A 57,671-nucleotide genomic window follows, 5' to 3' on the forward strand; every position below is an offset into this window, starting at 1 on the left:
CTTCGGTGTTCCGCTCGGCTTCGGCGGCCCGCACGCGGCGTTCATGGCGGTGAAGGACGCGCTGAAGCGACGCCTGCCGGGAAGATTGATCGGCGTGTCGAAGGATGCGTCCGGTAAACCCGCCTACCGTCTTTCACTGCAAACACGCGAGCAGCACATCCGCCGCGAAAAAGCCACCAGCAACATCTGCACCGCGCAGGTGCTGCTCGCGGTCATGGCATCGATGTACGCCGTTTATCATGGTCCGCAGGGACTCAAAGCCATCGCCCGCCGTGTGCATGGTGCGGCCGTCTGGCTCGCCGGCGAGTTGCTGCGTGGCGGCATCGACGTGCTGAGCGATGATTTCTTCGATACCATCAGCGTGCGCGTGCCGAACGCCGACGATCTGCTCAAGCGCGCCCTGCTCTTCGGCATCAACCTGCGCAAAATCGACGCCACCACCGTCGGTGTGGCCCTCGACGAGCGTGTGCGCGAGGAGGAACTGCTCAACCTCATCACCGCGTTTGGCATCTCGAAGCCTCAGCAGCCGCCGGCGCTCAATCAAGAGCATCCGCTGCACTGCTCCGCGCTGCATCATCGCATTTCTGAGTTTCTCAAGCATCCGGTCTTCAACTCGTATCACTCCGAGACGGAAATGATGCGCTATCTGCACCGTCTGGAGTCGAAGGACATCGCGCTGAACCGCAGCATGATCCCGCTCGGCTCCTGCACGATGAAACTGAACGCCGCCGCGGAGATGATGCCGCTGAGCTGGCCGGAAGTGAACGGGCTTCATCCCTTCTGTCCGCATGACCAGTCCGAGGGCTATCGCACCATGTTTGGCGATCTCGAGGCCTGGCTGGCCGAATGCACCGGCTTTGACGCCGTTTCCCTCCAGCCGAACGCCGGATCGCAGGGCGAATATGCCGGCCTTCTTGCGATCAAACGTTTCCATGCGTCCCGTGGCGAGGATTTTCGCGATGTCTGCCTGATCCCGACTTCCGCGCACGGTACAAATCCCGCCAGTGCCGTCATGTGCGGCTTCAAGGTGGTGCCCGTCGCTTGTGACAACCAGGGCAACGTGGCGCTCGACGATCTCAAGGCCAAGCTCGACGCTCACAAGGACAAGGTGGCCGCCCTGATGATCACCTATCCCTCCACGCACGGTGTCTTCGAGGAGTCCATCATCGAGATTTGTCAGATCACGCATGATCATGGCGGCCAGGTTTACATGGACGGCGCGAACATGAACGCGCAGGTCGGTCTCACCTCGCCGGGGCGCATCGGTGCCGATGTCTGCCATCTGAATCTGCACAAGACCTTCTGCATCCCGCATGGCGGCGGCGGACCGGGTGTCGGTCCCATCGCCGTGGCCGCGCATCTTCGCCCGCATCTACCGGGACATCACACCTGGGCGGAAGAACGCCGCGAAGGCGCGGTGTGCTCCGCTCCATGGGGCAGCGCTAGCATTTGCACCATCTCGTGGATGTACGTCGCCATGATGGGGCCGCGTCTCGTGGACGCCACGAAGTTCGCCATCCTGAACGCTAACTACGTCGCCAAAAAGCTCGAGACAAACTTCCCCACGCTCTACAAGGGCGCGAACGGCCTCGTTGCGCACGAGTGCATCCTCGACTTCAGCCATTTCCACAAGGTCACTGTCGAGGACGTGGCGAAGCGTCTCATGGACTTCGGCTATCACGCGCCGACGATGAGCTGGCCCGTCGCCGGCACGCTGATGATCGAGCCGACCGAAAGCGAGAGCAAAGCCGAGCTGGATCGTTTCATCGAGACCATGCAGTGCATCCATGCCGAGATGATCGGCGTCGAAAGCAGCCAGTATCATGCCACGGACAGCACGCTCAAGCAGGCGCCGCACACCGCAGCCTTCGTCATGAAAAGTAACTGGCCGCACGCCTACACTCGCGAAGCCGCGGCCTTCCCGCTACCCTGGGTGCAGGAAGCCAAATACTGGCCGCCCGTCTCCCGTGTGGACAATGTTTATGGCGACCGCCATCTCGTCTGCACCTGCGTAAGTGTGGAGGAGGCGGCGACTGCAAGTTGATGGTGTCCTGCGCGTTTCAGCGCGCATGAAACTGCCATTGCGTCTTCTCGCCCTGATTTTCGTTCTCGTTTCCATGGCGCATGCCGCCGGGGCTCCGCGTCCGAACATCCTCTTCATCATCTTCGACGACTGGGGCTGGCAGCATGCCGGCGCGTATGGCTGCGACTGGGTGAAGACGCCCAACTTCGACCGCATCGCGAAGGAAGGCGTGCTTTTTAAAAACGCTTTCACTTCGAACCCCAAATGCAGCCCCTGCCGCGCCACGATTCTCACCGGTCGCAACAGTTGGCAGCTTGAGGAGGCCGTCTGCCACGGCGGTCTTTTCCCGCCGAAATTCGCCGTGTATCCCGATCTGCTCGAAAAAAGCGGCTACACCGTCGGTTTGACCGGCAAGGGCTGGGGGCCGGGCGAATTCAAGCTGGAGGGCCGCACGCGCAATCCCGCCGGTCCTTCGTTCGACGAGTTCACGCAAAAAGCCCCTGCCAAGGGCATCGGAACGAACGATTACTCGCGCAACCTCGAGGCCTTTCTCACGCAGCGTGACAAAGTGCAGCCCTTCTGCTTCTGGATGGGCTTCAAGGAGCCTCATCGCGGTTACGAACTCGATTCCGGCGTCCGACTTGGGAAAAAACTCGAGGATGTGAAGGTGCCCGGCTACTTGCCTGACAATCCGACGGTGCGTGGCGATCTCGCCGACTATGCCATCGAGGTCGAGTGGGCTGATCAACAAATCGGCCGCACACTCACCCTGCTGGAGAAGCAGGGGCTGCTCGAAGACACGCTCATCGTCGTCACCTCCGACCATGGGATGCCATTTCCTCGCGTGAAGGGGCAGATTTACGAAGATGGCTATCATCTGCCACTGGCGATGCGTTGGGGCAAAGGCATCAAGCCGGGCCGGGTCGTTGAAGATTTCATCAACGTGCGTGATCTCGCGCCGACTTACCTCGAACTCGCCGGACTGCCCGTTCATGAGCAGATGAGCGGCAAAAGCCTGGTGAACATTCTGCGCAGCGAGAAGAGTGGCTTCATCGAAGATCGCAAAATCATGCTCGCAGGTAAGGAACGTCACGACATCGGTCGTCCGAACGATTGGGGCTATCCTGTGCGTGCTATCCGCACCCCTGAGTTTTTCTACACCCACAACTACCACCCGGAGCGCTGGCCGGCATGCAATCCAGAGACCGGCTTCCGCAATTGCGACGATGGGCCGACGAAATCGTGGATCGTCGAGAATAAAGGTCCGTTCTTCGATCTGGCCTTCGCGTATCGCGCCGAGGAGGAGCTGTTTGACATCGCCAACGACCCCGAATGCCTGAAAAACCTCGCCACCGATCCCCAGTTCGCCGCCACGAAGAAAGAACTGCGTGAAAAGATGGAGGCCGTCCTCAAGGAAGAAAAAGATCCGCGCGTGCTCGGAAACGCCGCGATCTTCGACACCTACAAGTACCTCGGCAGCCGCAAAAACAAAGGCTACGCCGAATGGGAGGCCGCGCAGAAAGGCCAGCCACTGCCGGAGGAACCGAAAAAGAAGAAGCCAGGCAAATGACAGACGCCTCGACTTTGGCAGTTCTTCGGCGATAGCAGCCGCATGCGTGCCTTTTCGCTGCTCCTGCTGTTCGTTGTCTTCGGCCTGAACCTTTCCGCCGCGGACCAGGCGGTGACTCCCGAGGCTTTGGTGGCAAAGCTCTATAAGGCGCATGACGCGGAGAAGTCCCCCTTCTTCCAGGACAAGGATCGCGCGCTGGTGGATCACTACTTCGCCAAGGAACTGGCCGATCTGATCTGGCAGGATGTGAAAACCACACCTGAAGGCGAGCTTGGCGCTCTTGATTTCGATCCGCTGTACAACGCCCAGGACACGGAGATTAAAAACTTCGCCGTCAACAAAGCCAAGGTCGATGGTGCCAAGGCCACGGTGGCGGCCAGCTTCGTAAATTTCGACAAGAAGACCCGCGTCACCTTCAAGCTCGTGCAAGTCGGCGACGCCTGGAAGATCAGCGACATTCAATACCCCGAAGGACATGCACTTTTGAAGCTCTTCAGGGCTGCTGACGGGAATTGAGGATGGACATCGGCTGTCATCCTTTTATTCTGCCCATGGGTCGGCCGGAGTGATCGCTGGTGTTTCGCCGCAAGGCTTGAATCCAGAGGAAAGTCCGGACACCACAGGGCAGCATGCCACGTGAAAGCGTGGGGGCTGCGGTGCAAGCCGCGGTCACAGACAGTGTCACAGAAAACAAACCGCCCTTCTTCGCTCTCACGAGCTACGAAGGGTAAGGGTGAAACGGCGGGGTAAGAGCCCACCGCCCCAACCGCGAGGAAGGGGGCACGACAAACCTCATGCGGTGCAAGACAGAACAGGAGAAACGGCCCGCCTGGCCGCAAGTCCCGCAAGGGATGGATAGCTCCGGGTAATAGTCGCACCACTGCGCAAGCAGGGGCGGGCTGGTCGCTCAGCCTGACAGATAAATGATCACAGCCAGGCACCGCAAGGCGTCGGGGACACAGAATCCGGCTTATGAGGGCCGATCCACATGAAGGCGTCGGGGGAAACCCCGGCGCCTTCGCCTTTTCACGATTCCAGCGAGCAACTTGGCGGCAGGACTTCCTGTTGCGGCTTCAGAAACTCATCCTTCTTCACCAACGCATAGATGAAGAAGAAAAGGCCGAAGGGGAAGAAGTGGCTGAAGGACATCAGGCCGCCGTAGATGCAGAGGAACCAGAACATCCAAGCTGAACGGTAACGGCAGGCGGTGATGGCGATGATGACAAGCACGATGCCGATCAATGACAATGCGATGCCGATGAAGGTGGAGATCAACATGCCGCCGATCGCCTCGTTCAAAATGGATGGATCACTGCGACCGCTTTCGCTCAGCACTTTGAATGATTTCATCATGCCTATGACCGTTCCACCGAAGCCGATGACTTGAGCAAGTTGCAGCCACGCACCGAGTTTGGCGATGAAGGCTCCGTTGTTCGATGGTGGATCGTTCATGACTTAGTCAACATACACGAACTCATTTGAGTTCAGCAAGGCCAGGCAGTAGTCAGCGAGCGCGGCTTGGAAGTTGGGTGTCAGCGAGGTTTGCTTGTGGAGAAATTTTTGGCCGGCTTCGATCTCCTCCTTGGTTGGCTGGCGTGCCAGGCAGCGCAAAGCGGCCTCTGTGATGAGCGCGGTGGCATCGGAACCGTGCGCTGCATTCAATTCAGCGGCCAGTTTTGTGGCGATGCTGTGAGCGAACGCGGAATTGAGCAGCATGAGCGCCTGCGGGGCGGTGGTGGACTCGTTGCGGCGGGCGCAGCTCATTTGCGCGTCGGGACGGTCGAACAACTCGAAGAGCGGGTTGCGCAGGTTTCGGCGTGCGAAGGTGTAAATGCTGCGGCGGTTGTGCTCGGTGGCATCAGGATTCACCTCGTGCTGCTTCTTGAGCAGTGTGTCGCTGATCTCCTTTGGCAGCGGCAGCTTCACGCCGGGCCCGCCGGTTTTGAGATTGAGCTGGCCGCTGACGCTGAGCATCGCATCCCGCAACATCTCGCCAGTGAGGCGTTTGCGCGGCGCAACGGCCTGCTGGTAATGTTTCGATATCACGATGACCTTGTGCAGCTTTTTGAGGCTCCAGTTTTGTCGCGGCAGCTCGGCGGCGAGCCAGTCGAGCAGGGCGGGATTGGTCGGAGCTTCGCCTTGATGGCCGAGATCGCCGGGAATGGCGGCGAGCGGCCTGCCAAAATGCTGCTGCCAGAGGCGATTAGCCGTCGCACGCAGGAAGATCGCGTTGTCCTTGTTGGTGATCCATTTCGCAAGCGCGAGGCGGTCCGCGTTGGCGGGTGTGCTGCCGAAAAGGCGTGGGAAGGCTGGCTGAATGGCGGGGCCGGGCCGGTTGAAGTCACCGCGCACGAACACGGTGCTCGCGGGCACGCCTTCGGTGAAGACGCGAACGAAAGGACCGAGCGGCTTGCGCTCGTTTGGCAGCACGGTGTTGTCGAAGAAGGCCCGCAGGCGGTAAAAGTCGGCCTGGCTGATGGGATCGTAGGGATGGTCGTGACATTGCGCGCAGCCAACCGTGAGGCCAAGGCATGCCGAACCGACGGCGGTGGTGATGTCGTTGAGCAGCACATGCCGGCGCTCGTCCTGCTTGTTGAGGTCGGGCATGTCCGGCGCGGCAAAGAGGAAGCCGGTGGCCGTTTCATCGCCCATCAGGTCGCCCGCGATCTGCTTTTGCACGAACTCATCGAAGTGCATGTCGCGGTTCAGCGCGTCGATCACCCAGTCACGATACTGCCAGGCGCGGCCGCGCTCGGCATCGTATTCGAAACCGTCGGTTTCAGCGAAGCGGGCGAGATCAAGCCACCACTGCGCCCAATGTTCGCCGTAGCGAGGGCTTGCAAGCAGTTGGTCCACGACGGACTCGAAAGATGAAGGATGAAGGACAAAAGCTGAAACCTCCTCCGGCGTGGGTGGTAGACCGGTGAGATCGAAGGTGACACGACGAATCAGCGTGGCGGGATCGGCTTTCGGCTGAGGAGCGGCGAAATCGTCGAGGCTGGTTTTGCCAGGAGTGGTTTGCAACGGCTTGAAAGCCCAGTGGTCGCGATCTTTCTCGGTGATCTGCGGTTCATCCTTCACTGGATCGGCGGAGGCATGAATCGCGACGCCATGTGCGTGATTCACGAACAGCAGCAGCGTGAAGGCAATGCAGACGGCTTTCATGCGAGAATGCTTTTCACCACATGGCATTCTGCCACGCCGGTGAGCTTCTGGTCGAGGCCATTGAGGCGGAAAGTGAGGCGTTCGTGATCCAGGCCGAGCGTGTGCAGGATCGTGGCATGCAGGTCGTGGATGTGGACTTTGTCCTCGGCGGCTCGCAGGCCGAACTCGTCGGTGGCTCCGTGCACATGGCCGTGCTTCACGCCGGCACCCATCAGCACGGTGGTGAAGCCCCAGGGATTGTGATCGCGGCCCACGCCTTTCTCGCTCATCGGCATGCGGCCGAATTCGCCGCCCCAGATGACGAGTGTGTCCTCCAGCAGGCCGCGCTGCTTCAAATCCGTGATCAAACCGGCCACAGGCAGGTCTGTGCGGGCGCAGAGGTCGCTGTGGTTTTTCATCACGTTCTCATGCGCGTCCCAGCCGTTGGTGTCGCCGGAGTAAATCTGCACAAAACGCACACCGCGCTCGATCATGCGTCGTGCGAGCAGACAGCGTGTGCCGAACTCCTTCATCTGCGCATGATCGAGGCCATAAAGGCGCTTGGTGGCCTCGGTTTCACGGGAGATGTCCACCACTTCCGGAGCAGCGCTTTGCATTCGGAAAGCCAGCTCGTAGGCGCGGATGCGGGCGTCGAGTTCGCTGTCCGCTTTATGCCTTGCTTGATGCTGTGCATTCATCTGCTGGATGAGGTCGAGCGTCGCACGCTGGCGTGCGGTGCTTTGCGGTCCGTGAAGATGAAGAATGGGGCTCCCACCGGCCTGCATGGTGGTGCCTTGATACGTCGCCGGAAGGTAGCCGCTGCCCCAGGCCGGGGGGCCGCCCTTCAAACCACCACCGGGATCAGGCAACACGACAAATGCGGGCATGTCCGCGTTCTCGGAGCCGAGTCCATAGGAGACCCAACTTCCCATACTGGGCTTTCCCATCTGAATGGAGCCGGTGTTCATCTGATAGACCGACTGCGGGTGGTTCACGCTGTCGCCATGGCAACTGCGGATCACGCACATCTCATCGACGAGCTGCGCCATGTTTGGCAGGAAGTCGCTCACTTCGATACCGCTCTGCCCGTGCTTCCGAAACGGCTTCACCGGTGCCAGCAGCGGGTTCTGCGCGACTTTGCGCCGCGTTTCGACGGTGCCGTAGCTCTCTGGCAAGGGTTTGCCCGCGTGGCGGATGAGTTCAGGCTTCGGATCGAACAGATCGACATGACTCGGCCCGCCGTGCATGAAGAGCCAGATCACGCGCTTCGCCTTGGCAGGAAAGTGCGAGCGCGATTCGGCCATGAGGGACGAAAGCGCAACGCCGGACAGTCCCATTGCTGTCGCACCGAGAAGGCGGCGGCGGGAGAGCGTGGCGGGGTCCATTGGCATGGCGTCAAGACGTTGGCTGGGCCACGGTTCTAGCGGGTTCGACTGCAAACGTCAATGCTGACCGAAGGCCAGTCGGATGAAGCAACTTTAGACTTCGCAGGCACCTTCGGAACCGTCGAAGAAGGATTGCAACAAAGCAATCAAAGCTGCCAAATCGGTGCCTGAGGCCGTGCGCCAGACTTGGTCAAGATCCACGTCACCATAGTCGTGGGCGATAATGTTTCGCATGCCGCGCATCTGGCGGAAGGGCAGGCAGGGAAAGAGCGCCTGTGTTTCGGGTGCGAGCCGGCTGGAGGCTTCGCCGATGATTTCAAAACGCCGCAGCACCGCATCCTGCTTTTCGGAGTTCGCCATGAAGTCGAGCTGTGAAACGCCTGCGAGGTAAGTCCTGATGACCTTGGCGGAGTCGAGGATGTCCCGCAGCAGGCCGTGTTGTTTTTCACTGAGCATACACGGTGACAGGTGCGGCCAGGATGGCGCGGCGGCGGTAAGGATTGCGACTGCGCTCCACCGCCGGGCGGCTGAGTAAATCAACGGGATGTCCCAACTGCTGTTCGAGATCCTCCTTCAAGCCACCCATTTCCAGCAGCCCCGCGTTCGCCTGAGGGAGGAATTCGACGAGAAAATCAAAGTCGCTTCCGCTGTGCTCCTGTCCGGTGGCGCGCGAACCAAACAACTCCAAGCGTGCGACCGCGTGACGTTGGCAGACAGGGCGGATTACCGCTCTGATACGCGGCAAGTCGAACGGTGCTGGCGGTGACTGGATCACAGCAGAACGATAGTCGCACACCTCGCTAGTGCAACCGAGCAAAACTTCATGGCTACAGCATCTTCTGCATCCAGATCACATCGAGCCAGCGGCCGTGCTTGTGGCCGACTTCCTTGAGATGGGAGACTTTGATGAAGCCGAATTTCGCATGGAGCGCGATGCTGGCCTGCTGATCGGCGTCGATGCCGCCGAGGACGGTGTGGTGACCGATTTGCTGGGCAAGTTCAACGAGTTTGCCCAACAGCAGTGTGCCGAGGCCTTTGCCCTGGTGTTCATGATGGATGTACACCGAGTCTTCGACGCTGTGGCAGTAGGCCTGACGCGGATGAAAACGGCTGAGCGAGCCCCAGCCGACGATCTGTCCGTTTTCCTCGGCCACGATCACTGGATGCTCCGGTCCATGCGCATCAAACCAGTCGCGGCGCTCCTGCGCGGTGCTGGGAACAGTTTGATAGGTGCAGGTGCTGTGCTCGACGTAGTGATTGTAAATCGCGTTGATGGCGTCGAGATCGGCGATTGTGGCTGGGCGGGTGGTGACGGGCATGAGGGCAGGAAACGTGGCTTGGATAGAGAAGGAAGCCTCCAAATGACGAATGTCGAAATCCTAATGACGAAACCTTCGGCGGCGCTGGGGCTCCTCGCTTTCATTCTTGACGATCTCTCCCGCGCCCGACATTCTCGCGCCGGATTTTTATCCTATAACACTTAACACATCACGTTTTATGGCCATCAAAGTCGGAATCATCGGAGCAGGCGGCATGTTGCAGTATCACGCGGCGGGTTTCCGCCAGGCAGGCGCGGAAATCGTGGCCGTGGCGGACGCCGCGCCCGGCGCTGCGAAGCGTGCCGCTGAAAAATGGGGCATCGCCAAGTCCTACGAGTCCGTCAGCGCCATGTTGAAAGGCAGCCCGGAGATCAAGGCCGTCAGCGTCATCGTCCCGAACAAGTTTCACAAGCCACTCACCGTCCAGTGCCTCAAGGCCGGCAAGCATGTCTTCTCTGAAAAACCCCCGGCGATGAATGCCAAGGAGGTCAAAGAGATCATCGACGCCGCCAAGGCCGCGAAGAAGAAAGTGCTCTTCAACTTCAACAACCGCGCCCGCCCCGAATCGCAGGCCATGATGAAGTACATCACCGATGGCACCGTGGGCAAAATCAACTCCGCGCAGGCCAAGTGGATTCGCCGCACCGGCATCCCCGGCTTCGGCGGCTGGTTCACCACCAAGGCCCTTTCCGGCGGCGGTCCGCTCATCGACCTGCTGCACATGATCGACCTCGCCATGTACTTCATGGGCTATCCCGAGCCCGCGCACGTGCTCGGCCAGACCTTCTCCGATTTCATCACCGACAAGCAGTTCAAAGGCCCCTGGGGCATTCCTGACCGCGCCGATGGCACCACCGACGTGGAAAACGCGGCGCACGGCTTCGTCACCTTCAAAGGCGGCCAGGTGCTCAGCCTCCAAGTCTCCTGGGCGGAGATGGTGAAACGTGAAGAAGTCTCCGTCGTCTTCCAAGGCACGAAGGCGGGTGGCAAGGTCGAGCGCCTCTTCGGCATCGACGGCCTCGACAACACCGCCATCGACACCTGCGAGCTCTACGTCCAGGAAAACGGCAACAGCGTGAACCGCAGCATCGTCACCCCTGCCTGCGAAGACATGGGCCGCATCGGCTCCGCCGCGAACTTCATCCACGCCATCGAAGGCAAAGCCGCACCGCTCAACACCCCCGAGCAGGCCCTCCGCCTCATGCAGGTCATCGACGCCATCTACGCCTCCGCGAAGACGAAGAAGCCGGTGTCGATCTAATCTCGATGTTTTGACAAGAAAAAGGCGCAGGCGGTATCGCCTGCGCCTTTTTTGTGGTCGAGAACTTAGCTCAAACCGCCGCGATCGCTGTTCAGCGAGGCGTCGCCATACTTGGCACGCGGCGACGGGGTGAAGTCGAGCGGGGTCCAGGCGGCGTTGTTGGCTGAGGATTTCACGACAGCCTCGATGAAGGCCATGCCGGCCACGCCGTCCTCGATGGTGGGGTAATCCATGTCGAGCGGGTTGGCAGGAGCGCCGGTTTCGAAGGCGCGGACGTGGTTGACGAAGTTCTTGTAGAGGTTCGCGAAGCCTTCGAGGTAGCCCTCGGGATGGCCGGCGGGCGTGCGGGAGGCCGCGGCGGCAGCGGAGCCGAGGAAGCCAGTGCTGGTGCGCAGGACCTGCTTCGGCTGGTCGAGCCAGGTGACGATGAGCGTGTTGGGATCGAGCTGGCTCCATTCGATGCCGCCCAGCTCGCCATAGACGCGGAGGGTGAGGTTGTTTTCGCAGCCGACGCTGATCTGGCTGGAGTGCAGCACGCCCTTCGCGCCATTGGTGAAGCGCAGCAGCACATTGCCATCGTCTTCAAGGCGGCGGCCCTGATCACCGAGGAAGTGCGTGAGGTCGGCGGCGAGCTCTTTGACATGCAGGCCGGTGACATACTCGGCGAGGTTCATCGCGTGCGTGCCGATGTCGCCCATGCAGCCGGCGGCACCGCAGATCGCAGGATCGACACGCCAGGAGGCCTGCTTCTGGCCGGTGTTTTCGAGCATCGTGGCCAGCCAGCCCTGCGGGTATTCGGCGACGACTTTGCGGATCTTGCCCAGCTTGCCCTGCTCGATCATCTGGCGGGCGTGGCGGATCAAAGGATAGCCGGTGTAGTTGTAAGTCACGCCGTAGAGACGGCCGCTCTTCTTCACGATCTGCGCGAGTTCCTTCGCCTGGGCGAGGTCAAAGGTGGCGGGCTTGTCGGAGAGCACGTGGAAGCCGCTTTCGAGCGCCAGCTTCGCAGCGGGGAAGTGCATGTGGTTCGGCGTCACGATGCTGACGAAGTCCATGCGCTTGTCCGCGGGCAGGGCGGCCTCCGCCTTGATCATCTCCTCAAAGGTGCCGTAGCAACGGTCCGGCGGCAGATAGAAATCCGCGCCGCTGGCCTTCGACTTCTCCGGGTTCGATGAAAAAGCGCCGCAGACGAGTTCTGTCTGCTGGTCGATAGCTGCCGCGATGCGATGAACGCCGCCGATGAAGGCGCCGCGTCCGCCGCCGATCATGCCATAACGAATTTTCCGGCTCATAAACAAATGTTCTGGGTTCTTGGTTCCTGGTTCTGGGTTGGGGGGATGAGGGCGCGAGTGTGCGCAGAGCCGGTAGGTGGGTCAAGTCCGCATGCGCGTCCCGTCAGGGCACAAAAAACCCCGGAGAGTGTCACCCAACGCGCTCAGGTTCGTCTCTCCGGGGCTATTGTCGTCGAAACATCGCGATGCGATGCGCATGGCGACAAATTTTTATGCGGCCAGCAGGGCAGGTGCGCCGTTCTTCATGCGGCTGCGGAATTCCGTGGGGGATTCGTCAGCGATGCGGCGGAAGCTGCGGTTGAAATGGGACAGGCTCTGGAAGCCGACGTCGTAGGCCACCTCGGTGATGCGGGCGGCGGGCTTCATCAGCATGCGTTTGGCCTTTTCCACACGGGCGCGGTTCACGAAGTCCGTGAAGGTGAGGCCGGTGGCGCGCTTGAAGAGCTTGCAGAAATGGAAGGGACTCACATTCACCGCACGGGCGACGGCTTCGAGCGACATCGGCTCGGCGAGGTGCTGGTGGATGAAGGCCTTGGCGTTGCGCACGGCCTCGGGCTCGTGCGTGGCATTCGCAAACAGCAGACGGTGGGCGCTTTCGCCGAGCTGGAGGGCAAAGGACTGCAAAATGGCGATCGCAGCGTCATAACGCTCCGGCTGCATCACCGGCACATGCTCGAACTGAACTTTCGCGCTGCGCACCTCGGCGGCGGAGCGGCCTTCATCAAGCAAGGCTTTCGCGACCGGGGCGAAAGTGTCGGCGTTTGCCGGCTGGAGGCGCACCCCGCCGGTTAGCATCACGGCGATGGTGTTCTTGCCCACACGGACCGGCACATGGGTTTCCACGACACCGGCAACTCCGGTGCGGGTGGCGACATGGTCGATATGCACATCCTCGCCCACGGACTCCAGATTCAGCGGCAGGCTGGTCAGGGTGTGAAACGCCTTCTGGTAGTGCTGGAACAACTCGCTTTCGGCGAGGTTCTGGATAAAACGTTGGCGGGCGGTGGTGTGGGTGGTGGTGTTGTTGTTCATGGCGCGTTCGTGGTTTGCTTTCACGACGCGATCATGCCATGCCGCGATTGTTCCGATATTGTCGTCCACTACGGTTCGTGCCGTCATGCACGACCGCAATCCACGCATAGTGGAATCCATTAGCCCTCTGGTGCCGATGGCCGGACTCGAACCGGCAAGGGCGTTTCCGCCCAGCGGATTTTAAGTCCGCTGTGTTTACCATTTCACCACATCGGCGTGGGAAGGACGTGCCGGGAGCCTAGCGCGACTTGGTTCAGCCTCAATAGCTGAAAAGCTCGCCGTGATGGAAGAAGCGCTCGATCTCGACGGCGGCGGCTTCGGGCGAATCGGACGCATGCACGACGTTCGTCATCTTGTCCGTGCCGAAATCGCCGCGAATCGTGCCTTTCGGTGCTGTTTTGGAATCTGTCGGGCCCAGCAGGTCGCGCACGTGGGCGATCACATTCTCACCGGTGAGGGCGATGGCGATGACCGGCTTGCTCTTCATGAAATCAGCAACGGTCGGGAAGAATGGACGATCAGCGATGTGCGCGTAGTGCTCCTTCAGCAGCTCGTCGGTGAGCTTGATCATCTTGCAGCCGCGGATGCGGAAGCCCTCGTCTTCGAAGCGCTTGATGACTTCGCCGTTGATGCCGCGTTCGACGCAGTCGGGCTTGAGCAGGATGAGGGTGGTTTCTTGGGCCATGGGGAAATTTGGGGGAAGGGGCGCGCACAGTGCCGTTCACGCCTGCATCCGTCAAGGCTGGGAATCTTTTGCCAGAAGGAAACGCGGGCGCTAGGCTCCGCCGCGCATGCCCGCACGCTCGTTCGCCTTTTTCGACCTCGACCACACCCTGCTGCCCTTCGACACGCAGGCGCTGTTCTGCAATTTCGTCCTCAGGCGCGAGCCCTGGCGTGTCTTCCTGCACGGCTTGTTCATTCCCGTCGCTCTTGCGCGCGCCTGCCGTCTCGCCAGCACCGCGACGGCCAAACGCGCCTTCTTGAGCTACCTCCGCGGCATGCCGCGGGAGCGACTCGCGAAGTACGCCCACGAATTCGCCGAGGTCTGCGTGCCCAAGTGGGCCTACCAGGACCTGCGCGCCGAAATCCTACGCCACCGGCACCAAGGCCGCGTTTTGGTGCTGAACACGGCCAGCCCCGACTTTTACGCGCACGAGATCGCGCACGCGCTCGGCTTCGACTACTGCATCGCCACGCAGTTCGAGGTCGGCGAAACCTTTCCCGGCATGCCGCGCCTCGTCACCGGCAACAACAAGCACGAGGCCAAGATTGTCGCGATGGAGGAAGGCGTTCCCGGCGTGGCCGAGCTCACTGAAAAGGAGCGCGCCAACTGCTGGAGCTACTCCGACAGCGCCGCCGACCTCCCCCTGCTCGAATACGCAGGCTACGCTGTGCTCATCCATCCCTCAAAACGCCTCGCCGAGATCGGCCGGCTTCGCGACTGGGCCATCCTGCATCCGCCGCGTCCGTATCGCACGAAGGCGGGCGACATGTTTCGTGTCGTCCTGCAAATGTTCGGCCTGCATCCCGAGTGAGTGCGCTCTTGCTCATCCGGCGGACGGAACTATGATCCGCGCACGTTTTGCGAGGCACCTGTAGCTCAGTGGACTAGAGCAGCGGATTTCTAATCCGTAGGTCGCAGGTTCGATCCCTGCCAGGTGCGCCAACGCAGTCAAAAAGTGCTCCCGGTGGGATTCGAACCCGCAACCAAGGGATTATGAGTCCCCTGCTCTAACCGTTGAGCTACAGGAGCGTGCGCACGGAGTGTGCGGAGTATGCACGTGGCGTGATTCGCGGCAAGGGATGATCTTGCTGCTGTTACGAAGCGCGCTCCGCCTCGATGTCGAAGAGGAATTCGAAGTCTTCGCGTTGCAGCAGGTTGGTGAATCCGCCTTCGCCGAGGACGTTGCTGACCATGAGGTTCTTCTTGTGCTGCAGGGTCATGATCTTCTCCTCGATCGTGCTGCGTGTGAGCATGCGGTAGGCCATGACGGGCTGCGTCTGGCCGATGCGGTGGGCGCGGTCGATGGCCTGGTTCTCCACGGCGGGATTCCACCACGGATCGTAGAGGATGACATACGACGCGGCGGTGAGATTGAGACCGCTGCCGCCGGCTTTGAGCGAAAGCAGGAACACGCTGGCCTTTTCGTCATCCTGGAAGGCCTTCACGATGCCCGCACGATCCGTGCTGGCACCGGTGAGCCAGTGGTAGGGAAGTTTCATCTCCTCCAGCTTCGTGCGGATGATTTTCAGCATGGTGACGAACTGGCTGAAGAGCAGCACCTTGTGCCCTTCCGCATTCAGTTCCTGGATGAGCTCGAGCGTGGCGGTGAGCTTGGCGCTTTCCTCGTTCTCGGCGGTTTTGTCGATGAGGCCGGGATGGCAGCAGATCTGCCGCAGCCGGGTCAAAGCCTGCAAAATGGCGAAACGGCGGCGGTTCACCATGTCGAAGCCGGAACTGCTGAGCACGAGATGCTGAGCACGGGCGAGTTCTTCCTTGTAAAGCTCGGCCTGGCGGCCGCTCATCTCGCAGAGCATGTTTTCCTCGCTGCGGGAGGGGAGATCGCGGGCGACCTGCGATTTGGTTCGGCGCAGCAGGAAGGGACGCAGACGCGCCGCGAGGCGTTCGGAGGCGCGCGAGTCTTTACGACGATCGAAGTGGCGGTGGAAATACGCGCGTTCGCCCAGCGCTCCCGGCGTGGCAAAGGTCATGAGGCTCCAGAGGTCGAGCAGGCGGTTTTCAAGCGGAGTGCCGGTGAGGACGATGCGGTTGTCCGCACGAAGCTGCCGCGCGGCACGGGCGGTCTGCGAATCAGGATTCTTGATCTGCTGGCCTTCATCGAGGATCGCCGCGAGCCAGCGGATGGTGCCCAGTTCCTCGATGACATTGCGCATCTGAGTGTAGTTGATGACAAGCACGTCGATCTGGTTTTGCACGAGCGTGAGATCAAAGAGATCGCGGTCATGGAGCACGAGCACACGCAGTTTCGGCGCGGCCTTGTTGAACTCCAGCGCCCACACGTCCAGCACGGACTTCGGACACACCACAAGCACTGGTAGATGCGGTCCGTCGGCTTTTTTGCGTGAACGCAGCCACAAGACCCACGCGATGCTCTGCAACGTCTTCCCGAGACCCATGTCATCCGCCAGGATGCCGCCGAAGCGGTTCGAGGTGAGATAGGTGAGGAACTGATAGCCCTCGACCTGGTAAGGACGCAGCGTCACGGTCAGCTCCTCGGGCACAGGCGGGCGCACATCGAGCTTCGCGGACTCCATGCGCTCCACGATTTTCCCCCAGGCCTTTGGATTGACGATCTCCACCGCCTTTTCCATCGCCAACTGACGCCAGTGCAGGCGGTGTGCCTCATCGCTGTGCTCGTCGAGGTCGATGCCGAGGCTGTCGAGCATCGCCATCTGCTCCTCGCTGAGCTCCAGCTTCACTCGACGCCATGATCCGTCCGCCAGCCGCACGAAATCGCCCTTCGCGGCGATCAATCGGCGGATGTCGGCCGGCTTGAGGTCCGCGCCCTCGATGTCGAACACGAGCTTCAAGTCGAGCCAGTCGATGTTCGCTGTCTGCGTGGCCTCCAGGCGCACGCGGGCGATCAGCGGGTCGGCGAGGATCGTCTGCAAGCGCTCGTCAGTCGTGAGCGAGATGTTTTCCGGCAGATGTGTGGCCCAGCGGTGGAAAAGATCCGGGAAATCCTTTGCCATGCGCACGCGCCAGCCGTCCGTTTCGTGGTCCCAGGTGCGACGGAGCTGGTTCAGCAACTCCTCGGCGTCGCGGAGGGCACGGCGGTCGCGGCAGATGATGGCATCGCTGCTTTCAGCCTTTTTTTTTTCGTCCACGGGCTGCCAGCCGGTGACGCGCAGCTTTTCACGCAACTGGCCCTCGCCATCGACCGCCTCGGCCTTGAAAGTGACAAACTCCGCGCCGCCGGAATGCGGCAGCTTGGCGACGCATGCGGCGCTGATCTTCACACGCAAATCCTCATGACGCACGCGGCTGCGCAGCGACTCCGGCAGTTCGATGGCGATCTCGCGGGTAAAGGCGACTCCTTCCGGCGTGGCGAGAGCCTCCAGCGGCATGACCACGGCGGATTCGATGCGTGATTCGTCATGCAGCCAGATCGGCCCGCGGAACAGCGTGTCAGCGCTTAAATAAAACGTCTCCGCGCCCCGCAGGATGCGCAGCGGCAGCGGCGCGGCCATGCCGTCCGCTGTTTCGAGCTGCAAGGTCAGCGTGAGGCCGTCCGCGCTGAGTTTTGTTCCCCAGCGGAGCGGCTCCGCAGCGCGGTGAAACGGCGTTTCATCCAGCGTGACGATCTTCTCATGCAGCGCCGGCTGCTGGAGCAGGGTTGAGAGCCATTGCGCGTGGTGTTTCGTCTCCAGACGGAAGGAATCATGCCAGTCCTCCTCGCTTTGGGCCAGGGAGGAGACGAGCAGCAGCTCCGACGGCCCGGAGGTCACGATCAAGCCGTCGCGATGATCGTGGCGCAGGTTGTCCAGCAGCGCGGCGTCCACCGTCGTGAAAGCCGAAGGCGTGTCGCCTGTGAGCTGGATCTGCAGTTTCACCTCATTCACGGTGACGAGAAGACGGAACTCGCAGCGACGTTGCGCACGCCGCTGTCCGCGGTCCACGTCCTGCCGTGCATCAATGAACTCGCGGATGCGCTTCCGCCAAGTCGGCACCGTGCTGGCGTGACGCCACTCACGCAGCGCCTCACGCGTCGCGCTCAGGTCGGCCATGCCGCGCAGAAAAGCCGGCGGGGCCAGCCCTTTGTCCGCCAGGGCCAGCGCGATGTAGTTCCAGAACTCACGCAGCGTCTTCGGCGCTTCCGGCCAAAGGGCGACCGGCTCCAAGCTCTGGATGGCCCACTTCGGATGCAGGCGCACCATGTCCTGGTCGAAGATTTTGCCCGTCAGGCGCACACGTTCGTAGCGTTTTTCGAGCTTGCTCAGGTAGTTCTCCTCATCGGGGGTGAGCTGGCGGCCTAGCTTCGTCGTGAGGAGATGCTCGAAGTCCTCCTCCTCCACTGGAGTCTGTGGCAGCGTGCCGCGTGATTCCTTCCGCTGCACCGCCACGAGGCTGGCGCAGAGCGCGAGATTCTCCAATTCCTCGTCGTCATCCACGTCCGATTCCCCATGCCAGCCGCGTTCACCGCGGAGCCAGCGCACCTGCGCGGCGCGGTCATCGAGCCGCACCTCGGCCATCATCTCGTCCTCCATCAGCTCCAGTCCCATCACCGCATCGTCATCCACGAGACGCTCCGCCTCCTGGCGGGTGCGTTCATCGTAGTGGCGGAGCAGAACGGGAAGATCGGAGACGAGACTGGTCATGCGCGGGATTGAAACGCACGCCGTCAGCGGCGGGCGAACCGGCACGGTAGCAAGTCAATGCGGCTTGGAAAGTGCTGCCGCGTTGTTTTTTCCTCCCAGAGGGCTGCCAGGTGGTTGCCGGAGCCTTGAAGCTGACCGAAAAGCCGCTTTATGCTCGCCCCTGCCATCACTCCTGAAGGTGTCCTGATCCTGGAAGGTGACGCCGCCTCCAGTGACGAGCGGAGGCTGATGGATGCCGCACAGCCGCTTGCTGTGCTGGCCACCGATCTTCTGACGGCTGAACTCACGCCTCCGTTTCGCTGGCTGCGTGACATCAGCCGGCTGTTTTTTACTAGGCTGTGCCAGGCGAAGGAGGTTGCGAAGGTGCCATGCCTGTCGGTTGAGGAGAAAACAACGCTGATCACCGCCGCGCCGCCTTTTCCTGGAGTCGAGCATCTTGCTCCAGAAGTCCTGGAGCGATGGTGGCTCGATCTCGCGGCGCGCATCGCGCAGATCGCCACGCAGGGTGTCGAGGCGTGGTTGCGTGAGAAATGCCCGGCGTGGCATGTCGTCGGGCGCGTGAGTTTTCACCTCGCGGAGAACAAGACGGACACGCAGCGGCCTTTTGCGTTTCTGGCGACCTTCACGGAGAAACTCAGCGCTACCGGCCAGCCGCAGCATCTGCCGCTGGCGCGGGCGCTTCAGCTTTATGCCGGGCAAAAGGATCAAACAGCGCTCAATGCCCTGCTGGAGCCCGTGAGGCTCGCCGCAGACAAATCGAAGCTCCTTCGCGAGTGGCTGGAGTCGAAGCGGCTCTTCCAACCGATGGCGATGTCGCCTCAGGAGGCGTATCGCGTGCTGCGTGAGACCGCCGTGTTTCAGGAAAGCGGCATCATCATGAAGCTGCCGGACTGGTGGAAGGCCGGCAAGACCACGCGGCCCACCGTCGCCGTCACCATTGATGCGCCGAAGAAGACCTCGCTCCATGCGGGCACGCTGCTGAGCTTCAAAATCGAGCAAAGCCTCGATGGCGAGCCGCTGACGCCTGCGGAGCTCGAAAAGCTCCTCAGCGCCGATACGGGCCTCGTTTCGCTGCGCGGAAAGTGGGTCGAGGTGAATGGCGAGCGACTCCACCAAGTGATGGAGCATTGGAGACGCGTGCAAAACGCCACGGGCGAGGGCGGCATCGGCTTTCTCGATGGCATGAGGCTCCTCGCGGGCTTTGGCAATGCCAAAACGGCCGCTGAGGCCGAGCAGCTCGAAACCGTGAGCGAGTGGAGCGATGTCATCGCCGGCAAGCAGCTCGCCGAAGTGCTCGAAAAGCTCACCCAGCCCTCCGAAGCTCCTCCGCCCGAAAATCTGCGTGCCACACTGCGCCCGTATCAGCGCCAAGGTTTCGCGTGGTTGAAGTTCATGATGCAGCTCTGCCTCGGCGCCTGCCTCGCCGACGACATGGGCCTCGGGAAGACGATTCAGGTGATTGCTTTGCTGCTGAGTCGCCAACGCGAAACCAAATCCCCCGCGCTGCTCATCGTTCCCGCCTCACTCGTCGGAAACTGGAAGGCCGAGGTCGCCAAGTTCGCGCCCGATTTGCGACTCTTCATCGCGCATCCTTCCCAGACCTCTCGCGAGCAGCTCGATCTCGCCATTCAGCATCCCGCCGAGGCTCTGCGCGGCTACGATGTGATGCTCACGACCTATCAGTTTCTCCAGCGCACGGAGTCCTGGCAGCTTCATCCTTGGAGCCTCGTCATCCTTGATGAAGCGCAGGCCATCAAAAACAGCGGTAGCAGCTCCGCGAAGGCCGTGAAGCGTCTGCAAGCCCCCGCTCGCATTGCTTTGACCGGCACACCCGTCGAGAATCGCCCCGGCGATCTCTGGAGCCTCTTCGACTTCCTCAATCCCGGCCTGCTCGGCGGCAGCGCGTCGTTTGCCGAGGCCGTGAAACGCTGCGCCAAATCCAGCGAGGGCTTCGCACCGCTGCGCCGGCTGGTGAAGCCTTACATTCTGCGCCGCATGAAGACGGATCGACGCATCATCACCGATCTGCCGGATAAAATTGAGCTCAAAGCCTTCTGCGGCCTCACCAAACGCCAGGCCACCATCTACGCGAAGCTCGTCGATCAACTCGCCAAAATGCTCGCCGACAAAGAGATGGAGCCCATCAAGCGACAGGGCCTCGTGCTCGGCTTCCTGCTGAAGTTCAAGCAAGTGTGCAACCACCCCAGCCACTGGAATGGCGATGGTGCGTGGGCTCCCGCCGATAGCGGCAAATTCGCCCGCCTCGCCGAGATCTGCGGCGAGCTGGCCGAGAAACGCGAACGCGCCCTCATCTTCACCCAGTTCGCCGAGACCTGCGACCCGCTCGCTCGTTACTTGAGCACCGTTTTCGGCCGCGAAGGCCTCATCTTGCACGGCGGCACCAGCGTGAAGAAGCGCCCCCAGCTCGTCGAAGCCTTCCAGCAGCCCGGCGGCCCGCCCTTCATGGTCATAAGCGTGAAAGCCGGCGGCACCGGTCTCAATCTCACCGCCGCCAGCCACGTCATCCACTTCGACCGCTGGTGGAACCCCGCCGTCGAAAACCAGGCCACCGACCGCGCCTTCCGCATCGGCCAGCAGAAGAACGTCATCGTTCACAAATTCGTCTGCCAAGGCACCATCGAGCAACGCATCGATTCCCTCATCGAAGACAAACTCGCCCTCGCCCAAGACCTCATCGGCGACGGCTCCGGCGCAGAAAAGATGCTCACCGACATGAGCAGCGAGGAGTTGCTCGATTTCGTGAAGCTGGACGTGAATACTGCCATCGTTTAAAGCACCGCCATGTGGTGGTCTTACGAAGACGTTCAGGAGCAAAAAGAGCGGCTGCAGCGCGAGATCGCGAAGCGGACGAAGCGTGGCGAGACATTCGAGCCACTGGCGGCTCCGGCGGGGCAGAAAAAGCTCTGTGCCACGTTCTGGGGGCAGGCGTGGTGCCGGAATCTGGAGTCCTATCAGGTGTATGAGTCGCGGCTGCCGCGCGGGCGGAGCTATTTGCGCCAAGGGAATGTGTACAACCTCGAAATCGAGGCCGGGAAGCTGAGCGCCGTGGTGGCGGGTTCGGAGCTGTACGAGACTGGCATCCACATCCAGCCGCTGCCGAAAAAGCAGTGGCAGACGATCGTGGAGCAAGGATCGGGACAGGTCGGCTCAATGCTCGATCTGCTCGCGGGAAAACTGGGTGATGGGCTGATGCGCCTGCTGACTGATCCGCAGGACGGATTGTTCCCGAAGCCGAAGGAGATCCGCTTTGACTGCTCCTGCCCGGATCACGCGGACATGTGCAAGCATGTGTCCGCCGTGCTCTACGGCGTGGGTGTGCTGCTGGACACGCGGCCGGAGCTGCTTTTCACGCTGCGCGGCGTGGATCAGGCGGAACTGCTCTCAAATGCGAGCAGCGCAACGATCACCGACTTGTCCGCAGGCGCGGGTGATCTGGCCGGGGCGGACCTTTCTGCCATCTTCGGCATCGATCTGGCCGTGGATGTGCAGCCTGTGGACGGCGAACCGGCCAAGCCGGTCAAAAAGAGATCCAGCAAGAAGCCATGATGCGTTGATGAGTCTGTGCTACCGAGAAAACGCCAACGGTCCTCTTTGTGATGCGTGTGATACGGCACCGTGACGTTCGAGCGGAGAGGGTGGGATTCGAACCCACGGTGACATTTCTGCCACGCCAGTTTTCAAGACTGGAGCCATAAACCACTCGACCACCTCTCCTGGTGCTGCGTTGCGGTGCGCGGACAGTATCCGTCCACAGCGGACTGCAAAGCGGAAGTTTGCCGGAGAATGCACCAAGGTCATGATTGATCAGGATGCTGGCGGCGTGCATGGTCGGCGCGCATGATCCATCCCACCGCCCTGATTGACCCGAAGGCCCAGATCGACCCCACGGCCGAGATCGGGGCCTATGTGGTTATCGACGGTGCTGCGGAAATCGCCGCCGGGTGCAAGGTCGAGGCGCATGCGCAGATCGTGGGGCATGTGGTGGTTGGGGAGGGGACGCGGATTGGTCGCGGTGCGGTCATCGGCGGGGAGCCACAGGACCTGGGGTTTGATCCCGCCACGGAAAGCAGCGTGATTTTGGGCAAAAAGAACGTCATCCGGGAGCACGTGACCATTCATCGCGGCAGCAAGCCGGGTGGTGTGACACGCATGGGCGATGGGAATTTCCTCATGGTCGGCAGCCATCTGGCGCACGATGTGGTGCTGGGCGACCGGAACATCATCGCCAATTCCGCGTTGCTGGCAGGCCACATCCATGTGGGAAACAACACCTTCATCGGCGGTGGGGCGGTGTTTCATCAGTTCCTCCGGATCGGGGATTTCTGTGTGGTGCAGGGAAACGGCAGTTTCAGCAAGGACATCCCGCATTATTGCGCTGCCCAGCGCGTCAATCGCATCACGGGACTGAATGTGATCGGCCTGAGGCGGCAGGGGTTTACCACGGAGGACCGGGGGGCGATCAAGGAGTTGTTCCAGCTTCTTTTTTGCGAGGGTTTGAATCTGTCCCAGGCTGTGGAGCAGGCGGCTGCTCGCGAGTGGCCGGAGAAGGCCCGGCGGCTGTTGGATTTCGTCCGATCGCCGAGCAAAAAAGGTGTCTGTCCAGTGCGTCCGGGACGAGAGGATGATTGATGGCTGCCGGGTGAAAAAATCAGGGCTTTTTCTTGTCACCGGGATGCGGGTGGCCTATGAAAGCCGGTTTAAAGAGCCTGCCAATGCGGGCACTTGTTTCAATTGTGATATGAACACTTTCCGAATCTGTGTGGCAGCCTTTGTCTGCGTTCTGGCAGCAGCCGGTACGGCGGGCGCGCAAGGCATTCTCGACAGTCTCACAACGGACCTGAACATCCGGGGGCTCACGACCACGATGGACCCTGAGACGGGCATCGCGACCGTGACAGGTGATGTGCATATTGTTTACGGTGGTGTGGAGATTCGGTGCGGCAGCGCGCAATACAACCAAACCACGGGCGAGGTCATGGCCCGTGATGGCGTGACCATCTGGAAGGAGGGGACGATCTACCGAGGGGATTCCATCACCTACAACTCGGTCACCGGTGCGATGTCGGGCCAGAATGTGATATCGAGCATGAACGCAGGGCCGGGGACCATCATTTACAAGGCCGCGAACTTTCAATCAAAAAGCAAACTTGAGAACCGCATCGACGCGAGCGGTGTGAGCCTCACCTCGCATGATGTGCAGAATCCAAATTTTCACCTTGAAGCGAAGAGCCTGACGGTACAACCCGGCGATAGCGTCATTTTGAGCGGGGTGAAGGTGTATGGAGGTGACACGCCGTTTTTCTACCTCCCTAAAGTTTCGCAGCAGATCCAAGAGGATACGAGTTACAGGATCAGTCCCGGTTACCAGAGCCGGTGGGGGGCCTTTCTTCTCACCCAATACACCTTCCTGTACGGCGACCATACCATCGCACGCTACAGGATCGATTTGCGCAGCAAACGCGGGATTGGTGGCGGCGTGGATTTCATCTCCCAGCGTCATCGCTGGAATCAGCAGAATTTCGGCACGCTCAGCCTCTACGCCGTCAATGATTCGGACAATTCGACCAACGTGGCGGGCTCGCAGCGCTTCCCGGTGCCCTCAAATCGCTATCGAGTGAACTTCAAGCATCGTGTCTATCTGCCAGGACCTGATGTGAGCACCTGGTACTTGGATTTCGACATCAACAAGATCAGTGACATCCACTTTTACGAAGACTTCTTCTTCAACGATTTCCGCACGGACCGCGAGCCGGACAACCAGGTTTCCTTGGTGCACACCAACGAGGCCTATGTCGCGACTTTGATGGCGAAGTTCAAGGCGAACAACTTCTACCGCACGACAACACGCCTCCCTGAGTTGTCGATCGACTTCACCCGACGTCCTCTTTGGGGTTCGGGCGTTTTCCACCAAGGGACGATCTCCGCGGGTCTCTACAATGAAGTGGTGGGCAATCAGGAGCAGGCGGAGCTCATCCGGTTGCAGGGATTGGGTCTTGCAGGACTCGGACCTCTTCCGGCGGGCACTGTATTGAGCGATCCACTCGGCACAGCGGCATCCTCCTATTTGGCACTTGTGGGCAAGCCTCGTAATGCCGGCCTGACAGCAGCCGATGTCACACAGGGATTAGGCTTCATCTCCAGCCGCCTGCAGGAGCCTGACTTTGCCCGCTTCCATACCTACCATGAGTTGTTGTACCCCAAGACCTACATGGGCTGGTTGAATGTGACGCCGCGCATCGGGGCCGGCGTTACCAGTTATGGCAGCATTGATGGCAGTATTACCGGCTTGCAGAGTTTTACCCGTGGTATCCTACATCTCGGGCTTGATGTCTCTTTTAAGCTCACCAAGACATGGAGCGATGCACGTTCGGAGACATTTGGCGTCAATGGACTGCGTCACGTCTTCCAGCCTTATGCGAACATCTCGTATCTAGACGCGAAGCAGGATGCCGGATTGCCAGCGATCGACAGGCTCTCACCCACCACGCGCCCGCGTTCGATAGATCCGTCTTTATTCACTGCCGTGGACAGCCTGCGCTCATGGAATGTGGCCCGCATCGGATTCCGCAACCTCCTGCAGACGAAGCGTGACTACATCACCAGCAACGGTCTTGGAGCCTTCCTTGAAACTCCTGATGGAGGCGATTCGCAAACATACACATTGGCCGGCATGAACACGTTTGTGGATGTCTTTGGGAAAGATCCGGAGTTCGGTCGTGATATATCCAACATGTATAACGAATTTTTCTGGCACCCCGTTCCATGGATCACTTTCCGTTCTGATCTGCAACTCCCGATCAGCGGCGGCGTGGGCAGTTTCACGGAAATCAACAACGCAATCGTCTGGCTGCCGTCCAGGCACACATCGCTTGAGTTCGGCCACCAATTCATTTCCGACCATCCGTTCTTCCAAGACAGCAGTCTGCTATACACACGCTTGTTCGCACGTCTGTCGGACAATTACGGGATCAGCACGAACCACATCTATGAAGCCGATGACGGGACGTTGGAGTTCCAAAGTTACAGTTTCTACCGGGATCTGAGCAGTTGGGTTGCCTCGATCGGGGTGATGGCTCGTGATAATCGAAACGGTGCCTCTGACATCGGTCTCCTCCTCTCCTTCACACTTAAAGACTTTCCGCAGCTAAACTTTGACCTCGATATTGACCCGAATCCCACGGGTCGAGGTGGCAGACAGTGATCTGTGATCACTTGATCTTGGAGTGCCTTTGGAGAGCTTGTGTCCGCGCATGTCTTTACCTATGACGCCTGCGCCATAAGAATCCGGGGTAAACCGGATGAGGTAAAAGTGGGCAAAATAGAATCCTTAACCTCACATCGCTCCACCGCTTTTGGCCAGGAAATTAAGGGCCAGAGTGGCGGCGGCGAGAAGGAAGACTAACCAGGCGAGGGGCATGACTTGATCAGATTGAAGTTTTTTCGAGCTTATCAACGCGAACGTCTCACGGGATAGGAAGGAGGGTATCCTTGAATTTGTTGGTCCAGACACCTGTGACCGCGTTGCGGTTTTCCCAGCTTTGTTTGCCCTCCGAGGGCACCATGATGGGAGACTCACCCGTTGGGTCAGATTTGACGGCATCTGCTCCAAACATCTGCACCACCATCAAAACGGCGGAGAGCACAAAACAAATGACCGAAAGCGGCACCAAACCTGCCTCGGGATCTTTTTCCTCATAAAACTGCTCTGCATCAGCGGCAGCGCTGCGTTTCACCGGCGCACTGGGAGGTGCGGAGATGGACGGACGCTGCATCGCCTGTGTCGGGGCGAGTTTCACGGTTGCCTTTGGCAGAGGGGCGGTCGGTCCTCCAGTCATTGGCCCTGTGCCAGCACCCGGCGCGCGAGGGGCGCCTGCGGTGGGCTTTTGCAGCGGAACCGTGGGGGCTCCGGTTTCTGTGCGTGGTGCTGGAGCGGCAGGATTCTGGCTGAGAGGACGAGTTGCTGCCGGCAAGCCCGCCATCGGAGGAGCCGCAGGACGTGGAGCGGTGGGGGCTCCGGGAGGCTTGGGGGCCGCGGGTGGAGCTGTTGGCCGGGCGGCGGGCGGCGGCATGGCCGCAGAAGGGGCAGGGGCGGCGGGTGGCGGTGATGAGGCCACTGGAATCGCCGAAGTGGTTTTCTTCGAAGGTGGGGCCACCGGAGGGGCTGGCAGCTTCACCGGTGAGGTGCTCGCCTTTGGAGCGGGCGGCGGCAGTGGAGCAGACGGCAGTTGGATGGGGGCAGTTGCCTTCTTGGCCATCATGGGCACCACGGAGGTGGTGTTGAGCGAGGCCGGGACGCTGCCGGTGGAAGGAGATACAGGGGCGGTGGTTTCACGAGGCTGGGTCACACCCGCGCCAGGACGCCCACGCAGGGTGATGCGCACAGTTTCTTTTTTCAGGGGCACAGCCGCCGTCTTGGGCGTTGATCCTGAGGGTGGTGGCGTGTTTTCGGCTTCGCTCATGAGATGGATGCGGGGAGATTCGTGAAATTCGCCTCCATTTAGCGAAATCCACGCCCTGGCGTCAATCCCTTTCTCCTGCCGTCTTGCTTTTGTCGAGGGACTGCCCGTAAATCGCGCTCATCATGAACATTCTCGTCACAGGCGGGGCCGGATTCATCGGCTCCCACACCGTAGAACGCCTCCTGCGCGACAATGCGGGCCAGATCACCATCCTAGACAGCCTCAACGACTACTACAATCCCGCCATCAAGCGCGAGAACCTCAAGGTCCTCGGCCCGAAGGTGAAATTCCGCGAAGGCGACATCACTGATCCGCTCTTTGTCGCCGAAGTGTTCAACGTGGGGCATTTCGACGCCGTCATCCACCTTGCCGCCCGTGCTGGCGTGCGTCCGTCCATCGAGCAGCCGGAGCTTTACATCGACACGAACATCAAGGGCACCTTCTACCTCCTTGAGGCCTGCCGCCGAACTGGCGTGAAGCACTTCGTCTGCGCCAGCAGTTCCTCCGTCTATGGCGTGAACAAAAAAGTGCCCTTCGTCGAGACGGATCCCATCCTGCAGACCATCAGCCCGTACGCGATGACGAAGATGGCCGGCGAGCAGATGTGCTCGAACTACGGCCACCTCTACGGCATCAAGACCGTCAATCTGCGCTTCTTCACCGTTTATGGCCCTCGCCAGCGCCCGGATCTTGCCATCTCCAAATTCACCCGCCTCATCGAGGATGGTAAACCCATCGACAAATACGGCGACGGCACCACCCGCCGCGATTACACCTACATCGACGACATCGTCGATGGCATCATCGGCGCGCTCAACTACCGCACCGGCCCGGTCAACGACATCTTCAACCTCGGCGGCTCGCAGAATGTCTCGCTCAACGACCTCATCGCCACCATCGAGCAGGCGCTTGGGAAAAAAGCCACCATCAACCAGCGTCCCGAGCAACCTGGCGACGTCCCGATCACCTCCGCCGATGTCAGCAAGGCGAAGGCGTTGATCGGCTTCAAGCCCACCACCTCCATCGCCCAAGGCGTGCCGAAATATGTCGAATGGTTCCGTGAGATGCGCTCACGCGGCATCGCGGTGAACTAAACTCAAAAATGCGGCGCTGACACGGTCCCTTCCTCGATCTCCTGGCGCTTCTTGCGCACGATGCCGTCGGCGATCTCCAGCACCATCTCCTCCAGCAGCAGGCGCAGGTGGCTGCCGGGGCGGTAATCGGCCGGTGCGATGTGTTTCACGCGGTCGGCGATACCTGTGAGCTGGTAGCATTTGCGGAAGCTGGCGCGGCTCTTCTCATCGGGATTGTAAACCGCCACCGCATGGCCGCCGTAGCGCTTCATCAGCGTGAAGCACGGCACGTCCGTGGGACCGTCGCCGACATAGATCATGTGCTGGAAGGGGATCGGCCGAAGCTCGGGGGCCATGTGGTCGTTCACGTCCTCATGCGGCTCCAGCATGCCTTTGTTGATGCGGAAGATGTACTGCGTCTTCGTCGTGTGGCTGATCACGCGCTTCGGGAAGGTGATCCGGCCGTTTTTGTCCTCGCCGAACTCGCAGCCGAAGATGCGTTTGATGTGTGGCGCGAGAGCCGAGCCATCGATCAGCGCCTTCAGGCCGCTGGAGACGATGTAATGCTCGATCTTCACGCCGAGCAGCCGGTGCTGGTCGTTGAGCACGGCGTTCAGTTCGTCAAAGAGCTCCGGCACGCCTTTGTAGAACTTCAGCTTCGCGCCCAGCTTCCGCAGGTCCTCGTTCGTAGGCCGGTCCATGTCCAGGTAGTCGAGCATGCACTTCAGGTAGGCCAGCTCGCCGTCGTAGCCCTCGGTGTCCACCAGCTCGCGGCTGCGCTTCCAGAACTGCCCTGGATTGATCCCGAAGTGCGGGAACAGCGTCTCATCCTGCATGTAGGTGGGGCTGAGCGTCTGGTCGTAATCGTAGATGATGCCGATGGTGGTCTGCTGCGAGGCCATGATGTGTTGCGGGTGTCAAAGCAGCGCCTTGAGGGCGCTGTCGAGAGTTGGATGGGCAAAAGTGTAGCCCATCTCCGTCGCAACGCGAGGAATCACTCGCTGCCCGCCCAGCAGCATCTCCTCCGCCATGCCGCGGAGCAGGAGTTTGAGCGCAAAGGCCGGCGCATGGAAAAACGCCGGACGTTTTAGCGCCGCGGCCAGCTTGCGCGTGAACTCCGCGTTCGTCACCGCCTCCGGCGCGCACAGGTTCACCGCTCCACGCACCGCCTCAGTTTGGAGCGCCTTCAGGATGATTTGAACGGCATCCTCGACGTGAATCCAGGACATCCATTGAGTTCCTGATCCGAGCCTGCCGCCAAGACCGAGACCAAACACACGCTTCAACAGCGGAAACGCGCCGCCGTCCGTTCCCAGCACCATGCCCGTGCGGAGCAGGATCACGCGTATGCCGAGCGCTTCGGCCTGCATGGCCGCCTTTTCCCAGCCTGCGCACACATCGGCCAAAAAACCTCCACCACGCGGCGAGCTCTCATCCACCGGAGTGCTTCCAAGGTTGCCATAAAACCCGGCGCCGGAGGCGCACACGAGCACCTTCGGCCTGTTTTCCGGCTTCCAGGTGCCGAGGTGGGCCACGAGCGCCGCGGTGAAATCCACACGGCTTTTCCAGATGCGTTCACGCTTCTCCGCCGTCCACAGCCCCATGAGCGATTCGCCGGAGAGATGCACCAGCGCGTCGAGTTTCGTCTCCGGCAGCGCATGCGGTGCCTGCTTCGGTTGATAAAGCGTCTCGTGCGAGACAGGCACGAAAGATCCAGGTTTGCGCGTGTAGGCTACCACCTCATGCCCGCTGCCCTGCGCGAACATGGCCAGATGCCCGCCAATGAATCCCGTCGCTCCTGTGATGCCGATGCGCATGAGTTTAGTCTGATTGAATCGGCACCAGAACCTCATTCCTCCGCATGAACCCCGGCGTCCATGGCGGGTCGTAGTAAGCGCTGAAAGGTGCTCCGGCTTCGGTGAGCTTGTTCTGTTTCATCCACGCCCGCAGCTTTTCCATGGCCTGCGGTTCGCTGTCCTTCGTGCGGGTGCCGCTGAAGCGGTAGGCGGCCACGCGTTGCGCCTTCAGCGTGTCCACGACCACCTGGGGCGAAGCGGGGGCGGGCGTGGCGGCCTTGTGCTTCTCGGGCACCACGAAGGCCATCTTCCCATCGACCATGAAGACTGGCGTGGTCATGGCGATCTTCTCTTTTTCCACATTTCCGCCGTCGATGTAGCGGAAGAGGCGCATGAAGCTCGAATTGTCCGCGTCCCGGTCCGTGGTGGCGATTTTGAGCTCGGGATACTGACGAATCTCGAACTCGCCATCGGCGCGGATGACCTTGTAAGGCGCGGTCTCGTAACCCGACCGCGAAGTGGCGCAGGCGGCGATGGTGAACGCAATAACGAGCAGACCGGCGATGACAGAAAACATCTTTTTCATATCTGAAGTACGTCCGGAAGCGATCAAGGAGCGGCTTTTTTCAGCATCAGGCACCGAAACGACCGCCCCATGAAGGCCGGATGCGTGAGGGACTGAAACTGGCGCATCGTGGCCGCGTCCAGAGACTGGCCTTCGAGACTCTTCAGCCACGGCATCGCCATCCGGCCTAGGACACGGCCTTGCAGATCGTATTCCATTTTCTTCAGGCCATGGCGCTCTGCTTCCTCGATGAGGCGCGTGAAGTTGATGTGCGTGGTCAGGTCGCACTCGCCGAGGTCTTCCAGCACGTTTCCATCCATGCGATGCTGCTTATAGCGGCGAAGGGTGCCTTCGGCGCGTGAGTCGGCATAGAACTCCTCCGCATCGAGGCCGTAGTCGGCGATGAAGATGGCTCCGCGAAACGCTGCATGCGCGAGATCACGAATCCACGCGAGCATGGCGAGGTTGATCTCGAGCGTGTGGCCAGGCTCAAGATCGCGGGGCAGGTGTTTGGCCTCCACGGCGAGTTCGGCGCAGGAAAAATCGCCTGTCACAAGGCGAAATGCCTCAGGGCCGTCTTCCTCGAGGTAGAGCTCGCGCCAGCGTTCGCCGCACCAGCGCACGAGATGCACGGGGAAGGCGTCAGGGAGCTCGTTGCAGAGAAAAAAGCCATGCTTCGGGCCGGTCTGCAGCGCGGCGAGGCTTTCCACCCACTGCACGCGATCACCGAGGCGTTTCGCCTGTGCTTCGCGGTAGCGAGGATTCGGCTCCACGATGAGGTAGCGCAACTTCCGGCCTTCGAGGGCGCTCAAAACATCCTCCGCGAGCTGTCCGTCGTGCGCGCCCTGCTCAATGATCGTGAAATCCTCCGGCTCGCCGAGCGCCTGCCATTCCTGGAGGGCACGCATGGCGAGCAGCTTCCCAAACAACGGCCCGACGCTCACGCTGGTGAAAAAATCACCCTGCCGGCCGAGTTTGCGCGGCCCTGCGCCATAATAACCATGCTCAGGATGATAAAGCGCCAGCTCCATGACCTGCGCGAAGGGCAGCCGCCCCGCCGGGGTGGCGGCGAGCTGGTCACGGAGAATCTGGGGCAGGGAAGACATCGGACGGGAAACAAGTGGCGCGGATTGTGAAGGGCGGGTAATTTCGCCGCCCAACTTCCTCCCCAGCCATGTTTCGCGATGATCCCGATCCCCAGCCCGTGCGCAACTGGCGCGGCGAAGCCGGCCTGAAACTGCCGTTTTACCGTCGTGGCTGGTTCAGCGCCCTGGTGGCCCTGTTCATCCTCGGTCTGGTGGCGGCGTTCGGCATTTACAGCGTGGTAGTGGCGCCGCTGCGGCGCGATTCGGAAAAATTCGACCTGGAGGAGCTTAAGAAGCTCGAGTCCGCCAGCATCATCTATGACCGCAATGGCGACGAGATGGCCCGTCTTTACGTGCTGAACCGCACCCCGGTGCCGATCACCGACGTGCCGCAGCATTTCATCGACGCGCTGGTGGCGCAGGAGGACAGCCGCTTTTTCAAACATGACGGCGTGGACTACATTGGCCTCATGCGCGCCGTTTGGCTGAACTTGCAGGCCGGGGAGGTGACGCAGGGCGCGAGCACGATCACGCAGCAGCTCGCCCGCCAGACCTTCAAACTCCTCGAAAAGAGCTACAAAAGAAAGATCCTGGAGGCCTTCATCGCCCAGCGCATCGAGAAGCAGTTCTCGAAGCCGGAAATCCTGGAGCTTTACCTGAACCGCATCTTCTTCGGTGCGAATTTTTACGGCGTGCAGGCCGCTGCACGCGGCTACTTCGGCAAGGACGTGAAGGAGCTCACCATCGAGGAGTCTGCAACCATCGTGGGCCTGATCAAAAGCCCGAACAACATTCAGCCGATCAAACACCCGCAGCGCGCCCTCAAGGAGCGCAACTACGTGCTCGAGCGCATGGCCATCGAGGGCACGCTGGCGCCTGAGGATGCGGAGAAGATCAAGCTCAAGCCGCTCATCACCGCGCCGCAGAGCAGCGACCCGCGGCTGAGTTATGTTTTCGACGCCGTGCGCCGCGAGGTCGTCGATCTCGTCGGGGAGGAGCGCGCCTCCATCGGCGGCTTCCGCATTTTCACCAGCATCGACCAGGATCTGCAAAAGACCGCCGAGACGGCCATGAGCAGGCACCTCGCCGAGGTCGAAAAGCGGCCGGGTTACGAGCATCAGACCTTCGACCAGTTCCGCGCCATCATCTCCGACTACCGAGGCAGGCTGAAGCGCGGCGAGATCGACCCCGCCACGCCGCGTCCGAAGCCGGAATACCTGCAAGGAGCCGCGCTCATGATCGACAACAAGGACGGCAGCATTTTGGCGATGGTGGGCGGCCGTGATTTCGGCGACAGCCAGTTCAACCGCGCCACCGACGGTCTGCGGCCGGTGGGCACGGCCTTCACGCCGCTCGTCTATGCCGCCGCGTTCAGCAGCCCCGGCGTTTATCCCGGCACGAAGGTCGATGACGCGCCGCTGGACAACCGCCGCGTGATGATCGGCGGCCTGACCGGCATTCTCGGCGAGTGGGGTGCGGAAGTGGACAATCCGAAATGGTCGCAGGCGCCGATGAGTTCCCGCGAGGCACTCGTGCAGGGCCGCAACTCCGCCACGGTCCGTCTCGGGGAGCGTGTGGGCGTGCCGATGGTGAAGCAGGTCGCGCAGAAGGCGGGTGTCACCTCCGAGATGCGCGACTATCCGTCCACCTTCCTCGGCGCGAGCGAGGCGAAGCTCAGCGAGATGTGCCTGGCTTACTCGAATTTCCCCACGCTCGGCAGCCGCCCGCAGAAGCTGCATCTCATTCAGCGCATCACCGACAGCAACGAAAAGGCTGTCTTCCAGATCGCCGAGTCCGCGCTGCAAAGCGTGCAGAGCATGGACCCCATCGCCGCGTATCAGACGCACACCTGCCTCGTCGATGCGCTGCATCGCGGCACCGGCAGTCCGGCGGTCACGGATTACAAGCTCGGTGATTTCGTCGCCGGCGGTAAAACCGGCACCCACTACGAGTTCAAGGATCTGTGGTTCCTCGGCTACACCTCCGGCGTGACCTGCGGCGTGTGGGCCGGTTTTGACAAGCAGAAGACCATCTTCCCCGGGGCCTTCTCAAACCGCATCCTGCTGCCCGCTTGGGTGGACATGGTAAATGCCAGCACCACACGCTTCGTGCCGCGCGAGATCACGCCGCCGCAAGTCGCGGAACGCGTGGAGATCTGCCAGCGCAGCGGCATGCGCGCCACCGACTACTGCTACGAAAAGGTCAAGGGGCCCGACGGTCGTGAAAAATCCGTGCGCGCCACCTACTTTGAGTACATCCGCCCCGGCACGCCGCTGGAGGGCTTCTGCAACGCGCACACCGGCGAGGGACTGCCGAAGGAGATCGCGCAATTCCAGCACCAGAACACCTTTGGCAACGTCGAGGCCGCGCCGATGATCGCCGACTCCGCGAAATGGGTCCACATCGAGCCCGTGCGCATGCAGGCGCTCACCGTCATCGGCGAGGATCCCTACAATTCCGAGCAGGCCGTCCCCCGCGCCCGCCCCGTGAACGACGACGGCTCACCCATTCGCAAGGCCATCCCCGTCGATGCTGTGAATGACGAGAAGGACGACGCCCCCGTCCTCAAGCTCGCTCCGCCGCCGCCGATGAAGATCGATCTGTGAGGTTGCGCCTCACTTCAGCATCATCGCACCCTTCTCCGGATCGAACTCCCTCTCCCACTTCGCCACGACGAGTGTGGCGACGGTATTGCCGACCAGATTGGTCAAAGCACGGATTTCGGACATGAAACGGTCGATTCCCACCAGCACGGCCAGTCCGGCAACGGGGATGCCGGTGTCCACGGTGGAAAGCGTCGCCACCAGCGTGATGAAACCCGCGCCGGTGACGCCCGCGGCGCCTTTCGAGGTCAGCAGCAGCACGCCGAGCAGTCCAAGCTGCTGCCAGAGCGACAGAGTCGTGTTCGTGGCCTGCGCGACGAACAACGCGGCGAGCGTTAGGTAGATGCAGGTGCCGTCGAGATTGAACGAGTAGCCGGAGGGGACGACCACGCCGACCACGGACTTGTCGCAGCCGGATTTCTCCAGCTTCTGCATGAGCTGCGGCAAGGCGGTCTCCGATGACGAGGTGCCGAGCACGAGCAGCAGCTCGTCCTTGATGTGCTTGATCACCCTCCAGATGCTGAAACCGTTCAGCCTGCACACCGCGCCCAGCACGACGAACACAAACAGACCGCAGGTCAGGTAGACGCAGCCGAGGACTTTCGCCAGCTTCACCAGCGTGTGCGGCCCCTCGGAGCCCACGGTGAACGCCATCGCGCCAAACGCGGCGATTGGGGCCACCCGGGTGATAATGGCGACGAGCTTGAAAAACACATCCGAGATCGCGTGCAGCAACTCCAGCACAACATGGCCTTTCTCGCCCATCTGGCACAGCGCCACGGCCACGAGGATCGCCAGAAACAGCGCTGGCAGCACCGATTCATCGGTGAAGGCTCCCACGAAGGTCTTCGGCACGATGTTCATGATGAAGGCCTTCGTGCTCGTGTCTTGAGCCTTGGCGGCGTAGTCGGACAGCTTGGTGGATTCCTTCGCGCTGGCGGCGATGTCCATGCCTGTGCCGGGTTGGGCGATGTTCGCCACCAGCAGGCCGATGATCAGTGCCAGCGTGGTCAGCACCTCAAAATACACCAGCGCCTTCCAGCCGACGCGGCCGACGCGTTTCAGGTCGCCCATGCTCGCGATGCCGGTGACGACCGTGCAGAAGATGATCGGCGCGATGAGCATCTTGATCGCCTTGATGAAAATCTCGGCCAGAGGCTGCATTTTTAAGCCCGTCTCCGGCCAGAAGAGCCCCAGCAGGACGCCCAAAACGATTCCGAGCAGCACCTGCACGTAGAGAATTTTCAGCCACTTCATGGCCGCCGATGCTGGCAGGTCTGCGGCAAAAGCCAAGAGGCTTTCTTGCACCTACCGCCGTGCGTGCTAGGCTCGTGGCCCTCAAACTTCAATTCGCACGCACATCATGGGCAAAACTCTCTTCGCCAAAGTCTGGGATTCGCACGTCACCGGCACGCTCGCCAATGGCCAGACGCAGCTTCTCATCGACACTCACCTCGTCCATGAAGTGACCAGCCCGCAGGCCTTCGGCATGCTGCGTGATTTGAACCTGAAGGTGGCCTACCCGCACCGCACTTTCGCCACCGTCGATCACATCGTCCCCACCGACGTGCAGACCGAGCCCTTCGCCGACCCGCTCGCGGCCGAGATGATCAAGGAACTGCGCAAAAATGCCGTCGAGTTCGGCATCACGTATTTCGATTTGAGCAGTGGCAAACAGGGCATCGTCCACGTCGTCGGACCCGAGCAGGGCATTACCCAGCCCGGCACCACGATTGCCTGCGGCGACAGCCACACCGCCACTCACGGCGCTTTCGGCGCGATCGCCTTCGGCATCGGCACCACGCAGGTGCGCGACATCCTCGCCACGCAGACCATGGCGCTCAGCAAGATGAAGGTCCGCCGCATCAATGTGGACGGCCAGCTTCGTCCGGGCGTTTACGCGAAGGACGTCATCCTCCACATCATCCGCCTGCTCGGCGCGAACGGCGGCATCGGCTACGCCTACGAATACGGCGGCAGCCTCTTCGACGCCATGTCGATGGAAGAGCGCATGACCGTCTGCAACATGTCCATCGAAGGCGGTGCCCGCTGCGGCTACGTCAATCCGGACGAAAAGACCTTCGAATACCTCAAAGGCCGCCCTTACTCGCCGAAAGGCACCGAATGGGATGCTACCGTCGAAAAGTGGCGTTCCGTCGCCTCCGACAAGGACGCCGTTTATGACGACGTGGTGAACATCAAGGCCGAGGATGTGCCTCCGACCGTCACCTGGGGCACCAGTCCCGACCAGGGCATCTCCGTCACCGAAAACGTGCCCACTCCCGACAGCGCCGCCAACGACGCGCAACGTGTCTCCATTCAAGACGCTCTCGCCTACATGAAACTGCCTGCCGGCAAGCCGATCAAAGGCACGAAGATCGACGTCGCTTTCATCGGCTCCTGCACCAACGGCCGCCTCAGTGACTTCCGCGAAGTGGCGAAGTTCATCAAAGGCCGCAAAGTCGCCGCCGGAGTCAAAGCCATCGCCGTTCCTGGTTCACAGATCGTCGATGTCCTCGCCCGTCAGGAAGGTCTCGACAAGGTCTTCAGCGAAGCCGGCTTTGAATGGCGCGGCGCAGGCTGCTCCATGTGCCTCGCGATGAATCCCGACAAGCTCGTCGGCGACCAGCTCTGCGCTTCCTCCTCGAACCGCAACTTCAAAGGCCGCCAGGGCAGCCCCACCGGCCGCACCGTCCTCATGAGCCCCGTCATGGTCGCCGCCGCTGCCCTCACCGGCAGCATCGCGGATGCCCGCGAGGTGTTCGCGATCGCTGGTTGATTGAAGTGAAGCGGGCACTCCTGCCCGCCTCTGGCAATGTTGTGATCTTTCTCCTGGCGGTTCTATCCCTGCTCGCGCTCAACGCGTGGGTCATGTCACGCAAGCGCTGGCAATGGCAGGCGCAGCTCTTCACCCAGGAGTTCGGTCACTGGCTCGCGCTGCTGGCACCTGCTTGTTCGGCGTTCTCAGACTCACGCTGGCTCGCATGTGGGTTCGTGCTGCTCGCGATTGTCTTCATGACTCCCGCGTTTCAGGCCTTCCGCATCGCCCGAGCCCAGAATCTGCCCTTCTCCTGGCTTCGTCTGTGGTTCCCGATTCGCCTCCATCAAACGCCCGTGCAATGCGAACGCCTCACCTATTGGCAAGAGGGCGACGAATCACTCGACATCGTCATTCACCGTCCAATTGAGGCGAAAAAGCCGCTGCCATGCCTCGTCATCGCCCACACCGGCGGCTGGGACAGCGGTGATCCGGGCGAATTCGAATGGGCCAACACCGAACTCGCCTCGCATGGCCATGTGCTGTGCTCCTTCGGCTATCGCCTCGCTCCGAAACACAAATGGCCCGCCCAGGCCGAAGACACACGACGTGCGTTCGCGTGGATTCGCGACCACGCTGCCGAATTCGGCATTGATACCACCCGCATCGTTCTCATGGGGCGCTCCGCAGGCGCTCAGATCGCCGCCGCGTGCGCCTTCAGCATGCCAGAACTCCGCGCAAGCGGCTGCATCATCGTTTACGGCACGCCGAACATGTACATTGCCCGCGAGTGGTCGTTGCCTGACGACTTGCTGAAATCACTCACGCTCGTCCGCCAATACATGGGCGGCGACCCGCATGAAGTGCCGGACGCCTACCGCACCGCGTCCGCCACCGAATTTCTCGACACGCATCATCTACCCACGCTGCTCATCCACGGCACGCTGGATTCACTCGTCGGCATCGGTCACAGCCGTCTCTTCAATGAGCGCCTCGCTCATCGCGACGATCATCACTTCATCGAGTTCCCCTGGGGCACGCATGGCACCGATTATTTCCCCAGCACGCCCGGCGGCCAGCTCTCCACCGCCGCCATCCTTCGCTTCATGGAACGATTTGCTTCTGGCGATCCGTAATCGGACGCCATGAATCGTGTTCTCTGTTTCTGCCTCGCCGCTGCCTCAGCTATCGCTGGTGACCTTCAACTCACCCTGCCTCCCGTCGTCTATGCCGCGCCGGACGTGCCGATGAGTATCTACCACGACAACATCGTCCTCACCGAGACACCGCAGGACTACCGCTTCGAATTCACCTGTGACATCGGCACGAACGAAGCCCGTCGCTGGACTGTGAACCCCGGCGACAACGACTTGGGCGATCATCCCATCGCCATCACCGTCAAGGACGCATCAGGGAAAGTGATCGAGCAAGGCAAAACCACGCTGCACGTCTCCCCACGCAAAGCAGGTGATGGCAAGACGCTGCGTCTCCTCATTGTTGGCGACAGCCTCACGCACGCGACCTTTTACCCGACCGAAATCGCCCGCCTGTTCGCCGAACCCGGCAATCCCACGGTTACACTTCTCGGCACGCACAAACCCACTGGTTCAAAACCCGGTATCGCACACGAAGGCTACGGCGGCTGGAAGTGGGCCGACTTTCTCACCAAATACACGGCGCCCACACCCGGCGCCACCGCCGGACCGCTCGCCCGCAAAGCCACCAGTCCCTTCATCTTTCCCGCCGCCGATGGCAAAACGGGCGTCTTCGACCTGCCGCGCTACTTCAAAGAGCACTGCGACAACCTGCCGCCCGACATCATCACCTTCCTGCTCGGCATCAACGATTGCTTCGCCGCCGATCCGAACAACCCCGACGCCAAGATCAACGAGGTGCTCGACAACGCTGACAAACTCCTTTCCGAGTTTCACAAGGCCGAGCCGAAAGCCATTCTCGCCGTTGGCTTGACCACGCCGCCGAATGCGCGTCAGGAAGGATTCACCGCCAACTACAAGGACAAATACCCGCGCTGGGGCTGGAAGCGCATCCAGCACCGCCTCGTCCAGCTCATGCTCAAGCGGCTTTCCAATCGCGAAAAGGAAGGCATTCACCTCGTCCCCACCGAACTCAACCTCGACCCCGTCGATGGCTACCCCAACAACAACGGCGTCCACCCCAACCCCGTCGGCTACGCCCAGATCGGCGCGAGTTTTTACTCGTGGATGAAGTCGCGGTTGTGATCCATTGCACAGTTCGTACCATTTTAAGCATGAAAATATTTCGAGTGCGCAGCGATCACGACTTTTGGGGGCTTCTTCCAGTGCAGAGGGAGGAGTTTGTCAAACATGCAAGATTCCAACTCATGAACATGCGTGACAGTTGGCCCTCTTTGTCTTTTTACGTGCGAGATCCAGTTCGTACTAAACGAGGTAATTTCTTCTATTTGGCCGGCGCGGGTTGTCTTGCTTACGACGAAGCTGTCTGCGATAGCGATCTTGGTGAAACTATCGAAAGATCTGGAGAGGTTTTGACAGCCACACTGGATGATACTGAGGAGAGGTTTTATGTTTTCAATGCTACTGCGTGTTATAACTGCTTTGACCGTCGCAACAGCATTGCGAGATGGACTCCAGATGGCACTGTGCCCATCGTAGTTCAGAAGTTCGTCTTCCATGTGGATCGGATCGGCGATTGCAACCTCTTCAAGATCCCCGAGATGAAAGAAGTTGGGCTGTTTGCACTCGTTGGTCGTGATGAGCCTGAAGACGAATTCTATGCACAATACCACGCGCTAGGGTTTACCGGACTCAAGTTTGAAGAAGTCTGGAGTGATGAAGCGAACTGAGTGGGTTGTTGAACTCCTCTATCTCGCCACACTCTTCCGCCACCCATTCGCCCCTTCGCGGAACAGCGCGTCCTTCAGCTTCGTCCCCAGACCCGTTCCCGTCGGCAACTGCGCCTTGCCGTTCACGATCACCGGCAACCTATAGACCAGCTTGTCGTAAAACGAGCGAATGTGCGCCGGCACCGTCTCCTGAAACACCACATTGGCCGAAGAAGCCGCGAGATGCAGGCACGCTACCGTCTTCTTATCACCTGGGTGCTCCGAATTTCATCGAGTAGCACATTCGACTCCTTCATGCAGGATTCACACAGGTCTTGAAACGCTTTCAAACGCGCCGCTTCACCTTCCAGAGCTTGATTCGGACGCATCGGCCCGCTGGCAAGCTGCCAAGTCGCCAGAGTCTCGATGTAATCGAGCCGCCTCTCAGACGGGATGAAAATAGGGAGCTGGCCTTTTTCGATGACGGGCAGATTGGCGAGCAGGCGCGCCATGCGGCCGTTGCCATCGGCGTAAGGGTGGATGCGGACGAAGGTGGCGTGGCTCCAGACATAGGCTTCCAGTGCGGAGGTGGTCTTGTCCTGCCGCCGCTGCTGAAAGCCTGCTAGCCAGTCATGCATGAGCGCGTCCACATGCTCGGGCATGGCATAGGTGTCGTTGATGATGGTCTTGCCACCTTGTTTGGCGAGCGTGGAGTTCGGCTCGCACTTCCAGGCACCCACAGGCTTCAAATAGTCCACCTCCACGCTGGTTTGCACGGCCTGATGCAGTGCGTGCAGATCCTTCGCCTCCAAAACGCGTCCTTTATCCAGCCAGCCATACAACAAGTCCAGTGCCCGACTGTGGCCGACGACTTCGTTGTGATGCGATAGCGGCTTCCCTGAAATGGTGAGGCCGTAGCGCAGCACGCCGAGCGTCTCACCTTCGGTCAGCGTGTTGCCTTCCAGCGCAGTCGAGGTGTGCGTCCAGCGCACGCGGAGCTTTTCTAGAAAAGCATCGCGCAGATCAGCATCCAGGTCGCTGAGTTCGGGAATGAATCGGGAGAACACGGCGCGAGCCTACGTCATTTCGCCACGCTCCGCAATGAAGCGAACACCAGGAGCGCGGACCTCCGCGCCTGCAACGCTATGCGTAGCATTGCGGGCAGGCGAACCCACAGCACTCCGCTATCTCGCCACACTCTTCCTCCGCCCATTCACCCCTTCGCGGAACTGCTCATCCTTCAATTTCGTCCCCAAACCCGTTCCCGTCGGCAGTTGCGCCTTGCCGTTCGTGATGACCGGCAGCGTATCGACGAGCTTGTCATAGAACGAGCGAATGTGAGCACGCACGGTTTCCTGAAACACGACATTGGCCGATGAAGCCGCGAGATGCAGGCCGCTGAACAACGTGAGAGGTCCCGTGCAGTCGTGAATCGTGGCGGGGACGTTGAAAGTCTGCGCCATGTCGATGACGCGGCGTGTTTCGCTGATGCCGCCGCTCCACGTCGGATCGACCATGCAGTAGTCGCAGGCCTGCGCTTGCAGCACGGCGAGGTATTCTTTGCGACCGAGCAGCATCTCGCTCGCCGCGATGGGCAGGCCGCTGCGTCGGCGGAAATCAGCCAGCGTGGCGGTGTTATCAACGCGCAGCACGTCTTCGAGCCACAGCGGCTTGATCTCACGCAGCGCCTCCGCGATGCGTTCAGCGGCGGGAAGCTGGAAGAACGCGTGCCCTTCGATGGCGATGTCCATTTTCATGCCCACACGCTCGCGAATCTCACGCAGCGGCCGCATCGCCTCCTCGACATCGGCCCACGAGATATGCAGTCCGCCATTGCGATGCGCGGCACGATCAAACGGCCACAACTTCATCGCGGTGATGCCCTCGGCGAGCAATTCCTCCGCCAGATCGCCTGCAGCGAAATGCGAGGCCCAGTTGTCCTGCAACGGGCCTTTTTGACCGATGTCGCCGTAGCCGGGCCAGCCGGGATGCCGAGGCACTCCTGTAGAACCGTTCAGCGCTCCATAGCTCGGTCCACCGCTCGTGTTATACACCGGAATCGCCTCACGCACGGGCCCGCCGAGCAAACGATACACCGGTTGCTTGCAGGCCTGTCCAAGAATGTCCCACAACGCCAGATCAATGGCCGACAACGCCCGCATTTCCGCGCCGGGATGCCCAAACGGCGTGCAGCGTTCATAGAGGAAGCGCCAGTGCGATTCGATGGCTAGCGCATCCGCGCCGAGCAGGCGCTCCGCCATCCAGTCATGAATCAGCGCGGCGATGGCATGCGGCGTGTAATACGTCTCCCCACAGCCGACGAAACCGTCCTCCGTGTGGATGCGGACGAGCAGCAGATTCGGCATGATGCCGGACGGGATGGCGGTTTCGATGGCGGTGATGCGTGACATGGCGTGGAACTGCACAAACAACGCGGTCCAGGCCGTAGTTTGCACATGGCCACCCGTTTCTTCGCTGCTTTCATCGTTCTTGTCGCCTCGCTTGCTGCCGCCGCTCCGCCTGGAGCCACACCGGAGTCGCCTCGGCAGCCGCCGAAGTCCGTCGCGCCGCAAGTTCCGGCGAATTGGAAGGCTGGCACGGCCACGCTGAAGGTCACACCGCAGAAGATGCTGTGGATGGCGGGCTACGCGGCACGCAAGAAGCCTGCGGAGGGCAGGGTGCAGGATCTTTTCGCCAAGGCGCTGGCCTTGCAGGACGAGCAGGGGAACAAACTCGTGTTTGTCACACTCGATCTCATCGGCGTGCCGCAGTTGATGCGCCGCGCGATCGCCGAGCGCGCCGAAAAGGAGTTCAAACTGCCGCAGGCGAATCTCGTCATGAACGCCTCGCACACGCACAGCGGCCCGTCGATGCGCACCACGCCCCTCACGGACAAGGATAAAGACGATCCGCGTGCGAAGGATGCTTGGGACTACACGCAGAAGCTGCAGAGCGATCTTGGCGACCTCGTTGGCAAGGCGCTCGCCAGCATGGAGCCCGCACGCCTCACCTGGAACAAGGCACGCTGCGGCTTCGCGATGAATCGTCGTCGTGACTACACGCTGCCGCCGGATCATCCGAATGCGAACAAGACGCCAAACCCGAACGGCCCCGTCGATCACGAGGTGCCTGCACTGCGTGTGGAAGCGCCGGACGGCACCTTGAAAGCCACGATGTTCGGTTACGCATGCCACAACACCTCGCTCGGCTTCTACAACTGGTGCGGCGACTACGCGGGCTTTGCGCAGGAGTTCCTGCAGGAGCACCGGCCGGGCTTCACCGCGTTGTTCTTGATGGGATGCGGCGGCGATCAGAATCCGTATCCGCGCCGCACGGATGTTGTGCCGGGTGTCACCGATCTCGAACTCGCCATGCAGCATGGTCGTTCGCTCTCCAATGCCGTGGAAGTCGCCCTGACGGCCAATCCGCGTCCGGTCGCCGGTCCCATCCGCGCCGCGTATGAGGAGATCAAGCTCAGCTACGCCAACAATAAGCGTCCGGACCACGATTACCCCGTGCAGGTGATCAAGATCGGAAACGACCTCACCTTCATCACACTTGGCAGCGAGGTGGTGGTGGACTACTCGCTACGCTTCAAGCGCGAGTTCGCCGGTAACGCGGGCGTGTGGGTCGCGGGCTACTCGAACGACTACACCGGCTACATGCCGAGCCATCGTGTGCTCAAGGAAGGCGGCTACGAGGCCGCCGCCGGATGGGCGGACGATGTGGAGGACCGAATCGCGAAGAAGGTGCATGAATTTCACCAAAAACTTTCTCAACAACCATGAAATCACTCGTCCTGCTCCTAACTCTCGTCGTTTCCAGCCTTCTCGCTGAAACGCCGCTCTCGCTCACTCTGCAATCTCGCACAGCCACGAACCGTCCAACGCTCGTGAAGGAGCAATGGCTGCCCTCCCGCACCGCCATCATCGTCTGTGACATGTGGGACCTGCATCACTGCAAGAACGCTGTGATCCGCGAGGGCGAGATGGCCCCGCGCTTCAATGAGGTGCTCGAAAAGGCGCGCAAGGAGGGTGTGTTCATCATTCATGCGCCCAGCTCGTGCATGAAGCCCTACGAGGGCACTCCGGCACGCGAACGTGCAAAGTCCGCACCGCCTGCCGCTCGTCTGCCAGATCACATTGCCGACTGGTGCAAGCAGATCCCCAGCGAGGAGTTGAACGTGTATCCGCTGGATCAAACCGATGGCGGCGAGGACGACGATCCGCAGGAGCATACGAAGTGGGCCGCCGAATTGACCGCCAAGGGCCTCAACCCGAAAGCACCGTGGACGAAGCAGATCGACACGCTGCGCATCGACCAGGAGAGGGACGCCATCAGCGACAGCGGCGTCGAGATTTGGAACCTGCTGGAGTCGAAGAACATCGACAACGTCATCCTCATGGGCGTGCACCTCAACATGTGCGTCTCCGGCCGCCCCTTCGGCCTGCGGCAGATGGGTAAGAACGGCAAGCACGTTGTTCTCATGCGCGACATGACCGACACGATGTACAATCCCGCCCGCTGGCCCTTCCTGAGCCACGTGCAGGGCACCGCACGCTTCGTCGAACATGTGGAGCGCCTCATCTGCCCCACGATCACCTCGGATCAGTTCATTGGCGGCAAGCCGTTTGCGTTCAGCGATGCCACCGCGGGCAAGAAGCGCCTTCAGATCATCCTGCTGGGCGACAGCACCACTGAGGCGAGCATTCCGAAGAAGATGGCCCCCTCCGAGCCGCAGCTTGAAGACACCGTGCGCATCCAGCTCGCACGACAGGGCGACCTACCGCCGTGCGACGTTTACAACGAGGGCGTGAGCGGCGAGTTCATCCGCCGCCTGCTCGACACGCGCTACGACAAGGCGGTGAAGACCAAGCCGCAGGCCGACTACATCTTCATCCGCTACGGCCTCAACGACGCGGCGAAGGTGAAGGACTTTAAAACCCAGTTCCCCAAGGACTTCCATGAACTGCTCGAGCGCCTGCGCAAAGACCACCCGAAGGCCATGCTCATCCCGATGACCGCCATTCCCTACGCGTTGAACAACCTGCACGAGGACATCAACGCGTTGATCAAGGAGATCGCCGCCAAGGAGAAGCTCACGCTCTTTGATATCGCGCCGCGCTACCTGGAGGAGCTGAAGAAGAACCCGGACGGCCTCAACTACCGCCGTTTCCCACTTTCGAAGATTCCCGAGGATCTACGTCCTTTCGCCACGCCCTACATCGTGCCGGAAGCCAACGACCCGAAGGTCGTCGTGCTCGACAATCGTCTCGACGGCATTTTCGGCCACATCCCTGGCTGGACGGGCGACCGCCACCCCAATCTCGCCGGCTACAACGTCATCGGCGACGAAACGGCCAAGTGGCTCGCGCCAGTGATTCGTCAGCGGAAGTAGATTCGATTGTTAATCGAATCGGTTTGGGCTTCGGCTTCGATGGCCAATCGAAGCTACTTTGCCCGAGTCTGGAACGTGCGTGAGTGCTTCTGTGACGGCACGTTCACCGTGTAGCTCTTCGCATCCGTGCTGACCGAGCAGTGGATGTGATGCGCGGCACAGCCCTCGGCCAGATCGCCATGATTGGCGATCATGGCCTTGTCGGATGTGTTCTCCTGATCGTCGCGGATGTTCTCGTGTACCTGATACATGGCCTGGACCGTCGGCGTGGACTTCAGGGCGTCCATGGCGCTCTTGCTCGTGCCTTTCTTCGGGCCGTTGTTCATCACGGAAACCGTCGGTTGCAGGCTGCGAACGAGGACGGGGTTGCTGCTGACGTCGAGGCCATGGTGGTTGACCTGATACAAATCGACGGTGCCGACGAGGTTGAAGGGCGTCACGAGCTTCTCCTCCACGTTCCAGGTCAAATCACCGCCATCAAAGAAGCGGAAGTCGCCGAACTCCAGCAGCAGCACGACGCTGTTCGCGTTGTCGGTTGGATCGGCCGCTTTCGGTGGCACGGAACCGGTGAGCGGGTTCTGCTGCTGATTGGGATACGGCGGGATGAACTTCTGATTTGCCGCGAGGCAGCGGAGTTTGAGCTTCGGGCCGCCATCGCTCTGTTTGAGTGGAATCACATCACCCGAGGCCAGCGTGACGCGTTTTTCCACCTTCGCGTCGCGATACGGCCGGCTCATCAACGTCCAGCGCATGTCCTTGCCACGGCCATCGGGACTGTCTTCGGTGATGCCTTTGTCATACAGCGCGCCCACGGGCATCAGCGCCGCCAGCTCGGCCAGACCGCCGAAGTGATCGCCGTGGAAGTGCGTGATCACGACATGATCAATGCGCTTCAGCCCCGCGATCTCCGTGGCGACCTTCTGAATGCGCTGCGGATCACGTCCGCCCGGATTGCCGGTGTCCACGAGCACGGACTCCCCCTCCGGCGTGACAATGAGCGTCGAGCCGCCGCCTTCGGAGTCGATCCAGTAGATGTCGAGCGTCTTGTCACGAGCAAAGGCGGTGAGAGTGAAGGCGAAGAGGACAATGAGAGCGCGGATCATGGCGGATGGTATGTTGTTCACGCTTTAGCGTGCCCTCTTCTCTCACAAACGCGCTGAAGCGTGAATCAAAAACTGCGCATCACCGCCCCGGCGGATCGACTTCCTTCACGGTGGCACCGTGCGTGTCGCTGAGCACCAGGACGGCGAGTTTTGTGACGTTGTTGAGCTCCGCAGGCTTTAGCATGGCGTAGTCGAGACCGTTGGTGGGCGTTTCGGCACCTGAAGCCTGCAGCACGGCGTTTTCAGGCGCATTGAGGCTGGCGTAGTCAAAGCGGCCGCGGAGGTCGGTGTAGCCGTCTTTGAAGAAGCGGACGGTGCCGTTGTTGAGCTTCGCATAGACCTTCACATAGGCCTTGGGCAGCGGTTTGTCGGTGGTGGCATCGCGGGTTTCGAGGCGGCCGTAGTTTTCGGTGAGAGCGAGCTTGAGCGTGTTGGCGTGATAGGCCTGCGTCTGGCGTTTTCCGGCCCCGATGACCTCCACGAGCACGTTCGCCTTCGCGAACTCGCCCGGCAGCGGGATGTCGAGCTTGGTGGCGTCTTTGGGAAGGGACTGCGTGGCCGTTTTGTTCGGCTTGATGATGCTGAAACGGCCCGCGTCCTGGCTGACGAACGGATTGCTGCTGAAGCTGAACTCCGGATCCATGAGGTAGTAGTTCAGCGTGACCTCGGAGAGGTTTTTCCAGTTGAGCGTGATCGTCTGTTTTTCGACCGTGAAGTTAAAACCGGGCTCCGTGGCGGCCAAAGCGCCTTGCTGGGCTTCGCGGTCGGGTTGGGCCGGTTTTTCAGGGTTGGTGGTTTTTCCATCCACCTCATCCGCTTGGGTGAGCACATCTTTGAATAGCGTTTTCCAGCGTGGGGGGAGATCGGTCGGATCAGACTGATCGGACCGATCATTGCCGGCGAGCCTCCGGCTCGCGATGCCACGCGCTGCGGCCACATCTCCCTCATAAAAGGCCGCGTAGCACTGGAAGTAGTCGTGCTGGAGGCGTGTGGGCAGTTTGGTGGCATCCACGGCCTTGAAGCGTGCCAGCGCCTCCTCCACGCGGTCTTGGAGGAAGAGGTAATAAACCACGCTCATGCTATCCATGGCATCGAGCTGCGGCTTGTGCGCCAGGGCGGTGAGTAGCTGCGTGTATTGCTGGAGCACCGCCGGATTCGCGATGCGCCACTCACTGCCGAGTCGATGGGCGCGTTGATTGACGAGCGGCGAGTATTCGAGGTGCTCGTAGGTGTGCAGTTCGATGGGTTCGATGCTGAGCAGTTTGCTGGCGAGATACGGGCCGCATTGCTGCATGAACCCGTTCATCACGTCCGTGAATTTCAACCACTCGCGGGAGGTGCTGCTGTCATTGTGGAGAAGCGCGTAACGGAAGACGGCCTCATTCACCACATGATGCTGATTCATGAAGCCGACGAGCTTCTTGTAGAAATCGCCCTGCTTGCAGCGCCACGCCACGCGTTCGAAGTCGAGCGCTTCGAGGTTGTTCTGCTCCAAAAACGCGAACACCTCGGCCTCGGTGCCGTTTTGCGACACGTAATCCCACGAGGCCTTGTCCACCTGCGTGAGTTTGGCCACGACGTTGAACTCCATCGGCTTCGCTGCCGCGCCGCCGACGTTCACGGGGAAGTGCGCGAACTTCACGCCCGCCTTCGCCGACACGGCAGGGAAGTAGAAGTGATACTCAAAGGTCTGCGTCGTGTAAGGCTCCAGACGCACCTGTTTGGAGTCGGTGGCCTTGCTGCCGAGCACGGGCAGAGCGCCCTGCGGGATTTGCAGCAGCACGGCGGCCTTCACGCGACTGCTCGTCGGGTTCGTGACGACCACATTCGCGCCGTAAGTCACGCCGGTGAGGAATTCGGCGCTCACATACTTCTCGAACTTCTCATTCCCCTCCATCCGGTAGCGGTCGCCATGCCGGAAGAAGCTCTGCGAGACGAGGAGCTGGCCCTGCGCGGTCTTGTCGCCCTCCACCGGCTTGATCTCCTTGTGGAAAAGGATGCACGGCCCGCCCGCCGCGAAGGTGAACTGGCCGTTCTCCGCCTTCGTCGTGTGTTTCGGTGCCTCAAACGGCAGATCGAGCACCGCCAGCGCCAGCATCATCTCCGTGAAGTTGCGATGCGCCTCCGCCACATTCGCCGAAACAAAGCCGCCCTTCGATCCCGCCGCCACCCACGCGGCATAATCCTGCCAGAACGCGTTCACCGTGACGAGTTCGGCATTCTGCTCGGTGATGCGCAGCTTGTAGTAATTGTTCTCCGCCCACTCCTTCGTTGGTCCGAGGGCTCGATAAAGCGCACGCACCTGCTGACGCGCCCTGGCTGAGACTTCCGTGCCAAAGTAGAGTGTGTTGAGTGTGCCACCGTTGACGGTTATCGCGCCGGTGTAGGTGTTTGCGCCTTCCATTTTGAAATTGCCGGCTCCAGACTTCTGAAGGGCCAACTGCCGCTCCTCTCCCAAGGCCTCCAGTTCTTTGCGGCCCGCCATGCGGTCTTCATCCTTGTCTTTCGCATCGCTGAGCCTTTTGAGTTCGCCCACGGTCACAGACCTGCGCAGGGCGACACCACTTTCCGCTGCGATCACACCACCCGTGCCCATGCCTTTTCCAAAACCACCACCAGCGGCAAAACCGTCTGCGGGAGCAGCCGCGGCCATCGGCGCTGGAGGTGGCGTTGCGGCAGCGGCCTGCTCCTTCGCCTTCTCCAAATCACCTAAGGCTCCGCGGGTCTCACTTTCCATCGCACGTCCACGCAGCGCCGTTTCAAACAGACGATCCGCTTCCTCGGGATTCGGCGGAATCATTTCCCACAGCTCGCGCACGTGCCGGGCTGCATTCGGGGCTTCGTTTTGAATGCGCTGCGCCAGCAGGATGCGCTCGACGATATTCAGGCGGGCGTAGGCCCAGGGTTCGAGGTGTTTGGCGAGGTCGAGGCCGAGCAGATACTCGTCCATGAAGGTTTTGTCCTTCTTGTTGGCGAGGTAGGGCTTCACGACCTTGTCGAAGAAAGCTTTGTCCTTGCGCTGGAGGAAGAGGTTCAGCTCGTGGCAGGCGTGTTTGCCGTAGTGGGTGAGTTTCTCGTCGTCTTTGAGCTTCGGCCAGTTCAGCAGGAAGGCGAACTCGGCGAGGTGGCCGTTGCCGCTGAGCGTGGTGAAGAGGCTGTGGACGCCGCCGAGGGTGTCGTAGGTCTCGAGTTCGCTGGTGAGGATGTCGGCGAGGGTGAGCGACTTGCCGGTGTCGAGCACGGTGATCTCTTTTTTCTGCGTGAAGGGCTTCGCGGGATCAAGATTCCGCGCGAGGCGCTGATCGGCGAATTTCGTGGGTACCTCCGGCAGCGTGAGCGTGCGCCACGAGGCATTTTGCAGGTCCTCGGCGTAGATTTGGATGTGCTGGCGGTCGCCAAGCATCTTGCGCTCGATGCGCACGACGCCGTCTTTGTCGGGAACGAGGTTGTAGATGACCGGCGCGGAGTTGGCGAGGAAGTCGAGGTTCGTGCCGCCTTGCGGGCCTGCTTGGGCTTTCATCTTCTTCGCGGGCATGGCTGCGGGAGCAGCCGTGCTGCCAACCGAGCCACCGCGTGTCATCGAAGCTCCTTCACCAGCTTGATTGCCGAGCGCATCGAGATCCGTGCTGCGAATCTCCCATGGATTCAGCAGTAGGCCGGGACGCGTGAGCATGTTGCCGGGGAAGAGCTTCGCGTAACGGCGTTCGAGGATGTAGCGGTATTCATCGCCGATCTCGCGGCCGGCGGAGTAGAGGTTTGGATTTCGCGCAGGCGTGCCGGAGGCCGCGCCGAAGCGTGTGAAGCCGCCGAGGCCATCGAAGAGGCTCTTCTCCGGCTCAAAACGCGATGCGGTGACGTGCACGCGGGCGAAGGGACTGCTGTGCGCGAGTTTGACGGTGATGAAGTCTTTGTCGGTGGTGGCTTCGGTGATGTGAAGAGGCGAGTTGCCTTTGAGTTCGAGTTGGCGGTGCTTGCCAAGTGCCCAACCGCCGATGGGGGTGCCTGCGGTGACTTTGAGCGTGATGAGTTGGTCGCCGAGCTGGAGTGAGTAATCGCCGGGCTTGAGGCCGGTGATGGTGAGGAAGCCGTTTTCGGATTTGAGGTTGGCGCTTTGGTCGGAAGTGAAGGTTCCGGCGGTTTGGGAGAGCAGGGAGATTCTTGCGCCCCGTTGGGGCTGAACAGGTTGAAAACCTGTTCCACTTTCTGGGACGCGAATTACTTCGCCTTCGATGGCTTGGATGGTCGTGCTGAGCGTGCTGTCGGCTTCTTCGAGCGTCCAGGAGCCGCTGCGCCCATTCGGAATCTTCGCGGCGAGTTGTTCGATGCCTTCGAGTTTGCCGAGGACGATGCGGCCCTTGTCGTCGGTTTTGAGGGCGTGGGTCTGCACGCGTGTGAAGTCGCGGTGCTTGAAGGTGAAGACGATTTGCTGGTCGGCGATGGGTTCGCCGTTTTTGCCGAGGAGTTCGAAGATGCGTTGTCCGTCGAAGGTGCTGAGGTGGCCGTCGCTGGTGGCTTCGGTTTTGTCGATGCCGTTGAGCGTCCAAGTGTGGCTGGCGTTGAGGTCGCGTTTTTCGCCGCCGTTGCTGAGGACTTCGACTTTGCCGCTGAGCGTCACCGCGAGTGTGGCGAGGCGTTCGGGCACGCTGAGCGTGTGCGTGAGCACGCTGCCGGCGCTGAGTTTGAGGTCTTTGACCTCACGGGTCGTCGAAATGCCGTCGTGGGTAGTGCTGGTGATGGTCAATTTGGGCTCGGTGAGTAGTTCAGGCGCGAGATGCGTCTCGCCGAGCATCAAGGCAGTGCGCACGGCCAGCGTGGCTTCGCGACGGGCGAGGAGTTGCTCGCGCTCGATGTGGAATTGCGCATCGAGGCGGTATTCCTCGGCGTGGTGGTTGAACTGCGTGAGCGTGGCGAAGGTGCCGGCGGCATCGCCGATGATGAGGTTCTTCGTGCCGGGCTGGTTCGTGAACGGAATGGCGATGCGGCCGAGTTTTTCATCGACGCTGAATTTGCGGCCCTCAAACCATGCGACGGCGCCTTTGACGGGCTGGTTCTTTTCATCGAGCACGAGGATCAAATCGCCTGCGGGGCCGGTTTGCTGTAAAATGTGCCACTGGCCGGCGCGGATGAGCGCACGGCTGCTGCGGCCGCCGCCGATGAATTCGATGATCCAGGCTCCGCGTTTGCCTTTGAGGTCGGGGAAGGCGAATTTTTGCCGTGTGCGGCCAAACGGGCCGCCGTCAAAGGCGTGCGTCTGCTCGCTATTCGCGACGAGGCCGTCGAGATTGAGATCGGTGTTGAGCTGGCGCTGCTGCGTCTGGAAGAAATTGAGCGTGTTGAGCTCGAAAATCTTCACGATGAGCTTCGGCGTGTTTTTGACGATCACATCGAACGCGATGTCGTCGCCCGGCAGGAACTGCGGCGCGTTCGTGGCGGGGAATTCGATGTCCACGCGGTCTTTGAGCGCCTGAAACTCCGTGGGCGTGATGAGCGAGGCCCAGCGCTCGGGATTGCCGATGCCATTCGTGATGAGCGCCTCGGCGAGGATGGGTTTGAGCCAGATGTCGCTCACATGCTCGATCCACGGCGCGAGGAGATCGCGTGGATTCGAGTCCGCTTTGGCAGATGTGGCAAAGAGATGCAGAAAGTAGTCGCGGACGAGTTCTTCGTCATTGTGAATGGGCGGCGAGCTGATGAGCGGATCGCTGAGGTCGGCGTCGAGGTCGCACCAGTCGGAATTGTAGGTGCGTAGGAACTCCTCATTAATATAAGGCATCCGGCGCGGGAGCTTGAGGTAGCTGAGGAAGCGCTCGCGATCATAGACGCCCTTTTTGCGGTCATGATCGAGACGCAGGTAGAGGATGCGGGCCTTGAGGGTTTTGTGCGATGTGAGGACTCTCGCAAAGTCCCACACGCGATCAAGCCAGGCCTCGCGCTCGGCTTCGTCTAATTCGAGGCTCACATCGGCGCTGGGGGCCAGTTTGCGCAGGTAAGTGTAGATGAAGCTCGTGCTGCCGAAGTTCTGGCCTCTCAGCTCATCGAGCTGCGAGATCAAAAGCTGCCGATGAATCGGCAAATCACCAAAACCGATGCTTGGCTCGGCTTGGAAGTCCGCTTTCACCGCCTCGATCAGATTCGGCACATCGGGGCGCTGGAGTTTTTGCAGCACGGCGCGGCGTTGATCCGGCGTGAGCGGCACCTGATCGCGAATGAGCGCGGCGAGAGCCTCCTGCGAGAGGCTTTGCAGGCCGCGGTCGTTGTTCAAAGCATCGCGCAGGAAGACCTCGCGGCTGATTTTGGCCGGATCGAGGCTCGTGGGCAGGTCGGGCTTCGCATCGGGCACCTGACGCTGGTGATCGTGGCGGATGCCGAGGCGTTCGATGAGGTATTTGAGCGTAAGGAGCGGCTCCTTCTCGTAGCCGAGAATGGCCTCGCGGTTCAAAATGACGCGGCAGGCCTCATTTTCGTCCGGCGTGCGCTTCCGCCACTCGTTGAGCAGGTTGTTCAGCTTCGCGGTGTCGCGGACGTTTTGATAATGGAGGGCGTGGAAGAAATAATACTCCTCCGAGCCGGGAACGAGCTCCCCGAGGGCTTTTTCACGATCCGCGGCTAGGGCGAAGCGCTCGATGAAGCCGATTTCGTTTTCGCCCGCCTGCGCCAAGGCTATGGAGGGCAGGGCGAGGGCCGTGAGCGGCAGGAGGAAGGAAAGGGCGAGCGTTTTCATGGCCGTGTGTGATGGTTGGAGAGGATGATGCGGCGAGCATCACGGCTGAGGCGAGCTTTTATTGTAAAGAGGCTGTCAATTCGCCGGACATGGGGTGTCCCGAGAGGCAGGGCAGGGTGCCAAAAAAGCGTTTGAAAGGAGGGGGCGGGGCACTACTATCCGCGCCCCTAACCCCCTGATACTCATGGCAGACGCAGCAAACAAATACGCCCAAAACGCAACCGGAGCTTATTATGTCGATGACCAGTGCATCGACTGCGACCTGTGCCGTGAGACCGCCCCGGCGAATTTCAAGCGCGATGACGACGGCGGGCATTCCTACGTTTACAAGCAGCCGGAGAACGATGAGGAGGTCAAGCTCTGCGAGGAAGCCCTGACCGGTTGCCCTGTGGAAGCGATCGGCCGCGACGGGGAGTGATTTCGCCCTTTCCGGCAAATTCCAGACAGTCTCACCGCAGAGAGAGCCAGCGGGGAGCCAGCACTTTTTCCAGACGGACGCATTGGTTCGATTGAGCGTTTGGCGGGAAAGAAACCTGAACCGTGTATCCTTTGAACCCGGAAGGGCCGGTGCCTGACAGGTCGCGTTCGAGCCAATTGGCGAGTTTTGTGCCCCGCTCGCAGTAAGCGTAGATGGAGCTTTCACCGTTTTCGGAAGTCAGCTTGATGCAGAGGTATTTGGCGGTGTCTGAGAACTCGAAATTGAAGTACTCAAACAGCCTCACGTAGGTTCGCAGCGTGACTGGTTTGGATTGGCGTTGCTCGCGGAAATCCCGAAAGGACATCTCGCCGTAGCCGGTGAGGCTTTCCCAGTCGATGAGGAATTTGCCATCAGGACCACGAAGCATGGCGACCTCAAGCGTGCCGTTCGGCCGGCTGCTGGAGTAGCTGAAGTAGAGAATCTCGACGCCATCGATTTCATAACGAGCCTTGTTGATGAGGCCTCCCGGCATGGGGTCCGTGCCCTTTTGGATTTCGTAAAAGTCCTTCATCAGTCCGGCAACACGGCTGGAGTGGGCCACGAGAGCCACCTTGTCCTGCCAGTTTTCTGTTTTCCAATACTTGTCCAGCAGCGCAACGGCCTGCGACACATCCTCGCCGGTCTCCACCAAGGGGAGCTCCCGGATGGATGATTCCGCCGGCAGAGCGCCATCGTCGTTGATTTTGACCTTGGCGGTAGTGACAGATGAGGGCGTGGTAGAGACTGGCTCGGCGATACGTTGCAATACGGATGGCGGATCGGGCTCCCTGCTTGCCGCTTCGATGGAGAGCCCCATTTTTTCCAAGCCTTGGGCTCTCATCTCGGCCTTTTTTGCCAGATCGATCAATAACTTGCGGCTGGAAAGGCTCTCGAAATACCATTTCCATCCCACGAACAGCGTCAGCACCAGGCAGGTGCAAATAGTGACGCAGACGCCCATAAAGGCGCGGTGTGAACCGATGGAACCGGAGGACATTGACATACGATGCTGATTATGAGCGGCTGAGGCAGTCATCATGGCCGGGAAATCTCTCAGGCTCAAGCACTTGGTTGCCGCTTCTCAGTCTCCGTCTAAAGTCCGCGTTTCATGAATTATCCGGAAAAAGCCCGCCGCGTCATCCAGCTCGAAATCGAGGAACTGCAGCGGCTGCATGCTCGCATCGACGGCGGCTTTACCCAGGCCATCGAGCTGCTGCTGGCCTGCTTGCGCGGCAAGGGCAAGCTCGTTGTGTGCGGTGTGGGCAAAAGCGGGAACATCGGCCGCAAGCTGGCCGCCACGCTGAACAGTACCGGCGCTACCACTGTGCTGCTGAATGTCGGCGACGCGCTGCACGGCGACCTCGGCGTCGTCGATCCCGGCGACCTGGCGATCATGCTCAGCTACAGCGGCGAGACCTCGGAGCTGCTCGATCTGCTGCCGCATTTCAAGCGCTTCGGCATCCCGATGATTGCCATCACAGGCGGCTTGCAGTCCACGCTCGCAAAAAACGCCGATGTCGTGCTCGATGTTCACGTCACGCAGGAGGCCTGCCCGCTGAATCTCGCGCCGACCTCCAGCACGACGACGATGCTCGTGCTCTGTGATGCGCTGGCTATGGCGCTGCTCGAAGCACGCGGTTTTCAGGCCGAGGACTTTGCCAAGCTGCATCCCGGCGGCTCGCTTGGCCGTGCGCTGCTCACACGTGTGAGCGATGTCATGCGCAGCGGCGAGCAGCTCGCGACCATCATGCCCGAAACCACCGTGCGGGAGGCCTTGCAAGCCATGACAAAGGCGCGCAGCGGCGCTGCCGTCGTCGTGAATGCGGACGGCACGCTCGCCGGTGTCTTCACGCATGGCGACTTCGTCCGGGCCTTCCAAAAAGACAACGCCATCGCCGACAGGGCGGTGCGTGAGTTCATGACGCCGCGTCCCATCAGCATTCAGGCCGGCAAGCTCGCCGCCGAGGTGCTCGCCACGCTCGAGAAGTGCCGCGTGGATGACATCGTCGTCGTGGATGACGCGGGCAAACCCGTCGGCATGGTGGACACGCAGGACCTCACGCGCCTGCGGCTGATCTAGAGTTCCCAGTTTTGAACTGAGACGGATTGAAACATTCGACCCGAAGCCCGGCGCCTCAGAGATCCGTGACTTCGCGATAATGACGCACGCGGTAGCCGCGCTTGCGCATCAGTTCGATCAATCCGCTGTCTCCGGTGAAGTGGCCTGTGCCGACGAGCACCATCACCTTCTCGCCTCTTTTGAGCATCGCCTCCAGCTTGTCCATCCACGAGAGATTTCGCGCGATGAGGAAGAGGTTCATCAAGTCGGGATACTTTTCCGCCTCGCGGAAGAGCATCTCCTGCAGCGCCGGCAGGTCTCCGTGGCGCCAGGCGCGGATCATTTTCTCAAATTCCTCCGCCACGCTGCTGATCTCCCCAAGCGTCTGCTCGAGCAGTTCGCGTTGTTGCTTGTCGCTGAGCGCCGCGAACAGCTGGATCTGAAACTCCACCGTCTCAAGACCCTCGGCGGGCTTGCCGTCCTTCTTCGCTCGCGCCTCGAAGTGCGCGTCCACGCCCTGGTCCGGCCTCGCGCCCAGCGCCGCGTATTCCATGGAGGTGATCATCAGCGCCATGAACCACGGGCGGAAGCGGTTCATCGAGGAAATCTCCAGTCCGCGCTTCTCCGTCCACTTTTTCACCGCCTCCCACGTTTCCTTGCTCACGTTCGCCTCCAGCGAGGTGTCCGCCGAATACATGCCGAGTTGGGACATCCGGCTGGTCAGCTCCGGCCCCGAGGCCGCGCCCGGCGGCAGTTCCAGCACGAGCTTGTTTGAATACATGTAAGCCGCCTCGTAAGCGGGCGCGAGCGGGTAGTCCTTCTCGCGCAGGATGTGAATCGTGCCGCAGAGGAACAATCGTCCGCCATTCGGCCCGTCCACCACCCACACGCTGCCATCGCCTGCGCCATCAGAGACAAAGGCCGCCGCATCCGGCTTTCCATTCGTCTTTTCCTCCTCACGTCCACACGCAACGGCGCACACGATCAGTGCGAGGGCGGATATCAGGCGGAAGACAAGCATTCAATGATTCAAACACGCGGCGCTAGCCTGATGCAACCGCCAACTCAAGCCAGCACCGGCCTCACCACGCTGCCATGCACGTCTGTTAGCCGGAACTGGCGGCCCTGGAAGCGGAAGGTGAAGCGTTCGTGGTCGATGCCGAGCAGATGCATCAGCGTGGCCTGGAAATCGTGCACGTGAACGCCGTCCTTCGCCACGTTGAAGCCGAACTCGTCGCTCTCGCCGTAGGTCATGCCAGATTTCACGCCGCCACCGGCCATCCAGATCGTGAACACATACGGATGATGATCGCGGCCCCATTGTTTTGTGTCCTCGATCTTGCCCTGCAAAAAAGGCGTGCGGCCGAATTCACCGCCCCAGATGACCAGCGTGTCCTCCAGCAGGCCACGTTGCTTGAGGTCCTTTACCAGCGCGGCGCTCGGCGCGTCGGTGTCGGTGGCTTGGATCTTGAGCTGCGTGTTCAGATTGCGATGCTGGTCCCAGCCCGCGTGCATGAGTTGCAGGAAGCGCACGCCACGTTCGGCGAGTCGCCGCGCCATGAGGCAGTTGTAGGCAAAGCTGCCCTGCCGCATCACGTCCGGGCCGTACATGTCGAGAATGTGCTTCGGTTCGGTGGAGAAGTTCGTCAGCTCCGGCACGCTGGCCTGCATCTTGTAGGCCATCTCGTATTGTGCGATGCGCGTGGCGATTTCGGGGTCGCCGTAGTCCTTCAGCTTCATCTCGTTCAAGCCGGCAATGCCGTCGAGAATCGTGCGCTTCACCTCGCGGCTCATGCCGTCAGGATTGCTCAGATACAAAACGGGATCGCCGCTGCCGCGGAATTTCACGCCCTGATACTTCGACGGCAGAAAGCCGCTGCCCCAGTAGAAGTCATAAAAAATTTGGCCGCAGCTCGCCTCCTTGTCACGCGAGGTCATCACCACAAAGGCCGGTAGATCGTCGCACTCGCTGCCGAGGCCGTAGCTGAGCCACGAACCAATCGATGGACGTCCCGCCTGCTCGCTGCCCGTCATGAAAAACGTGATCGCCGGCGCATGGTTCACCTGAGCCGTGTGCATCGATTTGATAAAGCACAGCTCGTCCGCGATCGCCGCCGTGTGCGGCATGAAATCGCTCACCGTCGCGCCGCTCTGGCCATGGCGTGAGAACTTCGTGATCTCACCGAGCACAGGCCGCGCCGTCTGGCCTCCCGTCATCGTGCTGAAGCGCCTCCCTCCCACGATGCTGTCCGGAATCTGCGTGCCGTGCATCTTCTTGAGCATCGGCTTGTGATCAAACAGGTCCACATGCGACGGCGCGCCGTTTTGCAGCAGGTAGATCACCCGTTTCGCCTTGGGCGCGAAGTGCGGCAGCGCAGGAGCC

At 60.9% G+C, this 57,671-nt stretch carries 43 protein-coding genes, 4 tRNA genes and 1 other RNA gene (2 of these 48 cut by a window edge); 21 read left to right on the top strand and 27 right to left on the bottom strand.

The window, feature by feature from the left end:
- The 4 genes from gcvP to rnpB all read left to right on the top strand — a co-directional run.
- On the top strand, positions 1-2,044 hold the 3' portion of the coding sequence (gene gcvP, locus ACILSE_RS08405; protein WP_395716931.1) for an aminomethyl-transferring glycine dehydrogenase. 788 nt of this gene lie to the left of the window's left edge; 2,044 of the gene's 2,832 nt are visible here — the last part of the coding sequence; its start codon lies off the left edge, out of view; its stop codon occupies positions 2,042-2,044.
- A gap of 25 nt (positions 2,045-2,069) precedes the next feature.
- Positions 2,070-3,593: a sulfatase gene (locus tag ACILSE_RS08410; RefSeq protein ID WP_395716932.1), complete on the top strand. Its 1,524-nt coding sequence runs from the start codon at positions 2,070-2,072 to the stop codon at positions 3,591-3,593.
- 42 nt (positions 3,594-3,635) lie between these two features.
- Positions 3,636-4,109 (top strand): DUF3828 domain-containing protein, encoded by a 474-nt coding sequence (locus ACILSE_RS08415; protein WP_395716933.1) that lies wholly within the window; start codon positions 3,636-3,638, stop codon positions 4,107-4,109.
- Between the two features lie 36 nt (positions 4,110-4,145).
- Positions 4,146-4,584: RNase P RNA component class A (gene rnpB / locus ACILSE_RS08420), an RNA gene on the top strand.
- 35 nt (positions 4,585-4,619) lie between these two features.
- On the opposite strand, the gene ACILSE_RS08425 is transcribed toward rnpB, so the two are convergent.
- From ACILSE_RS08425 to ACILSE_RS08450, 6 genes are all read right to left on the bottom strand, one after another.
- Positions 4,620-5,045 (bottom strand): MotA/TolQ/ExbB proton channel family protein, encoded by a 426-nt coding sequence (locus tag ACILSE_RS08425; RefSeq protein ID WP_395716934.1) that lies wholly within the window; start codon positions 5,043-5,045, stop codon positions 4,620-4,622.
- A gap of 3 nt (positions 5,046-5,048) precedes the next feature.
- Positions 5,049-6,758 carry a DUF1549 and DUF1553 domain-containing protein gene (locus ACILSE_RS08430; RefSeq protein ID WP_395716935.1) on the bottom strand — a complete coding sequence of 570 codons (1,710 nt, stop codon included), beginning with the start codon at positions 6,756-6,758 and terminating at the stop codon, positions 5,049-5,051.
- Positions 6,755-8,128, bottom strand: coding sequence for a DUF1501 domain-containing protein (locus ACILSE_RS08435; RefSeq protein WP_395716936.1), 1,374 nt, complete (start codon positions 8,126-8,128; stop codon positions 6,755-6,757). The genes ACILSE_RS08430 and ACILSE_RS08435 overlap by 4 nt, the downstream gene beginning before the upstream one ends.
- An 87-nt stretch (positions 8,129-8,215) precedes the next feature.
- Positions 8,216-8,578 (bottom strand): DUF86 domain-containing protein, encoded by a 363-nt coding sequence (locus ACILSE_RS08440; protein ID WP_395716937.1) that lies wholly within the window; start codon positions 8,576-8,578, stop codon positions 8,216-8,218.
- Positions 8,568-8,897: a nucleotidyltransferase family protein gene (locus tag ACILSE_RS08445; protein WP_395716938.1), complete on the bottom strand. Its 330-nt coding sequence runs from the start codon at positions 8,895-8,897 to the stop codon at positions 8,568-8,570. The genes ACILSE_RS08440 and ACILSE_RS08445 overlap by 11 nt, the downstream gene beginning before the upstream one ends.
- A 52-nt stretch (positions 8,898-8,949) precedes the next feature.
- On the bottom strand, positions 8,950-9,441 hold the full coding sequence (locus ACILSE_RS08450) for a GNAT family N-acetyltransferase (RefSeq protein ID WP_395716939.1): 492 nt from the start codon (positions 9,439-9,441) through the stop codon (positions 8,950-8,952).
- A gap of 178 nt (positions 9,442-9,619) precedes the next feature.
- Here ACILSE_RS08450 and ACILSE_RS08455 point away from each other — a divergent pair, with 178 nt between their 5' ends.
- A complete protein-coding gene (locus ACILSE_RS08455) occupies positions 9,620-10,702 on the top strand; it encodes a Gfo/Idh/MocA family protein (RefSeq protein WP_395716940.1) in 1,083 nt (360 codons plus the stop codon).
- Positions 10,703-10,767: 65 nt separating this feature from the next.
- Here the strand turns inward: ACILSE_RS08455 and ACILSE_RS08460 are convergent, their stop codons facing one another.
- The 4 genes from ACILSE_RS08460 to ndk form a co-directional block, all read right to left on the bottom strand.
- Positions 10,768-11,994 (bottom strand): Gfo/Idh/MocA family protein, encoded by a 1,227-nt coding sequence (locus ACILSE_RS08460; protein ID WP_395716941.1) that lies wholly within the window; start codon positions 11,992-11,994, stop codon positions 10,768-10,770.
- A 210-nt stretch (positions 11,995-12,204) separates the two neighbouring features.
- The gene (locus ACILSE_RS08465) at positions 12,205-13,026 is read right to left on the bottom strand and encodes a helix-turn-helix domain-containing protein (RefSeq protein ID WP_395716942.1); all 822 of its coding nucleotides are present in this window, start codon (positions 13,024-13,026) and stop codon (positions 12,205-12,207) included.
- A gap of 128 nt (positions 13,027-13,154) precedes the next feature.
- Positions 13,155-13,242: transfer RNA gene (locus ACILSE_RS08470), tRNA-Leu, on the bottom strand.
- A 43-nt stretch (positions 13,243-13,285) separates the two neighbouring features.
- Entirely contained in the window at positions 13,286-13,711 is a 426-nt protein-coding gene (gene ndk / locus ACILSE_RS08475) for a nucleoside-diphosphate kinase (RefSeq protein ID WP_395716943.1), read from the bottom strand.
- A 106-nt stretch (positions 13,712-13,817) separates the two neighbouring features.
- Between ndk and ACILSE_RS08480 the strand changes: the two genes are divergently transcribed.
- Both ACILSE_RS08480 and ACILSE_RS08485 read left to right on the top strand, forming a co-directional pair.
- Positions 13,818-14,561 carry an HAD family hydrolase gene (locus ACILSE_RS08480; protein WP_395716944.1) on the top strand — a complete coding sequence of 248 codons (744 nt, stop codon included), beginning with the start codon at positions 13,818-13,820 and terminating at the stop codon, positions 14,559-14,561.
- 54 nt (positions 14,562-14,615) lie between these two features.
- Positions 14,616-14,692, top strand: a tRNA-Arg gene (locus ACILSE_RS08485).
- Positions 14,693-14,706: 14 nt separating this feature from the next.
- On the opposite strand, the gene ACILSE_RS08490 is transcribed toward ACILSE_RS08485, so the two are convergent.
- Both ACILSE_RS08490 and ACILSE_RS08495 read right to left on the bottom strand, forming a co-directional pair.
- Positions 14,707-14,779 (bottom strand) — tRNA-Ile (locus tag ACILSE_RS08490).
- Positions 14,780-14,844: 65 nt separating this feature from the next.
- A complete protein-coding gene (locus ACILSE_RS08495) occupies positions 14,845-18,366 on the bottom strand; it encodes a DEAD/DEAH box helicase (RefSeq protein WP_395716945.1) in 3,522 nt (1,173 codons plus the stop codon).
- Between the two features lie 150 nt (positions 18,367-18,516).
- Between ACILSE_RS08495 and ACILSE_RS08500 the strand changes: the two genes are divergently transcribed.
- Both ACILSE_RS08500 and ACILSE_RS08505 read left to right on the top strand, forming a co-directional pair.
- Positions 18,517-21,159 (top strand): DEAD/DEAH box helicase, encoded by a 2,643-nt coding sequence (locus ACILSE_RS08500; RefSeq protein WP_395716946.1) that lies wholly within the window; start codon positions 18,517-18,519, stop codon positions 21,157-21,159.
- 9 nt (positions 21,160-21,168) lie between these two features.
- Positions 21,169-21,933 carry an SWIM zinc finger family protein gene (locus ACILSE_RS08505; RefSeq protein ID WP_395716947.1) on the top strand — a complete coding sequence of 255 codons (765 nt, stop codon included), beginning with the start codon at positions 21,169-21,171 and terminating at the stop codon, positions 21,931-21,933.
- 81 nt (positions 21,934-22,014) lie between these two features.
- Here ACILSE_RS08505 and ACILSE_RS08510 read toward each other — a convergent pair.
- Positions 22,015-22,101: transfer RNA gene (locus ACILSE_RS08510), tRNA-Ser, on the bottom strand.
- 123 nt (positions 22,102-22,224) lie between these two features.
- On the opposite strand from ACILSE_RS08510, the gene lpxA reads away from it, so the two are divergent.
- Both lpxA and lptD read left to right on the top strand, forming a co-directional pair.
- Positions 22,225-23,016: an acyl-ACP--UDP-N-acetylglucosamine O-acyltransferase gene (gene lpxA, locus ACILSE_RS08515; protein ID WP_395716948.1), complete on the top strand. Its 792-nt coding sequence runs from the start codon at positions 22,225-22,227 to the stop codon at positions 23,014-23,016.
- On the top strand, positions 23,009-25,588 hold the full coding sequence (lptD, locus tag ACILSE_RS08520) for an LPS assembly protein LptD (protein ID WP_395716949.1): 2,580 nt from the start codon (positions 23,009-23,011) through the stop codon (positions 25,586-25,588). The genes lpxA and lptD overlap by 8 nt, the downstream gene beginning before the upstream one ends.
- Before the next feature lie 262 nt (positions 25,589-25,850).
- On the opposite strand, the gene ACILSE_RS08525 is transcribed toward lptD, so the two are convergent.
- Positions 25,851-26,846, bottom strand: a complete 996-nt coding sequence (locus ACILSE_RS08525) for a hypothetical protein (RefSeq protein WP_395716950.1) — start codon at positions 26,844-26,846, stop codon at positions 25,851-25,853.
- A gap of 122 nt (positions 26,847-26,968) precedes the next feature.
- Here ACILSE_RS08525 and ACILSE_RS08530 point away from each other — a divergent pair, with 122 nt between their 5' ends.
- Complete coding sequence (locus tag ACILSE_RS08530; RefSeq protein ID WP_395716951.1) at positions 26,969-27,940, top strand: NAD-dependent epimerase/dehydratase family protein; 972 nt, start codon at positions 26,969-26,971, stop codon at positions 27,938-27,940.
- 2 nt (positions 27,941-27,942) lie between these two features.
- Here ACILSE_RS08530 and ACILSE_RS08535 read toward each other — a convergent pair whose 3' ends face one another.
- Genes ACILSE_RS08535 through ACILSE_RS08550 form a run of 4 tightly spaced genes read right to left on the bottom strand, consistent with a single transcriptional unit; the run spans position 27,943 to position 31,386 of the window.
- On the bottom strand, positions 27,943-28,821 hold the full coding sequence (locus tag ACILSE_RS08535) for a haloacid dehalogenase-like hydrolase (protein WP_395716952.1): 879 nt from the start codon (positions 28,819-28,821) through the stop codon (positions 27,943-27,945).
- A gap of 15 nt (positions 28,822-28,836) precedes the next feature.
- Positions 28,837-29,736 (bottom strand): TIGR01777 family oxidoreductase, encoded by a 900-nt coding sequence (locus ACILSE_RS08540; protein WP_395716953.1) that lies wholly within the window; start codon positions 29,734-29,736, stop codon positions 28,837-28,839.
- Between the two features lie 4 nt (positions 29,737-29,740).
- On the bottom strand, positions 29,741-30,301 hold the full coding sequence (locus tag ACILSE_RS08545) for an SOUL family heme-binding protein (RefSeq protein WP_395716954.1): 561 nt from the start codon (positions 30,299-30,301) through the stop codon (positions 29,741-29,743).
- Positions 30,302-30,324: 23 nt separating this feature from the next.
- On the bottom strand, positions 30,325-31,386 hold the full coding sequence (locus ACILSE_RS08550; RefSeq protein ID WP_395716955.1) for a class I SAM-dependent methyltransferase: 1,062 nt from the start codon (positions 31,384-31,386) through the stop codon (positions 30,325-30,327).
- A 68-nt stretch (positions 31,387-31,454) separates the two neighbouring features.
- Between ACILSE_RS08550 and ACILSE_RS08555 the strand changes: the two genes are divergently transcribed.
- A complete protein-coding gene (locus ACILSE_RS08555; protein WP_395716956.1) occupies positions 31,455-33,971 on the top strand; it encodes a transglycosylase domain-containing protein in 2,517 nt (838 codons plus the stop codon).
- Positions 33,972-33,980: 9 nt separating this feature from the next.
- Here ACILSE_RS08555 and dctA read toward each other — a convergent pair whose 3' ends face one another.
- The gene (dctA, locus tag ACILSE_RS08560; protein WP_395716957.1) at positions 33,981-35,225 is read right to left on the bottom strand and encodes a C4-dicarboxylate transporter DctA; all 1,245 of its coding nucleotides are present in this window, start codon (positions 35,223-35,225) and stop codon (positions 33,981-33,983) included.
- A gap of 106 nt (positions 35,226-35,331) precedes the next feature.
- Between dctA and leuC the strand changes: the two genes are divergently transcribed.
- Genes leuC through ACILSE_RS08580 form a run of 4 tightly spaced genes read left to right on the top strand, consistent with a single transcriptional unit; the run spans position 35,332 to position 39,571 of the window.
- On the top strand, positions 35,332-36,747 hold the full coding sequence (gene leuC / locus ACILSE_RS08565; RefSeq protein ID WP_395716958.1) for a 3-isopropylmalate dehydratase large subunit: 1,416 nt from the start codon (positions 35,332-35,334) through the stop codon (positions 36,745-36,747).
- Between the two features lie 41 nt (positions 36,748-36,788).
- Complete coding sequence (locus ACILSE_RS08570) at positions 36,789-37,862, top strand: alpha/beta hydrolase (protein ID WP_395716959.1); 1,074 nt, start codon at positions 36,789-36,791, stop codon at positions 37,860-37,862.
- 9 nt (positions 37,863-37,871) lie between these two features.
- Positions 37,872-38,966: an SGNH/GDSL hydrolase family protein gene (locus ACILSE_RS08575; protein WP_395716960.1), complete on the top strand. Its 1,095-nt coding sequence runs from the start codon at positions 37,872-37,874 to the stop codon at positions 38,964-38,966.
- A complete protein-coding gene (locus ACILSE_RS08580) occupies positions 38,945-39,571 on the top strand; it encodes a hypothetical protein (RefSeq protein WP_395716961.1) in 627 nt (208 codons plus the stop codon). Before ACILSE_RS08575 ends, ACILSE_RS08580 begins: the two co-directional genes overlap by 22 nt.
- Before the next feature lie 18 nt (positions 39,572-39,589).
- Here ACILSE_RS08580 and ACILSE_RS08585 read toward each other — a convergent pair whose 3' ends face one another.
- The 3 genes from ACILSE_RS08585 to ACILSE_RS08595 form a co-directional block, all read right to left on the bottom strand.
- Positions 39,590-39,754 carry a hypothetical protein gene (locus tag ACILSE_RS08585; protein WP_395716962.1) on the bottom strand — a complete coding sequence of 55 codons (165 nt, stop codon included), beginning with the start codon at positions 39,752-39,754 and terminating at the stop codon, positions 39,590-39,592.
- A 50-nt stretch (positions 39,755-39,804) separates the two neighbouring features.
- Positions 39,805-40,617 carry a Fic family protein gene (locus ACILSE_RS08590; protein WP_395716963.1) on the bottom strand — a complete coding sequence of 271 codons (813 nt, stop codon included), beginning with the start codon at positions 40,615-40,617 and terminating at the stop codon, positions 39,805-39,807.
- 117 nt (positions 40,618-40,734) lie between these two features.
- Positions 40,735-41,961 (bottom strand): mandelate racemase/muconate lactonizing enzyme family protein, encoded by a 1,227-nt coding sequence (locus tag ACILSE_RS08595; RefSeq protein WP_395716964.1) that lies wholly within the window; start codon positions 41,959-41,961, stop codon positions 40,735-40,737.
- A gap of 45 nt (positions 41,962-42,006) precedes the next feature.
- Between ACILSE_RS08595 and ACILSE_RS08600 the strand changes: the two genes are divergently transcribed.
- Both ACILSE_RS08600 and ACILSE_RS08605 read left to right on the top strand, forming a co-directional pair.
- Positions 42,007-43,338 carry a neutral/alkaline non-lysosomal ceramidase N-terminal domain-containing protein gene (locus ACILSE_RS08600; protein WP_395716965.1) on the top strand — a complete coding sequence of 444 codons (1,332 nt, stop codon included), beginning with the start codon at positions 42,007-42,009 and terminating at the stop codon, positions 43,336-43,338.
- Positions 43,335-44,948: an SGNH/GDSL hydrolase family protein gene (locus ACILSE_RS08605; RefSeq protein WP_395716966.1), complete on the top strand. Its 1,614-nt coding sequence runs from the start codon at positions 43,335-43,337 to the stop codon at positions 44,946-44,948. The genes ACILSE_RS08600 and ACILSE_RS08605 overlap by 4 nt, the downstream gene beginning before the upstream one ends.
- A gap of 53 nt (positions 44,949-45,001) precedes the next feature.
- Here ACILSE_RS08605 and ACILSE_RS08610 read toward each other — a convergent pair whose 3' ends face one another.
- Both ACILSE_RS08610 and ACILSE_RS08615 read right to left on the bottom strand, forming a co-directional pair.
- The gene (locus ACILSE_RS08610; protein ID WP_395716967.1) at positions 45,002-46,051 is read right to left on the bottom strand and encodes a ComEC/Rec2 family competence protein; all 1,050 of its coding nucleotides are present in this window, start codon (positions 46,049-46,051) and stop codon (positions 45,002-45,004) included.
- A 79-nt stretch (positions 46,052-46,130) separates the two neighbouring features.
- A complete protein-coding gene (locus ACILSE_RS08615; RefSeq protein WP_395716968.1) occupies positions 46,131-52,772 on the bottom strand; it encodes an autotransporter-associated beta strand repeat-containing protein in 6,642 nt (2,213 codons plus the stop codon).
- Positions 52,773-52,956: 184 nt separating this feature from the next.
- On the opposite strand from ACILSE_RS08615, the gene ACILSE_RS08620 reads away from it, so the two are divergent.
- Positions 52,957-53,190: a ferredoxin gene (locus ACILSE_RS08620; RefSeq protein WP_395716969.1), complete on the top strand. Its 234-nt coding sequence runs from the start codon at positions 52,957-52,959 to the stop codon at positions 53,188-53,190.
- Positions 53,191-53,221: 31 nt separating this feature from the next.
- On the opposite strand, the gene ACILSE_RS08625 is transcribed toward ACILSE_RS08620, so the two are convergent.
- Positions 53,222-54,292, bottom strand: a complete 1,071-nt coding sequence (locus tag ACILSE_RS08625) for a hypothetical protein (RefSeq protein WP_395716970.1) — start codon at positions 54,290-54,292, stop codon at positions 53,222-53,224.
- 45 nt (positions 54,293-54,337) lie between these two features.
- Between ACILSE_RS08625 and ACILSE_RS08630 the strand changes: the two genes are divergently transcribed.
- On the top strand, positions 54,338-55,309 hold the full coding sequence (locus ACILSE_RS08630; RefSeq protein WP_395716971.1) for an SIS domain-containing protein: 972 nt from the start codon (positions 54,338-54,340) through the stop codon (positions 55,307-55,309).
- A gap of 55 nt (positions 55,310-55,364) precedes the next feature.
- Here the strand turns inward: ACILSE_RS08630 and ACILSE_RS08635 are convergent, their stop codons facing one another.
- Complete coding sequence (locus ACILSE_RS08635) at positions 55,365-56,309, bottom strand: TraB/GumN family protein (RefSeq protein WP_395716972.1); 945 nt, start codon at positions 56,307-56,309, stop codon at positions 55,365-55,367.
- 44 nt (positions 56,310-56,353) lie between these two features.
- Positions 56,354-57,671, bottom strand: the 3' portion of a protein-coding gene (locus tag ACILSE_RS08640) for a DUF1501 domain-containing protein (RefSeq protein WP_395716973.1). 137 nt of this gene lie beyond the right edge of the window; 1,318 of the gene's 1,455 nt are visible here — the last part of the coding sequence; the start codon falls outside the window, past its right edge; it ends in the stop codon at positions 56,354-56,356.

The sequence above is a fragment of the Prosthecobacter sp. genome (assembly GCF_044236155.1).
GTDB lineage: Bacteria > Verrucomicrobiota > Verrucomicrobiia > Verrucomicrobiales > Verrucomicrobiaceae > Prosthecobacter.

Bases quoted from the DNA above. Each gene is read 5' to 3' on its own strand.
- ACILSE_RS08410 (WP_395716932.1), top strand. From the start codon at position 2,070: ATGAAACTGCCATTGCGTCTTCTCGCCCTGATTTTCGTTCTCGTTTCC.
- ACILSE_RS08415 (WP_395716933.1), top strand. From the start codon at position 3,636: ATGCGTGCCTTTTCGCTGCTCCTGCTGTTCGTTGTCTTCGGCCTGAAC.
- ACILSE_RS08425 (WP_395716934.1), bottom strand. From the start codon at position 5,045: ATGAACGATCCACCATCGAACAACGGAGCCTTCATCGCCAAACTCGGT.
- ACILSE_RS08430 (WP_395716935.1), bottom strand. From the start codon at position 6,758: ATGAAAGCCGTCTGCATTGCCTTCACGCTGCTGCTGTTCGTGAATCAC.
- ACILSE_RS08435 (WP_395716936.1), bottom strand. From the start codon at position 8,128: ATGCCAATGGACCCCGCCACGCTCTCCCGCCGCCGCCTTCTCGGTGCG.
- ACILSE_RS08440 (WP_395716937.1), bottom strand. From the start codon at position 8,578: ATGCTCAGTGAAAAACAACACGGCCTGCTGCGGGACATCCTCGACTCC.
- ACILSE_RS08450 (WP_395716939.1), bottom strand. From the start codon at position 9,441: ATGCCCGTCACCACCCGCCCAGCCACAATCGCCGATCTCGACGCCATC.
- ACILSE_RS08455 (WP_395716940.1), top strand. From the start codon at position 9,620: ATGGCCATCAAAGTCGGAATCATCGGAGCAGGCGGCATGTTGCAGTAT.
- ACILSE_RS08460 (WP_395716941.1), bottom strand. From the start codon at position 11,994: ATGAGCCGGAAAATTCGTTATGGCATGATCGGCGGCGGACGCGGCGCC.
- ACILSE_RS08465 (WP_395716942.1), bottom strand. From the start codon at position 13,026: ATGAACAACAACACCACCACCCACACCACCGCCCGCCAACGTTTTATC.
- ndk (WP_395716943.1), bottom strand. From the start codon at position 13,711: ATGGCCCAAGAAACCACCCTCATCCTGCTCAAGCCCGACTGCGTCGAA.
- ACILSE_RS08480 (WP_395716944.1), top strand. From the start codon at position 13,818: ATGCCCGCACGCTCGTTCGCCTTTTTCGACCTCGACCACACCCTGCTG.
- ACILSE_RS08495 (WP_395716945.1), bottom strand. From the start codon at position 18,366: ATGACCAGTCTCGTCTCCGATCTTCCCGTTCTGCTCCGCCACTACGAT.
- ACILSE_RS08500 (WP_395716946.1), top strand. From the start codon at position 18,517: ATGCTCGCCCCTGCCATCACTCCTGAAGGTGTCCTGATCCTGGAAGGT.
- ACILSE_RS08505 (WP_395716947.1), top strand. From the start codon at position 21,169: ATGTGGTGGTCTTACGAAGACGTTCAGGAGCAAAAAGAGCGGCTGCAG.
- lpxA (WP_395716948.1), top strand. From the start codon at position 22,225: ATGATCCATCCCACCGCCCTGATTGACCCGAAGGCCCAGATCGACCCC.
- lptD (WP_395716949.1), top strand. From the start codon at position 23,009: ATGATTGATGGCTGCCGGGTGAAAAAATCAGGGCTTTTTCTTGTCACC.
- ACILSE_RS08525 (WP_395716950.1), bottom strand. From the start codon at position 26,846: ATGAGCGAAGCCGAAAACACGCCACCACCCTCAGGATCAACGCCCAAG.
- ACILSE_RS08530 (WP_395716951.1), top strand. From the start codon at position 26,969: ATGAACATTCTCGTCACAGGCGGGGCCGGATTCATCGGCTCCCACACC.
- ACILSE_RS08535 (WP_395716952.1), bottom strand. From the start codon at position 28,821: ATGGCCTCGCAGCAGACCACCATCGGCATCATCTACGATTACGACCAG.
- ACILSE_RS08540 (WP_395716953.1), bottom strand. From the start codon at position 29,736: ATGCGCATCGGCATCACAGGAGCGACGGGATTCATTGGCGGGCATCTG.
- ACILSE_RS08545 (WP_395716954.1), bottom strand. From the start codon at position 30,301: ATGAAAAAGATGTTTTCTGTCATCGCCGGTCTGCTCGTTATTGCGTTC.
- ACILSE_RS08550 (WP_395716955.1), bottom strand. From the start codon at position 31,386: ATGTCTTCCCTGCCCCAGATTCTCCGTGACCAGCTCGCCGCCACCCCG.
- ACILSE_RS08555 (WP_395716956.1), top strand. From the start codon at position 31,455: ATGTTTCGCGATGATCCCGATCCCCAGCCCGTGCGCAACTGGCGCGGC.
- dctA (WP_395716957.1), bottom strand. From the start codon at position 35,225: ATGAAGTGGCTGAAAATTCTCTACGTGCAGGTGCTGCTCGGAATCGTT.
- leuC (WP_395716958.1), top strand. From the start codon at position 35,332: ATGGGCAAAACTCTCTTCGCCAAAGTCTGGGATTCGCACGTCACCGGC.
- ACILSE_RS08575 (WP_395716960.1), top strand. From the start codon at position 37,872: ATGAATCGTGTTCTCTGTTTCTGCCTCGCCGCTGCCTCAGCTATCGCT.
- ACILSE_RS08595 (WP_395716964.1), bottom strand. From the start codon at position 41,961: ATGTCACGCATCACCGCCATCGAAACCGCCATCCCGTCCGGCATCATG.
- ACILSE_RS08600 (WP_395716965.1), top strand. From the start codon at position 42,007: ATGGCCACCCGTTTCTTCGCTGCTTTCATCGTTCTTGTCGCCTCGCTT.
- ACILSE_RS08605 (WP_395716966.1), top strand. From the start codon at position 43,335: ATGAAATCACTCGTCCTGCTCCTAACTCTCGTCGTTTCCAGCCTTCTC.
- ACILSE_RS08610 (WP_395716967.1), bottom strand. From the start codon at position 46,051: ATGATCCGCGCTCTCATTGTCCTCTTCGCCTTCACTCTCACCGCCTTT.
- ACILSE_RS08615 (WP_395716968.1), bottom strand. From the start codon at position 52,772: ATGAAAACGCTCGCCCTTTCCTTCCTCCTGCCGCTCACGGCCCTCGCC.
- ACILSE_RS08620 (WP_395716969.1), top strand. From the start codon at position 52,957: ATGGCAGACGCAGCAAACAAATACGCCCAAAACGCAACCGGAGCTTAT.
- ACILSE_RS08630 (WP_395716971.1), top strand. From the start codon at position 54,338: ATGAATTATCCGGAAAAAGCCCGCCGCGTCATCCAGCTCGAAATCGAG.
- ACILSE_RS08635 (WP_395716972.1), bottom strand. From the start codon at position 56,309: ATGCTTGTCTTCCGCCTGATATCCGCCCTCGCACTGATCGTGTGCGCC.